This window comes from Stomatobaculum sp. (genome assembly GCF_057248925.1).
In genome coordinates this window covers 1-57,671 of the sequence record NZ_DBHIHF010000007.1, presented here as the reverse complement: position 1 = coordinate 57,671, position 57,671 = coordinate 1, and the positions used below count along the sequence as shown (strand labels likewise).

Below are 57,671 nucleotides of genomic sequence, written 5' to 3'. Positions count from 1 at the left end.
GTCCCAGATGACGGCTCTTCAGTTCATGGCTCCGAAGCGACGGGAGGCAGCCGTACACCTTGACCCCGGCGAGCTCCGCCGGGATCGAGTCCTCAGACGCTGTGCCGTCCTTGCCTCCCTCGTTTAGAAGTATGCCCGTGAGCCGCGCGCGGTCTTCCGGAGACAGCGCTTCGATTTTGCGCACCGCCTCGCCCTCCTGTCCCCGCGCGACCAGCAGCAGCACGGGAACATCCAGCACCCGCGCGACTTCGAGCGCCGAGGCCCTGTCCCCCTGTCCGGCAATTCCGTCCGTGAGCCCCATCGCGGCCTCAATGAGAAGAATATCCGCCTCGCTCCGATAGCGCGAAAAGGTCTCGCAGAGCTCGGAGGAATCCAGAAAATACGGGTCCAGGTTAACGCAGGGGCGGCCGGTGATTGCGGTGTGAAACTGCGGGTCAATGTAATCCGGCCCCGTCTTATAGACCTGCACGGTCTTACCTGCCTGCCGCCAGAGCGCCGCGAGCCCCATGGTGACACTGGTCTTGCCCGCGCCGGATGTGAGTGCCGCAACCATCAGTCTTTGCATGTTCCGTCTCCTTCTATCAGGAAGAGCAGCGTCGGATTCTGCCCGAACAAGAGGTGATAGTGCCCCATCTTTTTGGTCTCGGCCGCGCTGAGCTGCAGGCACTGCGTCCGGTACCCCTCTCTCTCATAGGCCGCGCTGAGCGACGAGAGTTCCGAGACGGTCTCAAGGCTTACCGCTGTCGCAACCACGCGCGCGGCGGGATTCTTTGCAAAAACGGCGCCGAAGATTTCTCCGATTTTGCCTGTGCTGCCACCCACAAAGACGCAGTCCGGCGCCGGGAGATTGCCGAGTGCCTCCGGCGCATGTCCGAAGACCTGCTCTACCTGCGAGAGCGCAAAGCGCTCCATGTTTTTCCCGGTGAGCGAAAAGGCGTCCGCATCGCACTCGACGGCATAGACACTGCCGCGCGGCGCAGCCATCGCAAGTTCTGCGGTCATGCCGCCCGTGCCGCTCCCGATGTCATAGCAGATACTGTCCTCTTGCACGCCGAGAAGCGAAATCGCGGCCGCGCGAATCTGCCGCTTGGTGAGCGGAGTCTTCTCCCGGACAAAACAATCATCCGGGATGCCGGGCGCAAGCGGCCGCGCCTTGCAGCTGTCCGGCAGGGCGAGGTACAGGCAGACCAGGGCGTGCGGCGGCAAGGACGCAAATTCCGCCTCGAGTGCACTCTCGCGAAGCTCTGCCGCACTGCAGGAAAACACGGCTTCGTCCGGCAGCGACAAATTCACGCCGAAGTGAAATTCCGCTTCCCCGGCGCCCGCCCTGCAGAGCGCCGCCGCAAGTGTGCGGAGCTCCGAGAGCTGTGCACTGCCTTCCAAGATGACAAACACCCGCCGCGCCCGCAGGAAGACCGGGAGCACGGCATCCTTTTTCCCGTGCAGGCGAAGATCCGGCACTGCCTCTGCCGAAAAACCGAGGCGCGCGGCCAAACAACTCTTAGATGAAATGCCCGGCAGCACAACCGGCTCCCTAAGACCTGCGTCCGCCAAGGCGCGCCGCAGCTTTTTGGTGACCGAGAAAAATCCCGTGTCGCCGCTGCAAAGCAGCACAATGCGTTCCGCCCGGCTCTCTGCGACCAGGCGCGCAATCTCCTCCGGCTTGTAGCTCGCAACCGTCGGCGGCACCGTGAGACCCAGTTCCCGCAGAAATGCCTCTGCAAAGGCATTCATCCGAGACGCGCCGACAATCAACTCTGCTTCCGCGATACACTGACCGGCCGCAAAGGTGAGCTGTGAGGTTTCGCCCGGGCCTATGCCGACAATCGAAACCTGCTTTTTCCCCGCCTTGGCTTCCGAGTTGGTTTCGGCCTCTGCCCTGCCCTCGGCTTTTTCTTTGCTCTCTGTTCGGATTTCTGTTCGGATTTCTTCTTGCATGTCCTCTCTCCTCTCCGGTGTCATACATGCCGCGTACTGCGCCCGAAGAAGCGCCTTGATCTCGGAAAGGGCGTATCCGTCCCGCTCTGTCGGCCGCCGGATTGCGACAAAGCAGATGCCGAGTTCCTCCGCGGCACGCAATTTTTCAAGATAGCCCCCCGGCTTTCCGGACTGTTTCGTAACCAGAAACTCTGCACCGTATTGCTGTAACAAGGCCTGATTCAGCGAGACAGAACTTCTGCCCTGCATCGCAACGATATGATCGGGCCGAATGCCGGCTTCCGCCGCTTTCCGAAGCGCCTCTTCTCCCGGCAGGATGCGGACCGTGAGTCGCTCGCGCGGCAGCGCCGCATAGGCCTTCAGCTCCTTGCTGCCGGTCGCAAGAAACACAGCTCCCTCTGTTTTCGCCAGCCAGTCCGCCGCCTCTTGCTGGCTGTCAAAGAGACGGAAGCAACCGCGCGCGCGAAGTCGCGCTTCGATCTCTGCCGCCTCCGAAGCGCTATCCTCGTCCCGCAAAATGCGATAATAGCGGACACCCGCCGCAGCTGCCGCCGCGCGGATATTCTTTGAGACCTCGGTCGCAAACGGATGCGTCGCATCCAGGACCGCAAAAAAGCCGCCGGTCCGAAACAGCTTCTCCATTTCGACCGCATCGAGCCGCCCGTACTCCGCGGGCAGCGCTTTCTCCCGAAGCAGCGCTTCGCCGTAGTCTGTCGCGACATGGCTCAGCGCCGGAATACCCATATCTCTCAGCCAGAGCGCAAGCTCTCTTCCCTCTGTCGTGCCGCCAAAGAGCAGCACTCTGTTTTCCCGATTCCGTTTCATGTTTCCGTGCTCCTCTCCATCAGGCGCCGCGCGTTCGCGCTCTCCGCGAGTACCCCGTCCTCCAAAGTGTAGAATAAAATGCCGACCTCTAATTCTCCCCGGGTCCGCACAGCGACCGCGCGTTCCATCGCTTTCAGCAAACTCTCCGAAGTCGCCTCGAGAAAACCGAACTCTTTCAGGAGTCGCACGGCCTCGGTCGTGAGCCCCGCCTGCAAAACCGCTGTCACAAGTTCTTTCGGCGCGCCGACTTGAAAGGCATGAATCGCAAAGAGCTCGAGACGGCAGTCCGCCTCCCGCGAGTGCGTATTCATAATGCCGCCCGCCAATTTCACGAATTTCCCGATATGGCCCGCGAGCAGCACGCCCTTTGCGCCGTACTGCACCGCGGCATCGAGCGTCTCGCCGATAAAATTGCTCATCACGACAGGATCCGCCGCCCCGACGCCGAAATGCGCCTCGAGAAAGTGAAGCCCGTAGCTCCCCGGCACCGCGAGAAAGTAAGGCCGCGCGGTCAGATGGAATTTCACATCCGTCACAATGGTCTCAATCAGCGCTCTCCGGCTCATCGGCCGGACAATACCCTCGGTTCCGAGGATCGAGAGCCCGCCCTGTATGCCGAGCTTCGGATTAAAGGTCTTCTTTGCCTTCTCCTCTCCCTCCGGGCAGGAGAGCGTCACCACGATGCGCCCTCCTGCATGAAGATTTTTTAAACCGCTCTCCCGATAGGCGCTCCGAACGGCCGCCTCAATCATATTCCGCGGCACGCGGTTGATGGCCGCCTCTCCGACCGGCTGGTCAAGCCCCGGCTTGGTCACCGTGCCGATGCCCGGTCCGGCGCGAAACACCACCGGAATCTCGGTATCCTCCGCAGCGGCGGTTTCCGCGCTTTCTTCCGTGCCGACACGCGCGTAAAAGAGAAGCCCGTCCGTCACATCGGGGTCATCGCCCGCATCCTTTCGAACGGCCGCAACCGCGCTTGTCACGCCGTCTTCCGTCACCGGTTCCGAAAATTCAATCGGAATCGGCAGCATCGCGCCGACCGGCGTCCGGATTGAGACCGCCGCCAATCGCTCTCCGGAGAAAAGCAGCGTCGCCGCTGCGAGCGCCGCCGCCGCGGCTGTCGTGCCCGTCGTGAACCCCGCGCGGAGCCGCTTGCCGTCCTCAAACGCCGCATAGGGGGCAAGCGCTTTTTCAAGTGCCTCGCTCCTCAAAACTCCACTCCCTCTCTAGCGGGGATTCCCTCGTCAAAGGGGTGTTTCCGCTTCACAATCTCCGAGACATAGTCCGCGCGGGACTTAAGTTCCTCCGGCGCATCCCGCCCGGTCAGCACGAGCTCGAGATTCTCGGGCTTACGATCCAGAAAGTCGAGAAAGCGCTCCCGGGGAATGAGCTCCAGCCGGTAGGCCGCAATGCTCTCATCGAGCACGAGAAGCGCAGGTTTTTCCCGCTCGACCGCCTCCAAAATTTCTGCAAAGTAGCGCCGCACCGCTGCCTTTTCTTTCTCTTTTTCCGCGTCGCTGAGTGTCCAGAAAAAGCCGAAATGCTCCTCCATGCGGAGGCGGTGCACTTCCGGCAGCTTTCCGAGCGCACGCAGTTCCCCCGAGCTCCCGTCCTTTAAAAACTGTGCAAGCAGCACGCGCTTTCCGCGTCCCGCCATGCGGAGTGCAAGCCCCATGGCCGCACTGGTCTTCCCCTTGCCGTCGCCGGTGTAAATATGGATACAAGCCCTCATCTTTTTCCTCTCCGCCTTTCCCGTTCGGACTTCTCAGTGCAGAAAAAGCGCTGCCCGAAGCGGACAGCGCCTTATCTTACTTTCCCTCGTAACTCACCAGCGAGAAGACCGGATAGCCCTTCAGTTTTTCTCTGCCGTGCAGCCCCTTCAACTCAATCACGAACAGCATTTTCACGACCTCGCCGCCGAGCTTCTCGATCAGGCGGACCATGGCCTCGGTCGTTCCGCCGGTCGCAATCAAATCATCCACAATCACGACCTTCTGTCCCGGTTTGATTGCGTCCTTATGGATTTCAATTGTCGCATGTCCGTACTCGAGTTCATACGTCTCCGAGATGGTCTCTGCCGGCAGTTTTCCCTGCTTCCGGATCGGAATAAACGGTTTGTACTCCGCATACGCGAGAGGCACGCCGAAGATAAAGCCGCGGGATTCCGGACCCACAACAAGGTCGTAGTCAACGCCCCGCAGCGCTTCGCGAAGGCCGTCGACCGCGAGATGCAAGCCCTCCGCATCCTGCAGAATTGTCGTGATATCCCGGAACATGACACCGGGTTCCGGAAAGTCCGGAATGGTGCGAATATAATCCGCCACTGTCTTCATCGCTTTTCCTCCAAATGCGCAAATTTCAGCCCCTACTATAGCAGTTCAGCGCACAAATTTCCATGCTTTCAGCACAAGTTGCAAATTCCGCCTGCCCATGTATTCGTTAATTTCCGGATAATACAGGACGGCGATCGAACGGCTTCCCTCCATCTCCGAGAGAAACGCATCGCCGTCGGTGAAGGCGAGCGCCTCCCGCACGGTTCCCGCCTCATCCCGCAGGGAGAGTTTCACGACATTCCGGTTTTTGCCGAGTACACGCGCCGCGCGAATTTCGACATTCTTCTGCCCGAAGCAGGGACGCGCATTGCCCTGACCGAACGGCTCCATGCGCGAGAGCTCTGTAACAAGCTCCTCGTTCGCATAAGCAAAGGGGAGCGCAATGTCAATCCACTGGGTCTCTGTGAGCTGCTCGTCGTTTAGCACCGCATTCCGATTGAGTTCCTCCCGGAAGCGCCCAAGCTCACTCTCCGGGAGTGTTAACCCGGCCGCCATCGGGTGCCCGCCGAACTTTGTGAGCAGCGGCGCCACTTCTTCGAGCGCGCGGAACATGTGATAGCCCTCTATGCTCCGCCCGGATCCCTTCAAGAATCCGGCCTCCTGACTGTCCGTCAGGACAAAGCTCGGGCGGTAATACTTTTCCTTGAGCCGCCCCGCGATGATACCGGCGACCGACTCGTGGCAAGCTTTTAAGTACACCACCAGTACCTTCGGAAGTTCGGGCAGCGCGTCAATCTCCGCCGAGGCCGCGCGGATGCCCTCTTCCGTCATCTGCTTTCGCCGGTCGTTCAGCGCTTTCAGACGCTCGGCCGCCGCTTCGGCACTCTCTTCCCCGGTCTCCAGTAACATCGAAAGTCCGAGCTTTGCGCTCTCGAGGCGCCCGCCCGCATTCAGGCAGGGACCTATCACAAAGCCGATGTGATAGGTTGTGAGCGCCTCCGGATTTAACTCGCAGCGCGCAATCAGCTTTTGTAGGCCCACATTCTCGCAGCAGCCGATTGCCTTTAAGCCCTCGCGCACAATGATGCGGTTCTCTTTTTTTAGCGGCATCACATCGCCGACCGTCGCAATCGCCGCAAAGGGCAAAAAGACGCGCGCGTCCTCCCGCCGCTTTCCGAAGAACAGAAATAACTCTTCGATCAGTTTCCAGGCGACCACCGCCCCGCAAATCGAGGCGAACGGATACTTTGAGCCCTCGCGCTTCGGGTCCACCACCGCGGCGGCCGGCGGCAAGAGCTCTGCCCCGTCTTCGCCGTGCGCAACCTCATGGTGATCGGTCACAATCACGGTCAGCCCGGCATCCGCCGCGGCGGCAATCTCCTGCCGCGCCGCAATGCCGTTGTCACAGGTCACAATCACATCAATGCCGTCCGCGACCGCGCGCTCCACCAGGCGCAGATTCAGCCCGTAGCCGTCCGCAATGCGGTCCGGAATATCATAGTCCGCAGCGGCGCCGAGCGCCCGCAGACCCTGCACCAGAATGTAGGTCGAGCAGACGCCGTCAATGTCATAGTCGCCGATGATGCGAACCGGCGCTCTGCCACGTATCTTCTCCGCCAGAATGCGGACGCTCTCCGCCATATCCGGCAGCAGCGCGCCGCGCGGTATGTCATCCAAAGTGCCGGACAGATATTCGCCGATTTCTTCTTCCGCGACGCCCCGGTTAATCAGAATCCGCGCCAACATCGGTGACACGGAAAAGCGGGCCGAAATCGCTCCGAAATCGGCCCGCTTGCTGTAAATCTTCCATCTGGTTTCTCGCATAGTTCTCCTCTATCTAATAGAGCTGCGTAAACGTCTTATAGTGATCTTCGGTGTAAAAGATGAGCCCGTCGTTCGAGTAGACCAGACGCTTGGCATTCCGCCTGCCGCCCGTATAATCGATGTCACACTCGTAATAACGGCGCCCGCTCTTCTCCGGGAGATTTCCGTCGTAATTGCCGAAGCGGGAACCGCCGACACTCATGCCGGGAAACGCCTCACCGAAATCACCCTCGCCGAAACGGAATCCCTGTTCCTCGGCTTCTTTCTTCGAGATGAAATTCTTCGGGAGTTTTCCGTAAGTGTGCAGGTAAAGCGCAACCTCATCGCGAGAGGTATAGCTTCCGTCCTCGCGAATACCGCTTCCTGCCTCTGTACCGCGCTCCGATACCCGCGCCGCGGTAGTACGCTTCTCTGCGGTGCGCGTCTCCTCGGCAGCTGTGCTCGACAGTGCTTCGCTTGTCCCTGCTTCGGACTCTGCCGAAGCCGCGCCGTCGCTCTGCCGCTTTCCGGACTTCTGACTGCCTTTTGATTTCTTTTTCTTCTTCTGTTTCTTCTTCGACTTTGCGAAGCTGCTCTCCGCACTTTCCTTCTGCGTGCTCTCCGCTTCCGTTGCAAGGGCCGTCTGCTCAGGCCGACTTTCCGCTCGACGATCCGTGCCGCTTCCCCGCGACGCGCAGCCCGCCAGAAGAAAGAGCACCGGAAGCAGGACCAGTAGGCGCCGAAGCCCCCGCATCAGCTTCTCTCTCATTGTTTGGTCAGATAGCGCACCGCGCTCTCCACGGCATTCGCGCCGTCCGCGACCGCGGTGATAACCTGGCGGAGCTGCTTCTTCCGCACATCGCCCGCCGCATAAACACCCGGCACATTGGTCTCACAGGTCTCGTCCGCGAGCACATAGCCGCGCTCGTCTGTCGCAAGGAAGGGGAAATTCTTCGACTCGGGAACTATGCCGACCGAAACGAAAAGACCGTCGATTGCAAGTTCGGTCTCCGCGCCGCTCTTTTTGTTCTTCACGAGGATGGATTTTAACTGCCCCTCGCCGCGAATTTCTTCGACCGTCGAATCGAGGACCAATTCAACGTTCTCCATCTCTCTGACCTTGTCTTCCAGAATCTTTGCGCCGCGGAAGCTGTCCCGGCGGTGAATCAGATAGACCTTCTGACAGAGTCTTGCGAGATAGAGCGCATTGTCGAGCGCCACATCGCCGCCGCCGACCACAGCAGTCACCTTGTTGCGGTAAAAATTGCCGTCACAGATCGCGCAGTAGGAGACGCCGCTGCCGGTCAGTTCCTTCTCGCCCGGCACGCCGAGCTGGGAGTGTTCCGCGCCGCTCGCAATCACAAGGGTCTTCGCGGTATAGCTCTCTTTGCTGCCGACCACGGTCTTGGTGCCGTCCTCGTTGATGCGGACCTCCGATACTTCATCCGTCACAAAGGGAGCTCCCAGTTTCTCTGCGTGCTCGCGGAACTTTTGCCCCAGTTCAAAGCCGCCGATGCCAGGAAGTCCCGGGTAGTTATCGACCTCGGTTGTATTGATAATCTGTCCGCCGCTGATCATCTGCTTTTCGATGACAATCAAATCCAACTTTGCTCTCTGTCCGTAGACCGCCGCTGCCAGTCCCGCGGGGCCGGACCCGATGATAATCATATCGTAAATCTGATTCATACTGCCTCACTTTCTCCAAAACGGACGCGTTGTTTACACTCGTATAGTCTAGCACAACGCTAGGAATTGGCGCAAGCCCCGCGACGTGCTACACTGGTAACGAAACAAAACAAAAAAGAGTTCACCCCCCCAAGACAGGAGTTCACCCCATGACGGAACTGTATTCCCCGATTGAAGAAGCAACAAGAAAAACCCGCCCGCTTGCTCTGGTGACCGGCGCTTCCCGCGGCATAGGCCGCGCGATTGCCCTCCATCTCGCCAAGTCCGGCTACGACCTTTTTTTGCTCGCAAGGAAAGAGCAGGAAAAGCTCGAGGACTGCGCGACACTCTGTCGCGCGGCCGGTGCGCGCGTTGTCACCCGGCTCGCGGATGTCAGCGACAGCGCTGCCTGCGCCGAGGTCTTCTCGGACTTCGACCGGCACTTTCCCGCGCCGAACCTTCTGGTTGCAAACGCCGGCATCTCCCACCTCGGTCTCCTGCAGGACATGACACCCGAAGACTGGGATCATATGATACGCACGGATTTAAGTTCCTGCTTTTATCTCTCGAGACTCGCGATTCCGCGCATGTTGCGAGTCGGCGGCGGCAAGCTTATCTTTCTGTCCTCCGTCTGGGGCAGCCGCGGCGCCTCCTGCGAAGTCGCCTACTCCGCAGCCAAGGGCGGCGTCAACAGCTTTACCCGGGCGCTTGCCAAAGAACTTGCGCCCTCGAATATCCAGGTCAACGCGATTGCGCCGGGCGCAATCGACACGGACATGAATGCGTGGCTCGAAGACGAAGAGCGCCGTGCGCTCGAAGACGAAATCCCGGCGGGGCGCCTCGGTACAGCCGCGGAAGTCGCTGCCCTGGTCTCTCAGCTCGCAGCTGCGCCCGCCTATTTCACCGGCAACATTCTGACCCTCTCGGGCGGCTGGGAAATTTAAGCCGCCTCAGGTCTCGAAAAGATCAAAGAGCGATAGCTGTTGCCCCGCCCGCCTGTCGAGAAACGCGTGGCGATAGGCAAACAAGGCCTCCTGATCGGTGACCAGCCGGCAGGCCGCCGTGCTCTTTTGAAAAAAGTCGGCGAGCGCCGCCGCGTTCGGCGACAGAAACATGCCCGCCTTTCTCGGCTTGCCGGGCGGCAACAGGGCCTCGTACTTCTCCGGCAGTTCCGGATCAAGCTCCCGGAGACAGGAGAAGAAATAGGCGGAGGAACCCGCCCGGAGCGTCACGCCGAAGCCGTTCTGTATCACACCGTAGACCCGTGCCTCGACGCAGTTGCCGAGCAGTGCTTCGAGATTTTCGAGGCTGTCCGTCAGATAGGGCAGCACGGGACCGAGCGTCACAACCGTCGGAATCCCGGCGTCGCGGAGCGCCCGCAGCAGTTCCAGCCGCTCCCCGACCGTGCTCTCCGCCGGTTCAAGCCGCGCCGCAAGTGCCTCGTCCGCCGTGGTCAGCATGACCTCGACCACACAGCGGGTTTTCCGCTGGATACTCTCCAGAATGTCCAGATCCCGGAGCATGCGGAGTGATTTGGTGCGGAGCGAGACCCCGAACTCCATGCGGTCGATTACCTCGAGCGAGCGGCGCATGAGTAGGGTCTCCTCTTCCTCTTTCGGGTAGGGTTCGCTCGCCGAGCCCACCATAATCATGCAGCGGCTCTGTTTTCGCCGCAGAGTCGCCTCCAGAAGTTCCGGCGCGTTGACCTTCGCCTCAAGCTCCCCGTCCGATTCTCGAAAGCGGCTCGAAGCTATTTTTGCGTCGCAGGACAGGATACTGCACACACCGCCTCGGTAAATGTTCAGACCATTTTGCGTCGACAATATGGTTTTTGCCACGCGCTCGTGCATCTTCTCTCTCCTCTCCCGGCAGCAAGAGGCGCACCACCCGTCGGCCGCCTAAATGCTCTCTGCGAAAATATTCCATGGTCTCGACAAAGTCTTCCTTGCCATCGGCCGCATTGAAAAAGCGATAGCGCGCGGGCGTCTCGTCGCTGACGCGCACAAAGGCAATGTAATGCGGCTCTCTGCCCTCGATATAGCGGAGAATGCCGCGCGGCACGCCGCACTCCCGCACGATGCGCACCAGTTCCTCACCGCTCCCGTAGATGCGCGCGATCGGAATGTGCCTCTCTTTAAAATAGCGCACCATGGTCGGAAACGGTGTGCCGTGTGTCCCCTCATAGGGGAGAATACAACGCATGGCCTCATAGACCGCCTCAACCGCTATGCCACGCCCCGCGGCATGCTCTGCGTTGTAAATCGCAACCCAGCCGCAGCCGTTAAACGAGGTGGGATAACGCCCATACGGAAAATTGCTCAGGTAATCCTGATCTTTTAAAAATCCATCTTTCGAAAATGCGCGCGGATCAATCTTCATCGTCTGTGATACCTCTCTCTTATGCCGGAAACGCGGAGCCCCAAAAAGGACTCCGCGTCGTCATCAGCGCTACATTTTATCTTAGCATATCTTCACATTTGCTACAATCCTAATCTCCGACTGCGCAAGAAAAAGCAGAAAAAGTGCTCAGTGCAGCAGAATCGCGGCGAGAATACCGCCGAGCGTCAGCATGAGCGCGCCTATGCTCCTGGTCACAATCTGCGCAAAAGGCAGGAGCGCCATGCGATCCGCCGCCGAGAGCACGGCCACATTGCCGGAGCCCCCCATATTGGTCGTGCACATGCCGGCCGCAATCGAGGCTTCGAGCGGGTAAAAGCCCATGAGCCTGCTGCCCACAAAGCCCGCGGTCAGCGTGATGGCGAGTACGCCGAGCACGATAGTCAAAAGATACGGCAGCGTGAGCACCGCCGCGAGCCGGTTTAAGTCGAGAAGCACAATGCCTATCCCCGTGAGTGCTGCCGCCGTAAAGGCGCGAATCACAAACTGTCCCCAGACCGCCGCTGCCTCTTCCGTCTCCTCGGGCAGGACAGAAAAGCCCTTTGCCGCCATAATACAGAGTATCATGCCCGCATAGGCGGGCAGCGCCGGGATGAAGCCGTGTAAGAGCGCACCGGCCGTATAAAAAGCGAGTGAGAGCAGAAGTCCCGCGAGCAGACTCCCGAAGTCTGCCTGTGCAGGACTTTTTTTCTGCACCGCCCCCTCTCCCCGAAGCAGCTGCCCGCCGCCGCTCAGTTTCGGAAAGCGCGCCGAAAGTCGCACCGTAAGCGCGCCGAAGAGGATGGACACAATGTTTCCGAGCACCGTCGCCGGTGCAATCCGGGTCAGAATCTCACCGGCCGGCATGCCGCTCGCCTCCGCATAGATTGCGGAGAGCGGCACCGCGCCCGCGGTCATCCCGCCGGAAGTCATCGGAATCGCGATATAGAGCAGGCTCTCCGACACCGAAAAGCCCTGCAAAAGACCGAGCAGCACCACCACCGCTGTCCCCGCCGCGACACCGGCAAGCGCGGTCGGCAGAATGCGGAGGGAGGCGCGAAACAAAAGCCGCCGGTCGATCTGAAAGAGGCTGCCCGTAATCAGAGCCGCAATGTAAAAAATCAGAAAGCCCTCGCTCTCTATAAAGCGGCCGAGTATCTCTGTGCTGCCCTTCGGCAAAAGGCCGCTCGCCCCGATTGCCGCGCCGCCGAGCACACAGACCACCGAACCCCCGAAATAGGTCCGCACAAGCGGCACACTCTTTCCGAGCTCGTTCAGGCCCTCGCCGAGCACCAACAGTAAAAATAAGCCGCCCGGCAGCCCGGCCGGAATGACACCGCGCCGCAGCGCGAGACACAGAAGTCCCAGCACGGCGAGGTAGAGCGGCAGCGGAAGTCCCGCGACCCGTTTCATTTCTTTCCTCATCTCTCACGCCCCCCTTCCGCTGCCATTCCCTCTGCGGCTGCCCGTATCGCAAAAAATTCACGGAACGTTTTTTCCTCCCCTTCGATGCCCCGCTTTATTTTTTCCAGTCTCCGTTTTCCGACCCTGCGGTCCAGAATCGCGAAAACGCGGACCAGCATATTTTCGCTTGCGAGACTCTCTTCGATGCTCTGATTGTCAAACATCGAAAAGGCCTCATAGAAACTCCGCTGGTCAAAGACACCGAGCTGCACCGCAGTGTCATCCATAAACGCCATCTCCTCTTTCATCCGCCTCTCATAGCACGCATCCCGCGGAAACAGCGCAGCCTTAAACCAGTTATTATAATAGCAGCCCGCAATGATTTCCTTACCGTCAAGGCGTATCGCCGCGCGCCCCTCATGATCCGGGCACTGATTGTAACTCGTCGCATAATATTGAATATGCCCACGGAGGGACGCTGCCAAATATTCGTTCTCCAGTTTGCTTCTCATACCGCTCCAGCTCACAGTATGCCCTCCCGCTTCCGAATCTCTCATTGTGATATTCTCATCTTAATTTACCCCGCAATTCCCTGTCAAGAAAGCCTCTTCGGTGGCATAATAGAGTTCACCCGAAAACGGTTTATTTCCGAAATTCGCTTTGTCTTTAGGAGGCTCTATGCGTTACCCTCATTTTTTACCCGAAAACGGCTGCATCGGCTTTATCTCCCCTGCCTTCGGCGCTGCCACGGAACCCTACCGCTCCGCTTTTCTGAATGCCCGTGCTAAGTTTGAAGCCATGGGCTACCGCTGCGTGACCGGCCCGAACGCCTTTGTACAGGAAGGGGTCGGCATCAGCAATACGCCGAAGGCCTGCGCGGCCGAAGTCAATGACTTTTTCATGCGAAACGACACGGACATCCTGATTTCCCTCGGCGGCGGCGAGCTGATGTGCACCATCCTGGATGATGTCGATTTTCCCGCGCTTCGGGCCGCTGCCCCCAAGTGGTTTATGGGATTTTCAGACAACACAAACCTCACTTTCCTCCTGCCGACTCTCTGTGACACAGCAGCCATCTACGGCCCGAATGCCCCCGCCTTCGGCATGGAGCCCTGGCACCCGGCACTTTTTGATGCCTTCGCTTTACTCACCGGCAAGCGCGCGGCCTTCGAAAACTATCCCCGCTGGCAGTATGCGGCGCTTCGCGACGAAGAGCACCCGCTGCTCCCCTACCATTTGGACCGCGAGACCAAACTCCGCTGCTTTTGTCCGGATGCGCACGGCGACATGAAGGAGACAGAGGCGCCGCTCACGCTCCGCGGTCGCCTGCTCGGCGGTTGCCTCGATGTGCTGCGCGGTCTCGCCGGCACTTCTTATGACCGCACGGAAGCGTTCCTTCGGCGCTATCCGGACGAACCTCTGCTCTGGTTCTTCGAGTCCTGCGACCTCAATGTCTTTGATATGGAGCGTTCTCTCTGGCAGCTCGAGCACTGCGGCTGGTTCTCTCGCGTCGGCGGTTTTCTGATCGGGCGCCCCCTGCACTTTGACGAACCGCTCTTCGGGCTCGACCAATATGCGGCTGTCCTCCACCGCCTCGAAAAATACCGCGTTCCGATCATCATGGATGCGGACTTCGGACATCTCCCGCCGGCGCTCCCGCTGGTCAGCGGCGCCCTTGCAACCGTCGCGCGGCGCGGAAATACCCTCCGCCTCTCCTACGATTTTCACTGAAACGCTGTTATCTATCTCATAAATATCAATGCATTTTACTGAAATTCGGCCGCCTCTGTTTACAGCGCTTTTTTCCTGTGGTACAGTCACGCAAACATGTTCACTTGCATACAAGGAGGAACCAATGGAAGAAAAACACGAAAGGGTAAACATTGCGGAACTGTTCGGTGAAAATGTGTTCGGCGACCGCGTGATGCGGGAGCGCCTGCCGAAGGCCGTCTACCAGCGCGTGCGGGAAATGATGACCAAAGGCTACGAGCTGGAGCCCGCGATTGCGGATTCCGTCGCCCAGGCGATGAAGGAATGGGCCGTCGAGAACGGTGCGACCCACTACACCCACTGGTTCCAGCCGCTCTCCGGCGTCGCCGCCGAGAAGCACGACAGCTTCCTTTCCGGTGTGGATTCCGAAGGGCGCGCTCTGCTTGAATTCTCCGGCAAGAACCTGGTCCGGAGCGAGGCCGATGCCTCGTCCTTCCCCTCCGGCGGTCTCCGCGCCACCTTTGAGGCGCGCGGCTACACAGTCTGGGACTGCACGAGCCCTGCCTTTCTCCGGAAAGAGGGCGACTGCGTGACGCTCTGTATTCCGACCGCCTTCTGTGCCTACGCGGGCGAGGCGCTCGACCAGAAGACGCCCCTGCTCCGCTCCATGCAGGTCTTAAACCGCGAGGCACTTCGTATTTTAAAGCTCTTCGGCATAAACGACGCAAAATGGGTCAAGCCCTCGGTCGGCGCCGAGCAGGAATATTTCCTCATTGACCGCGAAAAATATTTGAAGCGGAAGGATCTGATTTACACCGGCCGCACGCTCTTCGGCAGCATGCCCGCAAAGGGCCAGGAGCTCGACGACCACTACTTCGGCGTGCTAAGGAAGCGCATCGCCGCGTTTATGCGCGATGTGGACATGGAACTCTGGAAGCTCGGCGTCAGCGCAAAGACCGAGCACAACGAGGTCGCCCCCTGCCAGCACGAGCTCGCGCCGATTTTTGAAGAGGCAAATCTCGCGGTCGACCACAACCAGCTGACCATGGAAATACTCCAGAAGCAGGCCGGTCGCCACGGTCTCGAATGTCTGCTGCACGAGAAGCCCTTTGCCGGCGTCAACGGCTCGGGCAAACACAACAACTGGTCCGTCTCGACCGACACCGGCTTAAACCTCTTAAACCCCGGCAAGCGCCCGCACGAGAATCAGCTGTTTCTCCTGACGCTCGCCTGTGTGCTCGCGGCCGTAGATACGCACGCCGACCTCCTGCGTCTCTCCGCGGCAAATGTCGGCAATGATCACCGGCTCGGCGCGGATGAGGCGCCGCCCGCAATCATCTCCTGCTTCCTCGGCTCCCAGCTCGAGGATATTGTCGCACAGATTATCGAGACCGGTGTCGCAAGCAGCTCGCTCTCCGGAAAGAGCCTCGAGACCCATGTCGACACGCTCCCGAATCTCTACGCCGATGTGACCGACCGAAACCGCACCTCGCCCTTCGCCTTCACCGGCAACAAGTTCGAGTTCCGCATGGTCGGCTCCGGCGACAGCATCGCGAGTGCCAACATTGTCCTGAATACCATCCTCGCAGAGCAGTTCCGCCTCGCGGCCGACCGCCTCGAACAGGCCTCGTCCGTCAAAGAAGCGGCGTGGGAACTGATCCGCGAACTCTTAACCAAGCATCAGCGCATTGTCTTCAACGGCAACGGCTACTCTGAGGAGTGGGTGCAGGAGGCAGCGCGACGCGGGCTCCCGAACTTGAAGTCCTCGATCGATGCGATTCCCGCCTTTACGAGCAAAAAGGCCGTGGAACTCTTCTCTGCCTTCGGCATCTACTCCGAGACCGAGTTAAAGAGCCGCAGCATTGTCGCCTATGAGAACTATGCAAAGCGCATCAACATCGAGGCGCGCGCCATGATCAATATCTCCGGCAAGCAGTTGATTCCCGCGGCGATTCACTATGTGACCCGGCTTGCAACCTCGGTGAATCAGGTGAAGAGCGCCTGCGCCGCGGCCGATGTGAGCGTGCAGGAGGATTTGCTGCTCCGCGCGAGCGAGCTCCTCAGCGATATGAAGCGAAGCCGCGAGAAGTTACAGAGCGATACCGATCTCGCCGCCTCCATTCAGGATCCGGCCGCGCGCGCCGCAGCCTACCACACGCAGATTGTCACGGACATGCGGATTCTCCGCGAGAGCGCCGATGCGCTCGAGACCGTGATTGACAAGGATCTCTGGCCGCTCCCGAGCTACGGCGACATGCTGTTTGAAGTCAGCGAGCCGTAAACAAGCAGCTACGAAAAGAGAGGCACATGCAAATTTGCATGTGCCTCTCTTCTTTTCCCGAATCTGTTTCGGCTGTCTGCTTTTTCTTACTGCAGCGCCTGCTTCAGAACCTCAAGGTTCTTTTGCATCACGCCGAGGTAAGTCTCGCCGTCCGCCATGTTCTTCTCGGTCACGGACTGCATGGAGTCGAGGACCAGAATCTTCTGATTCTTCTCCTTGGTGTTCTGCTGAATCGTGTTCGCAATCTTCTGATCGGAATTCTCAATCACAAGGATGCTGCCGAGCTTCTTCTCATCCACCTTGTCCGCGAGGAAGCGAACCGTCTCAAAGCTCGCCTCGGTGTCCGCCGAGCAGCCGACAAACGCCGCACTGTAGTCGAGGCCGTAGTCATCCACGAGATAGCGGAACGGGAAGCGATCGCCGAAGAGCAGGTACTTATTTGCCGCGTTCTTCACGACATCCGCATACTGCGTGTCGAGCTCGGAGAGCTGCTTCACATAAGCCTCTGCGTTCTTCTTGTAGCTCTCTGCGTTTGCCGTGTCGAGCGCGGAGAGATCCTCGGCAATCTTGTTCACATAGAGCTCCGCGTTCTTCAGAGAAAGCCAGACATGCTCGTCGTACTCGGTCTCCTCGTGGTGATCGTGACCCGCGAGCTCATCGGCGACTTCTTCGCCCGTGAGCGCCGCCGGATAGAATGTCGGCCAGGAATTCTCGGGATCCTTGATTGCGTCAAAGCTCTCGTTGCTAAAGCGGATGTGGAAGTGCTCCGCCGTCGCCGGCGCAATCATGTGATCGTTGAACTCCACATAAATCGGTGCGCCGGAATTCTTATCCTCCGCCTCGAAGCGGTACATCGCAGCCTTGGTGCCCGTGGACCAGTTCTGGATGTAGGTGCCGACATACTTGTACGGGGACTTCACGGTCTTGCCGCTCTCATCCGTGAAGCTGATCGTATCGCCGTCGATGTTAATCTTCGAGATATCGGTCTCGTAGCCCTTCGTATAGTAAGCCTTGTACTCCTCTGCGGTCATCTTACCGGTCTGCTCGGCCTTCTCCTTGAATGCCGTATCGAGCGCGCCGCTCTTTGCGAGCGGGTAAGCGGACTGCCAGTCGCCCTTCCAGTCGGCGAGGGTTCTGTCCTTTACCTCGCTGTCCTCGAAGGTAGAGACTTCCTTGCCGTGGCTGTGCTCGTGGTCATGCTCGTCCTCGCTCTCCTGCATGCCCTCCTTCATCTCCTCTTCCTTCGCCTTGTCGCCGAGGGTCTCCATGAGGTTGATGACCTTCATGTTCTTGTTCTTCGCCTCTTTGAGCGCATCGTCGACCCAGCCGTCGGACTCGCCGCCCACATAGATGAAGAGATCCGCCTCGCTGATTTTTGCGATGTCCTCTGCGCTCGGCTGGAAACTGTGCAAATCCACGCCGTTCTTTAAGAGCAGCGTGAGCTCCGCATTCTCCGCCTTATCGCCGAGCACTGCCTTTGCCCAGTCGTACTCCGGAAAAATGGTCGTGACAACCTTTAACTTCTGACCGCCCGCAGCCGTGCTCTCTGTCTTTGCCTCACCGCTTCCCGCCGCGCTGCTCTCTGCCTTCTTGCTTCCGCCGCAGCCGGCCAATAATGCTGCCGAAAGCGCGGAGACCAAAAGAAACTGTCCGAACTTTTTCATATGCCTCCTCTGTTATCCCCTTGATTGATATTTGCAAACTGCTTCCATTTGCAATATGATTGCAATTTTATTCCGAAACGAAGGCATTGTCAAGGAAAAATGTTAGATTTCTATAACTATTTTGGGTCGCGTGGAGTTACTATGACAGAATCTGTTGCAATTGTTCAATCAGAAATCAAGACCCTTTTTGCGGGAGATGCGAGCGGCCATGACTACTGGCACACTCTTCGCGTGTACCGCCTCGCGCGGCGTCTCGCCGAAGCGTATCCCTGCAATGAGACCCTGGTGGCTCTCGCCGCTCTCCTCCACGACGCCGATGACCCGAAGCTCTTTTCAGGAAAGGACTACCGGAATACCCGCCGCATCCTGAAAAAAGCTGCCATCTCCGAAGAGATGACAGCGAACATCATTTCCGTTATTTCCCAGGTCTCCTTCCACGGCACGGACAGTGTCGCCCCGGACAGCATAGAAGGAAAAATCGTACAGGATGCCGACCGCCTGGATGCCCTCGGAGCCATCGGCATTGCAAGAACCTTTGCCTACGGCGGATCAAGGGGTCGGGCCATGTTTGACCCGACCGAAGCGCCTGCCTTAGGCCTCGGCAGCGAAGCCTACCACAATCACAAGGGCAGTTCTCTGCATCATTTTTTTGAAAAACTCTTCACGTTAAAAGACCTCATGAATACCGAGGCTGCAAAAGCCATCGCGGAACAACGCGAGCGCTTCCTGTGGGACTTTGTCATCGAGTTCTACGATGAGTGGTTTTGAGCCGCTCACATTCGCCGCTTATACCGTCGGAATAATAATCTCCACGCGGCGATTCTGCTGTCTGCCCTCCGCGGTCTCGTTGGTCGCGACCGGATGGCTCTCGCCGTAGCCCTGCGTCGTAATCTCCGCGGTCACGCCCTGTGCCTTCAGATACTCCTTGACCGCATTCGCGCGGTTCTCGGAGAGCGTCTGATTATAGGCATCGTCCGCGTTGGAATCCGTGTGACCGTCAATTTCAAAGGCCGTAATCCCTGCCTCCGTGAGGAGCTTGGCAAGCTGGTTCAGCGTCTCCTGTGCCTCCGGTCGAATGTCGTATTTGTCGACATCGAAGAGCACACCGGAATCCAGGGTAATCAGGAGACTGTTTGCCTCGAGACTCGGGACAGCGGGAACCGCACCGAGCCGCGGGAGGCGCGGCAGCGTGCCGAGCGGCGCCGCATCCACGGTTGCCTTCTGCGTTCCCTTGGTGACGGTCGCCTTGCCCTTGCCGTCGTTCTTGATTTTAAGCCCGCTCTCCGCATCGGAATAGCTGCCCGATCCGTCCTTCTTCTGTGTAATCTGCACTTTACCCGCGCGGTAGCTCATCGCATCATCGTCCGCGGTGACGGTGACTCCGTTCTGCGTGTTTGTGTACAGGCCCTCGCCGTCGTCATCCACCATCAGCGAGATGCCGTAGCGATCATCCTTATAGCTGCCTGCGCCGTCATCATCCACCTGGAGGGAGATGCCTTGCTTACTGTCGAGGTACTGACCCGAACCGTCGTCGTCGCGCTGAATCGTGATGCCGCGCTCTGCGTCGATATACTGCCCCTCACCGTTGCCGTCGGTCTGCACGGTCAAATTCCCGTCTTTATACTGCCCCTCGCCGTTGCTGCCGAGCTGCATGACCGCAGAACCGCGCTGAATCTGATCGTTCTCTACCCTGACCGGCGTGACCGTGATGCCCGGAACCGAGCTGAGCGCCTTGGTCTTGTCGAGCGTGATTTTTGCGGCCGGATTCTCCGAAATGCCGAGATCCGGCAAAACAACTGCCGGAATCTCCGGAATCTGACCGGGCGCATACCCCGGCACCGCCATGTCCGAAGCAGCCACCGCTGTTGTCTCGGCCGCAGTGCCCGTCGCCTGCGTCGAAGCAACCTCGGACTGCGCCGCCGCAGTGCTCGCCGCACTGCTCTTTGCCTTTTTGCCGGATGCGCAGCCTGTGGCCGCAACGCTGAGTGCCAGAACGGTCGCGCAGAGCATTGTTTTCTTCATCTGTGATCCTCCCTAAGCTTTGATATTTGCCTATCATAACAGAGCCGCAAACTGTTGTCTATTCACACAAAGACTGCAAATCTGTCGATTTCCTTAGGGGTTTGCGGGCATTTCTCTGCCACAACCTGTCCGCCCGGGGAGTAGCCGCCGGATTACGGCGCGGTAGCTGCCCGCGCTTCCGTGTCCTCGCTTTCATCGTAGGCATCGTAGGGCGCCGCGGGATTAAAATACCGCTTTCCCGAGGTCTTGCAGCAGAGATCGCAGTGTGAAAAGACAAAGTCAAGGTCCGATGAATAGCCCGTGTGCCCCGTGATAACGAGAGGCCGCAAATTCCGCGCGCGCAGTTTTTCCTCAAATTCCGCAAGGGCGCAAACCGCGAGACGATTATCCTCCGCGAGAGAAGCGAGAAAACTGTAACCGCCGTCCGCCCCGAGCCATATCGCATCGCCGGTCAGAAGATAGCGCCCGTCCAACAGATAGACCATATGCCCCCAGGTGTGCCCCGGCACCAGAAAGCACTCGATTTGAATGTCGCCGATTGTGAAAACCTGTCCGTCCCGAAGCAGAACCTTCTCGTTCGGAATCCTGACCGGCGGAAGACTGCCGAGCCGGTAGAGCACGCGGCGCTTCCGCTCGCCGGTGAGATAACGGTTTTCAATCTCGCCGAGATACACGGTCGCATTCCGAAAGAGACCGCCGCCGTCCGCCTCGACCGCGCCTGTGTGGTCAGTGTCGAGGTGGGTGAGCAGCACATTTGAAATTTGCGCGGGCTTCAGGCCGAGCCAGCCCATCTTTTCTTCGAGGCGCTCGTAGTGATAGCCCGCATCGATCATGAGCACCGTGTCGCCCTTTCGGTAGAAAAACACGTTGGCGACCCACTCCCGCACACAGGCCAGGTGCTCATCGATCCACCCCGTATTCAAAGGGTTAAAAATCCCCTTGCCCCGGTACATCCAACTCATAAACTTGTGCTGAAACGCTGTTGCCTTTTCTGACATGTCACCGCTCCTTTCCCGTGCAAAATCCTGCTTTTCCGCCTTTACGGAAAGTTAACTATCTCTATTATACGCCGTCTCACGCCGCAAAGGGCTGAAATCCGATGACAGCTTTCTTTGCCGTAGCCTGCACTTCCGGCGCCGAGAAATCCTCCGGGCGCAGCACGAAGTCGTTTTTCACTTCCGTCTCAGCACCTTCGTCCTCGCCGTAGACACGGAGCGCATACGAGAGCAGCGCATTTTCGACCAGATTTCTGCAGAAACGACCGTTGCCGAAACCGGACTGCCGCACTTCCGGTGCCGCAAGCTTCCGAATCGTGTCTTCCGCCTCGGGCGCAAGCGTAAAGCCGCGGCGCTCAGCCTCCAGAGCGGTAATCTTAAGCATCTCATCGAGCGAATAATCGCAAAAACCGATTTTAAAGGGGACCCGGGAACGGAGTCCCGGATTTCTCGCAAAGAACTCCTCCATCTCTTTCGGATAGCCCGCAAAAATCACAACCGTGTCCTCCCGGTTGTTCTCCATCTCCTGCACAATGGTGTTGATTGCCTCATCGCCGTAGCTGCCCTCCAAGGGCTCGACCAGAGAGTAAGCCTCATCGATAAAAAGCACCTTCCCCTTGGCACTCCGAAACACTTCCCGGACGCGCTCCGCGGTCTGTCCCACATAGCCCGCCACCAGAGAGGCGCGCCCCACTTCGACGAGCTCGGAGCTCTCGAGTATACCGGTCTGCTTCAAAATCCCGGCGAGGATGCGCGCCACCGTCGTTTTTGCCGTGCCGGGATTCCCGCTGAACTCCATGTTGAGCGCCATGCTGAGCTTCCCCTTTCCCTGCGCCTTCATTTCTTTCTGCATCTTGGCAAACGCCGCAATTTTTTTGACCTGCATCTTTACCTCGTTTAAACCGATCAGCGTGTCCAGTTCCGCCAGGTAATCCTTTTCGGGGAGGGAACTTACCGCCGGAAGATGCCGTATTTCTTCGAGCTTATCCTGAATTTCCGCCACGCTCTTACGCCCCATGTTTTTGATGCGCAGCAGCTCATCCGCGCTGAGTCGTTTCAGCTGCTCAACCGTAAGAATCCCGGCCTTCTTGAGACAGGTATAGCTGCGCACACTGAGTTCCAGATCCTCAATGAGAACCGGATTGTAGCAGTAGCCCCGCACTTCCATCTTGGAAGCAGCCTCTTCCAAACTTTCCTGCTCCTTCCACTCTTCGGGAACCTCCTCCAGATTCCGTCTCTGCTGCCGCCGCTCAATGGCAGATAACAGTAAAAAGAAGCGGAGCAGCCCCTCAAAGAGATAGGATTCGCTGACACAGGCTTCCGTCTCCGCATGCTCCGAAAGCTCTTCGAGCACCGTTCCCGGAAAGGCAAACGAAATCGCAGTGCGAAGGCGGAGACTGATTGCATTCGGAAAACTCAGGAGAATGCGACCGCGCGTACACGCGGGATTCTCCCTTCCCTCTGTGCTTCCCGCCACCATGCGAAGCCGACCGCCTTCTTTCATGAGGAGTTTGTAAAACTGCATGGTCAAATCCGCGCGGGAACGCTCTTCCATATACTTCCGATAGAGACTTGCGTTCTCCAAAGACGCCTCTGCATCCAAAGTTATGCCTCCGCCGCTCACGGTTTCGGCGAGCGCATATACCTTGCGTCCCTCCGCAAAGAGACTTTCGAGCGTCTTCGACGCCGTCGGCGCCTCCTCCGCACAATCCTCAAAAATCCAGCCGTAGTCCGCATCGCGCACCGCCGTATCCGGCGCCGCGAACAGGAAAATTTCCTGCTTTACGCCCCGCTCCGGCCTGAATTCCATCCCGAGAAAGCCCTCCTCCGGAAGCAGCGCCGAAGCCTGCAAAAAACGCCCTGCCGCCTGACCCGCCGCCTGACCCGGGGTACTCTCACCGTCCACGGGCAGCTGCGGCGTAAACACCGAAACGTTTTCCTGACGACCGAACACCTTATCATTCATATTCTTCATAGCTTTGCCTCACTTTCCTGTATGCAAATGTTTCTTGCCTGCTTGCTGTCTCTTTGCCTTTATCTTTGCTGTTGTTTTTGCTTTTGTATTTTTTGTTTCTTGGTCGCAGTCAGTCAGGATTCGCGTCTTGGCACGCTCTCTGCGCTTACAGATCCCGGCGTGCTTCCCCGCTCGCTTGCTCCGAACAGCTGCGGATTCACTTGTCAAGGTGCGACAGGAATTGAGGCAAAACAAAAAACCGATGCCTCACCAGAGTGAAAATGGGCGCACGAATCCTGTCTTCGCACTATTCACTCTGTTGAAACATCGGTCTCAACGATTTGATTTAGGTCTTATTTTACGCGCCTGGGCAGGGGTTGTCAAGGGCTATGCAAAAATACATGCAGGCAAAGCGTCTCGACAAATTCATACTTTACCGAGACGGGAAGCTGCCGGCGGCAAAAATTGTACCGGTCTCCTGACCGTTGCCGCTCAGGTACTGCGCTACATTACTCTCTGTGATTTCAACAAAGAGTATGTTGTAGCATGCGTCACGATAGTATTTTTCAACTGTCTGACTCATAATCTTTGCCTGATCCGGGCCCACCCAAGCCTCAGCATTTTCATAGTAACCCCAGAAAATATCGGAGTCGTCGTATACCGTCAAATTCCCGTCACTCCCTACACCGAGCACTCGGGTAATGTTCTTCCCACGCATTCTTCCGATCACAATCCGATGTGAAGAAGGCATCAGATAATTCCAAGCCTCGATTCCATCCAGGGCATACTGATTTAAACGATCCGTGTAGTAGAAGATTCGGGAAATCGCATCGTCATATCCGCCTGTATCCAACTCTGTCAGCAACTCCCAGACCCCGTCGCCGTTGATGTCCACGACCGCGAACTGTCCGCCGGGCAGTTTTCTGCCGTTCCAACTCCGGTCGAGGAGTATGGTTCGGTAGGCTTCTACCGCCTTCTCGTTTTGGCTCTTCTCGATCTTCTTACCGTTTTCATCCAACTGATAGCCGTCCGGGGTCGTTGCCGAAACCAGCATAACGCCGTCCGCGCCGACATAATAATCCCCGTCCACATTGCGCCAACCGTTTGCAATGACACCGTTCTCATCGAGGTAGTAGAAATTGTCGCCGAGTTCCAACCAGCCCGTCATCATCTCGCCGTTCTCGGCAAAGTGATACCAGTTGCCGTCAATCTGCCGCCAGCCGACCACCGGCACCCCGGTATCGTCGTTATAGTACCAGCCGTTGTCCTTTTGGTACCAGCTGTTCATATGATACTTTTCCGGGTCGAGCTTGATTACATAGCTAAGCTCCACCGGCTCACCGGCCTCCCCCTTTTGATTGACCGCATAGCAGCGGAGACGATAGGTCCCACTTCTGCGAAAGCGAAGCGGCTTTTCGTAATCCTGCTCTTCCGCGCTCTCGCCCTCCGGTGCTTCCAAGAGGGTATAGCGTATCGAAACGCCCTTACTCGTTAACTCCAGATCCACCGGATCCTCATAACTGCCGGATTCGAGCGATGCTTTGACAGTGGGATTGTAGCGCTCCAGCGCCTCTTGCATCAGCGCCGCATCTTTCGAAGTCTTGCCGGACATCGCCTCAGTGGCGGTCTTTAAAAGCGTGACCGCATCCGCATGCCGATTGTTTCTCTCATAAATCTCCGCGAGCGCGAGATACGCCTCTGCCCGCTTCGGCTTCATTCGGATAGCCTTCTCGTAGATCGGGATTGCTTCTTCCGTGTCTCCGAGCTGCCACTCCTGTTCAGCCGCCTGCACCGTCCGCGTATAGCGTGTGCTCTCATACCCCGCAAAGACCGCTGCGCCGAGAACCACGCCCGCTGCGAGAACCACAGCGACCAGCTTTTGCTTTTTCATCTCTCATCCCCCTTTCAATGATATTTCAGCCACTCAGTAACTCAGATACTGCACCAGCGCATAGCCGCGTCTGCCGTTATCAATGACCTCATAGAAACCATTTTCCGCACTTTCAAGCACCGTGACAGGTGCCCCGAAGGGACTCTGCCGCAGGGCACGCGCCTGCGTGGACGGAGATTCACGGAGCGAAATCGACTCCGCACAGTTTGAGACAAACATGGTCAGCGAATGATACGTCGCCGCAGACCGACATACCAAGTACACCCAGCGCGCAAAGCAATAACCAAAGCTTTCGTCTCATTCCTCCCCCCTTACCGCCTGTCCGCTTTATTCCTCCTCGTCATCCGAACCGTTCGACTGAATGCTGTCGGTCCGGAGCCAGTCGCTGTCCGGCCGGGTGAGAAGACGGCTGTTGTTATAAGCCAGGTCAAGCGGCAACACGGTCTGCCCCTGATACGCGCCCGACTGCAAATGCTCGACCACAAGCGCCAAATCCACCTGTCCCTCCTCCGAGAGGCAGAGCGGCAGCAAAAGCGAGCAGAGATTTCTGGTCGGAAAGTACACCGGAATCGCCGTCTTATAATTCCACTCAACCCGCTTTAAGGTTAAATGAATGGCCGCCTCCAGCCGGTTTTTCAAATTGTTCAGCACCACGGGCGTATTGTTGATGCGCTCGCCGAGCGCTTCGAAATAGCGCTTTCTCTCGCTGTCCTTGGCGTGCTTCGGATAGACCTCTTCCAATTTCACGCCGTCGATTTCAAGCATATCAGGCGGGCAATTCTCCTGCAGAAAGCGAAGCGGAAAGCGGCTGATGCGCTCCACAATGATGTGCGTGTAATCGCAGAGCAGCTGGGTCGATGTGTCGTAGACCATGTTCTGGAACTTATTCTCAAAATAGTCGGCGCGCTTCGGCAGCGGATAAAAGAGCCTTGCCAAGGTTTTTCCGGACTGCTCTCCCGCCACGACAAAGTCAAGCAAATACCAGTAGGGCTGCGGCGTCATCGTGTTCTTCTTAAAGAGCGCGTAGATATACTCGTACTTTTTGTCGACCAGCCCCGTATTGAACGCCGCATACTCTTCTCCGGCGTGTTCCGGATCCGTGGTATTCCCGAATAAGATCTTGTCCTCGATTGCAAGCCGCTTGAAGGTGTAGGCGAGATAGTTCTTTAAAATCGGGTAATTCTCGGCCTCGGCGGCATTCGCCGCGCCGTAATACCACTTTTCCTCCAACGCCTTGTCCGCGAGCTCTTTGATTTTTGCATTCGGAATTCTGGACCAGTTAAAAAGCCAGGAATCCCTGGTCGGGAATTTTCCCTCCACGGTTCTGTGCGCTGACACGGGAACATAAGACGACTGCGGTCTGACTGATGTTCTCGCAGTTTTTCCGGCGCCCTCTCTTCTGTCATCCGCCTTGAGCCGCGCATAGGCAACCCAGGCCTTACCGCTCGGTGTGGGCTCCCGCTTTAAGGCAATCAGTTCCGGAAACTGCTCGAGGAAAGGCAAAATCTTCTGAAAGCCGAGCAGCTTCACATCGATTCCGTTTCCCTTGAGCGCTTCCCCGATTCCGGCTAAGTTGACCCACCCCGCTTCATCCGACGCAGCACTCTGAACCGCCGCGCAAACCTTCGGGCCGAGCGTCGCTTTCTCTTCCGCAGAGAGTTCCGGTTGCAATGCTTCTTCGCTTCCCGAAGCTGCCTTCGTTGTCCGGGTGCCCGCAGGCGGCACGGACGGTTCAGTGACCGCGCCCGCGTGTACCGCATCCGCACGCACCGCATGCTGTACAGGCGTATGTCCTACGCCCTCCGACGAAAGCGCGGACGCCGCACCTCGAAGCTTCGCATAGACGACCCAGGCCTTGCCGCTCGGTGTGGGCTCCCGCTTTACTGCAAGCAGTTCCGGGAACTGCTCAAGAAACGAGAAAATCTTCTGAAACCCGAACTGCTTGGCATCCACCCCGTTTTCTTTGAGCAGGGCACCGAGACTCGCGAGGTTCACCCAGCCCCCTTCATTGGGAATCGCACTTCGAAAAGCAGCTTGAATCTTCGGTGCAAGTGCTGCCTTCGCCTCCGCGGAAAGTTCCGGCTGTGCAGGTTCTTCCGGCAAGACCGGCCGTAGCGGCTGTTCGGAAGCTTCCGCTTTCTGCCCCGCTGTCGCTTCTAAAGTCTCAAAGTCCTTCAGCTGCACATAGGATTTTGCGGGAAGACCACCGCCCGCAGGTGCTCCGTCCACCAGATTTAAAACTGCCCGGAATTCATTCAAAAAATCCCGAAGGCTCGCAAAACCGAAGTCCGCATAGCGAAGCCCCTCTGCCGCAAAGAGTGGTTCGAGCGTCACAATGTCCACCATATTGTAGGCCGAAGCCTGCCGCTCCCGAATGATCTTCCGGATTTGCGGCTCCCATCTTCTTTTTTCTTCCGGATGCATACTGCGTTTCCACCTTCCTAGCTATAAAGTAGTGCGCTCTGCGGTGCGTTTCGCCTCTTTCAAATCTCAATTCCCCGCACCAAGACCTGCTTCTTTTCATAAAATATTCATAAGTTACCATACTTCCACAGCTGTTTCCCGTCAAGTTGCAAATGCGAAAAGAGCCCGAACTCATGGGAGTTCGAGCTCTTTCGCTCATACAGCGATGACCAAACGTCGTACCAAGATAGCGACTCAAAAGAATATACCCTTTCACATCGGTGCGGTAACAGAAAAGCTGCTTCACCCCACCACCAGCTTGTTGTTCTTTCGCAGGTACTTGGCTGGGATGGGTGCATCCGGGCGCCGGGTGATGTTCATCGGCTTGCTGCCCTCGTGCTTCACATAATTCGCGGTTCCGAGGTAGGTATAGGCCGCTGCCGTGTTATAGCCGTTTCACCATCATATACTCATTCACAAACGATCCATCCCTCATGCGTATGGCATCCAGCTTTACCCCTGTAATCCGAAATCCCATTTTCTCATACAAGCCCCTTGCTCTCTTGTTACCCTCTATAAAGTCAAGTTCAATCTGACGGACATCGCCACGCTCTCCGGCTACTTGAAACATCTCTTCAAACATCCTTGTTCCGATTCCGAGATTCCAGAACTCTTGCAGAAGGGCAATCGCAACGGAAGCCCTATGACGATCTTTTTCCCCGGTACGAAAAGAAATCTGACAGCTTCCTGCAATCCTGCCGTCTACAGCGCAGATGATCATCAGTCCGTTCTTATTATCACAGTTCGCCCGAAGAAAGGCTTTTTCCTGATCAAGCGTAAACCCCGCAAATTCCTCCGGAAACTTCATCAGGAAATCTGTCTCACCCGATGCCTTTATGATAAATTGAAGCATATTTTCCGCATCATCCGCTGAAGGACTCCGAAGAAAAACATTGCGTCCATCTTTCAGTTTGAACTCTTTTTCCTTAAAAACCACCTTAAATTTCCCCCCTTTTATCGTTCCTCTATCCATGAAAAGAACTTATCCAAGCCCTTATTCTCTTCTCCGGTTTCCATACCTCCAAGGCTGTTTTTCGTCAAGTTGCAAATGCGAAAAGACCCGAACCCATGGGGTTTCGAGCCCTCGCTTTCACAAATCACGGTGCAAACGACTCACAAAAATACCGCCTCAAAAGAAGATCTCCTTCCCGACAGTGCGGCAACAGAAAAGCTGCTTTACCCCACCACCAGCTTGTTGGTCTTTCGCAGATACTTTGCGGGAATCGGGCAATCTAGCCTCCATGTAATGTTCATCGGCTTGCTGCCCTCGTGCTTCACGTAGTTCGCGGTTCCAAGGTAGGTATAGGCCGCAGCCGTATTGCTGATGCGATCCGACTTGAATTCGCGGACAAAGAGCAGAATACGGCTGCCGCGCTCCTTGTGATGGATGTAACGCTGACCGGTCGAGGACTGCTCCCCCGTGGTGCTCTGACTCTGCCAGTGGAACAGTGTCTCATTGATCGAATAGTCGTTGTACATGGTGGTCGGCGAATAGTCCTTGTCGGACTTATTGAGGGTCACAAAGAAGACATCCAGCTTTTGCTCCGGAAGCCACTTGACACCCTCGCGGACAGTTGCGGGCTTTAAGAAGTCCATCGCTGCCAGAATCTGATCCCTGCTGTAGCTGCAATGTAAGTCAAGCGGGCAGTCAAAGCCGAGATCTACCTGCTCATCGATAAAATCAATGCGGTCATACTGGTAGCGAAGGAGTTCCTGCAATTCCTGAACCATAAGCGGACTTCCCGCAAGCGCTGTGAGCTTTTCTGCCAACGCTTCCCGGCTTTCCTCATCGAAGGCCTTGCCCCAAATGGTCATATAAAACATGCGAAACATCCGCCGTTCGAGCGCAGAGAATTCCTCGATTGGGAGTGTCGACAAGTTTTCGAGGAGTTTCAAGATGAACTGAATCCACCGTCTGGAATCCACGACCGCGAACTTCGCCATCGCCTTGGTCAAAACTTCCTCCAAGGGCTCCGTGAATTCATCCAGCACACCTGCCCGCGCAGACAGGCGCGAGAAGGTAGCAAACTTATAAAGGCTTCGCGGATCCAAATGGTAGTACCGGAGGAAATTTGCAAGGTTTAGTGCCAAACCGCTGTCCTCTTCAAATGAGGCAATCCGCGTCACCAGTCCCGCTGTATTTCCATAAGACGCTCTTATATTCTCAAGGATATACTTCGCTGCCTGCCGCTCCAGTTGGATATAGCAGCCCTTCGGCGCTGATACAAAGCCATTTCTGATTTCCCGCGCCACACTCTGCCCGCTGTTCGAGAGCAGAGAGGCAAACTTATCCTCGAAATTATACTTTTTATTTGCCTGTCCGATGAAGTCGAGAACCGTCAGGCACTCTTTTCCCTCTGCGAGTCGGAGACCTCGTCCCAGCTGCTGTAAAAAGATAGTCAACGACTCCGTTGGCCGTAGGAACATGACCGTGTTGATTTCGGGAATATCGACACCCTCGTTGTAGATATCAACGACAAATAAGAAGCGAAGCTTGCCGGAAACCAGTGCGCTTCCAGCGCTGCGGCGCTCTTCCTTCGGCGACTTTCCCGTCAATGCCAAGGAAGGAATGCCGTGTTCATTGAAGAAGCGACTCATAAATTCCGCGTGTTCCACCGTCACGCAGAAACCGATCCCCTTTACATCGTTAACATCTGTCACATAGTTCAGCATGGAGGACAGAATTAAGTTGGCGCGCTGCTTTGCCACATAACCGCTCATGCTGTAGATATTTGAGAGTGCGGTCTTATCATAGCCGCCCGCAGCCCACTTTAAATCGTCCAGGTCCACACTATCTGTCACGCCAAAGTACTGGAAGGGGCAGAGGAGCTTGCGGTCAATGGCCTCCGGAAGCCGTATCTCTGCGGCAATGCGATTGCTCAGATAGGCGAGAATATTTTTCCCGTCCATGCGCTCCGGAGTCGCCGTGAGTCCGAGCAAGATTTTCGGCTGGTAGTATGCGAGTAAACTCTGATAACTCTTCGCCGCTGCATGGTGAAACTCATCCACTACGATGTAATCGTAAAAGTCTTCCGAAGTCTTCTCTGTAAATGCCTGACTGCTGAAGGTCTGAATGGAGAGAAAGAGGTGGTCAATTCGATCGGGCTTATGATTTCCGACAAACAACTCACCGAAGTTCGCATCCTTCAATACCGCGCGGAAGGTATAAAGGCTCTGCTTTAAAATCTCCTCTCGATGTGCGACAAACAAAAGACGACAGGGTTGCCCGGGATTCTGCTTCCGAAAACGGCGGTAATCAAGAGCTGAAATAACGGTTTTACCCGTACCCGCTCGTGTCAACCCTGTGATACAATTTTTTCAAAAAGGTTTTCTCCATTCCTCAAAATGCCATATTTATGGTTTGCTGTGCACTATTTTTCCCAGTCCGCCCATCACTTGGCGTCTTGGAATATGCAGTCTGATAGCGCCCATCTCCATAATATGTCACCTTATAATGTTTTCCCTCCTCGGTAATCTCAAAACCCAAATCCTTTAGTGCCTGTCTAGTTCTTGCTGACATACCATCATAATTTTTAAGAATCCGTTTGGCTTCCTCTGCTTTGGCGGCACTTAGTTTTTGGTAATTGTTGTTCTTTATAATGTCCCTCACAATATCTGCTCTTCTTGACTTTGGTTGGATTCCCTTAGCAGCTTCCGTAAGCGTTGCCAGCAGAAGATCCTTTACCTCACCTGGGTAAAATTCAAATTCATCTCCCATGAACAGAACAGGTATATTATCTCTGGAATCAAGTTTTGCTTTGAGTCCCTGGTTTTCAAATTGAAGGACTTCATTCGCACGAGTTAATTCCCCTACTTGATCTTGTAGCTTTTGCATATCTGCATCAAAACCTTCTAAAATCACATTTGCTTCAGTGCGTGCATCCTCAAAGGCTTGTTTTCGGATTCGACGCTCTTCTTCATCCAGAGTGTCAAGAATTTTTGCTGCTTCTTCCTCTGCTGCTTTTTGTGCAGCTTCTGCCGCAAGTCTTTCCCCTCTCTGGCTAATTAGCCTGTCCCTGAGCAAAGCATTATTTACTCCCTGCCATGTAAATAGAGTGTCTACCATTTGTGCATTACTATATTGAATTACAGACCTGACAACTCTTTCCAGCAGAAAGCTATCATATCCGACGGAACTTCTATAAAGATATCTTCGATGACTACTTCCGCGTGAAGGGAAATAAATGCCTATAGCACCATAGTATTCATTATTACCTCTACACTGCTCTTTAATGGTATGATTAAGCCAATTCCCTTCTTCAACCATCACATGAGCAACACCCTTTAGCCTGCTTGCAAGATAAGAAACATTGACCGGATCCTCATCATTATATGTTTTGGAAACATACACAACCGGAAGATTAAACTTGGTTTTTCTATTTATAACATCAATCAGCACTCCTACATTTTTCGCATTTATTATAGTTGCTGATCTTTGTACGGACAGTTGATGATCATCTTGCAGATAGCCTCGTTCAATCAAAAGAGTGATGAAATGCGGAGTTGAAAACTTTGGATCCGCATCCAAAGCCTCCGCAGTATAACTTCGATCAAGTCTTACTGACATCTTCATCGAATTGAAGTTCATGACATAATCAGTGTCCCAGATTGCCCCGTCATCTTCCTTCTTTTCATAGCGTACAGCAATAATATTCTGGTTTCGATATTCTTCTATGTCAAGCCACAATCCATCTTCCCCATATCGAATATTACGCTCCCCGTTCCATTGGATTCCCGGAATAATATTATTGGTGTGAGGACTGCCTTGATTCCACTCGATAACCAAGCGGATAAAATCGTCTTTGGTCATTGTTGCTTTGATATTAAGAATCGTTGAGAATAACAGCATTTTTACAACACCTCTTTTTGTAGTGGTACAGTGAATTTGTAACACCTCTGCTTGATAGATTATAATGTCAGCAGAGGAGAAAAGCACATGACTCGAATATCAGATGAAACCAAACGAAAAGTTGTTCGTGCGCACATTCAGGATGGACGCACGATTGCCAGCCTTGTGGCTGAGTACGGCATATCCAGAGCCACTGCTTCCAACTGGATACGCTCGTATCGCGAAGAATGCCAAAACAATGATGATGAGAATTCTCAGTTGGAGATGATGAAAGAACTTCGTCGTCTCCTGCGTGAAAAAGCCGAATTGGAAAAGGAGAACAGCTTCTTAAAAAAAGCAGCGGCATTCTTCGCGAAGGAAATCGATTAGTGGCATATCGTTTCCTTGATAAGTATAAGCAGGAGTTCGGCTTAAGATGGCTTTTGAAGAAGTTGCACTTTCATCCAAACGCCTATTACAACTACCTCAGAAATTCGAAAGCGAGGCATCACGCGCAGAAACCTCATTGTTGTCAACGGATTCAAGCACTTTATCATGATTCTCATGGTGTCATGGGGCACCGTAAAATGAAGGCGTTTCTGTAAAGAGAAGGAATCTCATTGAGCAAAACAACAGTCCACAAGTACATGAATCGTGAATTACAACTACACTCCATTTGTCGCCGAAAGAGACCCGCATACCATCGGAGATTAGCTCATAAAATTTTCCCGAATCTATTAAAGCGGAATTTTTCTCCTGAGTGGCCGAATCGTGTGTGGTGTACCGACTTCACATATATGACACTGACAAATGGAACTATGCGCTATAATTGTTCCATCATTGATTTATACGACAGAAGTGTTGTTGCCAGTGAAAACAGCCCTTTTATCACGAGTTCCCTGGCCGTGCGTACGCTTGAAAAAGCGTTGTCGAGTACAAAGGCAATCCCACAAAACCTGATTTTACACTCGGATCAAGAAAGTCAGTTTACTTCCGCAGAGTTTGTACAACACTGCCGGAAGCGCGGGATTTCTCAAAGCATGAGCCGTACGGGATGTCCGTATGACAATGCGCCGATGGAACGCTATTACAATACCTTAAAGACCGAGTTGATTTATCAGCATAATTTTGAAACTGCAGCAGAACTGGATTATGCCGTTTCAGAGTTTGCTTACGATTGGTACAATCAGGTACGCCCACACTCGTATAACGGATATCTGACTCCGTTTGAAAAGAGATCGGAGTGTAACATTAAGCAGTGGTGTTACAAAAAAGGTTGACCACTACAGTCCCAATACATAACAAGTTTTAGTCTTATTATATCACTTGCTACGATTAATTCCATTCTCTTTGGTAATTTTCTATCCTATTTTCTATGTGCTACGTGATTTCACTTATGCGAAAAACCTATCCGTGCATATGGGCAAAAGATTTCACTTCCTTCCGCTTCTACTTGCCTTCCTCTGATATCTGCCTCTGTGTAAAAACCTTTACCCGAAGATACATGAAATATCTCAGTCGTAAATCGAATGATAAAACAGATTCGAAATCTGTCGATTCGAATCTGTTGCATTGTGATACCGCTTTATTCTCCCACCTTCTTGAATAACCGCGCGCTCCAGAACTGCATCCCCAGTTCATCCAAGTAAAAATGTAAAATCGCCTTGCTGTTCTTACTCGCAGTACTGAGCACAATAAATTCCGCTTCCTTCTTTATTTTCTCTTCCGCGAAGCGAAACAGCGCTTCGCCGATTCCCTGCGAGCGCTTTTCCGGAACAACGTACAATTCTTCTACTTCGAAATACTGTGTTCCCTCCGGCATGATGGATTTCATGTTCTTCGCACTCTCTACCTTGCCGAGCAGATACGCTTCGATGCCGTCCTCATCTTCCGCGAGGAAAATCCGTTTTCCCGCGATGTCCGCTTCCGTATTCGGATAATAGCCGTAGCAGTTCTGTTCCGCCGCCCACAGCGCGGAGAGCTGTAGCAGTTTTTCAAGAATCTCCGGGGATTGCTCTGCCTCATATTGTTTCATAATTGGCCTCTTTGACAACGGTCACGCGTTGGTCAGGCTATAAAAATGCGCGAGCGGCCCCGAGCCTTTGCCGAGGTCAAGCCCTGCCTTCAGTGCGCCGGTGAGATAGGCCTTGGCACGCTCCACGGACTCTGCCAGTGAAAAGCCCTTCGCTAAATTTGCGGCAATCGCACTCGACAGGGTGCAGCCGGTGCCGTGGGTATTCTCGGTCCGGATGCGTTCTCCGCGAAACCACTGTACATTTCCCTGTTGGTAGAGAAGGTCGTTTGCCTCATTGACTTGGTGTCCGCCTTTTAATAGCACGGCACAGTCATACCGATTTCCGATGCTCTCTGCGGCCCGCAGCATATCTTCCTCGGTATGAATGGTCAAACCGGAAAGCAGCTCTGCCTCGGGAATGTTGGGGGTCACCAGCAAGGCGAGCGGAAACAGCTCTTCCGTCAACGCCTGCACGGCGTCTGTTTTCAATAACGGCGCGCCGGAGGTCGCAACCATCACGGGGTCCAGAACCACATTGACTGCCCCGTACTGTCGCAATTTTTTCGCAATCACATGAATCAATTCGCCGGAGGCCACCATGCCGATTTTGACCGCATCGGGCGTGATGTCCTCAAAGATTGCATCCAGTTGCTGGCCCAGAAACGCTGTACTCACCTCCTGAATCGCGCGGACACCGGTTGTATTCTGTGCCGTCAGCGCCGTGATTGCACTCATCGCATAGACGCCCTGCATGGTCATGGTCTTAAGATCTGCCTGAATTCCCGCGCCGCCGCTGCAATCGCTCCCGGCGATGCTGAGTGCTGTGTGTTCCTTCATGTCATATCCTCCTTCCGCTCGTTTCTTATCCATCCATTCACTTTTCACTCTCTGCCATCTTCTGCGACAAGGCATAGAGCAGGCGGCACTCTGCCGCGATATCTGCCGCGGAGAAAATCGCACTGACCAGGGCAACGCCGTCGACACCGGTGCCTGCGAGTTCAAGCAGATTCGACTTGTTGATCCCGCCGATTGCGACCACCGGAATCGAAACTGCGTCACAGATTGCGCGGAGTGTCTCTTTTGTCACCAAACTTGCATCCGTCTTGGTGGATGTCGCAAACATGGCGCCGACGCCGAGATAGTCCGCGCCTCCCTCTGCCGCTGTGCGTGCTTCTTCGACGGTATGCACCGAGACGCCTATCATCATCTCTTGTCCGACCAGGCGGCGCACAGCGGCGACATCCATATCGTCCTGTCCCACATGTACGCCGTCGGCGTGGCAGCGAAGGGCAAGTGCGACATTGTCATTGATGAAAAAAGGCACTCGATACCGCTTGCAGAGCGAAAAGATTTCCTCGGCTTCCTGAAGAAACCGCTCCTCATCCAGCTCCTTTTCGCGGAGTTGGACGCAGGTTACCCCGCCCTGAAGCGCTGCCGCCACCTGTTCCGCGAGGCTCTGTTTTCCGACCCAGGCTCTGTCCGTCACGGCGTAGAGCCGCATCATCTCCTCAGTACACTTCATAGCGCGCGCCTTTCTCCAATGTCTCCGGTGTCATGTTGTAAATCGCATCAATAATGCCGTTCCGGTAAGTTGCATTGCCGTCGGTCTCGCGGCGTCTGTCATAGGCAAGCTCTCCGGCGTAGCCCATCGCAGCGACAGCCGCTGCCGCAGCTTCAAGCGCTTGCTCTCTGTTGACCGCGACAAAAGCCGCCGTCATCGCAGAGAGCTGGCATCCCGTTCCCGTGATCGAAGCCATCATCGGATGCCCGTTTCGGATGCAGTACGCCCGGCTGCTATCCGCCACAATATCAATCGCACCGGTAATGGCAATGACAGCGCCGGTTTTCGCCGCAAATGCCTTCGCGAAGGCGACCATCTCCGGCAGATTTTCGTCTGTCACTCTGTCGGCGACATCCGCATCCACGCCCTTTGTGGTGCCGCTGCCGAACGCTAGGGTTTTCATCTCGGAGATGTTGCCGCGAATCACCGTGAATTTTACTTCTTTCAGCAGCTGCTCTGCCGTCTCCGTTCGCAGCTTCGAGGCACCGGCACCGACCGGATCCAGCACAACCGGATGTCCCAGCGCATTTGCCCGCTTTCCCGCGAGCAGCATGGATGCTATGGTGCGCCGGTTCAAGGTGCCGATGTTGATGTTCAGACCCGCACAGAGCGCGGTGATTTCCTCGACCTCTTCTTCATCATCCGCCATAATCGGAGAAGCGCCGCAAGCAAGCAGCATATTGGCGCAGTCATTGACTGTCACATAATTCGTGATGTTATGCACGAGCGGGCAAGCATTTCTCACATTGGCAAACATAGTCTGAAACATATTTTTTCCTCCTCATCCATGAATCGCTTTCTGCATATGTCGCAGGAGTCCGGCTTTTTGCAGACTGTAAATCAGTATAGCGGCCAGAATCGCACCGCCAGCCGTAGAAATCAGAAACGAAATCACAAATACATAAAAGGCAAGCCCCGCAGCGCTCTTTCCCATCCAAACAATGGCAACCGGATAGGCGCAAAGACCGCCGAGCACCGCCGTGCCAAACACTTCTCCGAGCAGCGTTCTCGGGATACTCCCGGTCTTTGCATACACGATCCCGCAAAGCAGGGCGCCAAACATGCCGCCGGGAAATGCCAGGAGACTGCCGATTCCGAGCACATTGCAGATCAGAGCAGCCGCAAATGCCACAGCGAGACCATATCCGGGCCCCAGCAACACCGCGCAGAGAATATTCTCCGCATGCTACACCGGTGCGCATTTGCTCCCGAAAGCCGGAAACGAAAACAGACTTCCCAGTACCGCAACCGCACAGAACAGACCGGCCAAGGCCACTTACCGAAATTTGAACAAAAAACAGGAGGAAGCCACCGGCGGCATCCTCCTGTCAAAGTCACAGCGCGAAAGAGTTCCTACGGTGGCATTACCCACATCAGGTAAAAGGGTCGAAGGTCATCCTTCCTCTCAGCCTGTCACACAAGCTCCCCTCCTATTTCATTTTGTCTCAGTATACAACAAACCGTTGTACGGATACAAGTCATTCCGCACGCACCGGGATAACTTTCCGAAAGAGTAGCTGTCCGCCAATCCATGCAGTAATCGATAACCGCACTCTGTTCGGCTGATGGCACAGCTCCATTATTTTAAAACCGCCATAACACATATAACAATTGGGGTGCAAACGACACCTTCTGTCATCTAATCCAAGATACGAACGATGTTACATGTCTTACCTGTCGAGGGCATAGTATGACCGTTAATCAAAATATCCGGTCTCTTTCCCATTTCCCTGCAAGTATCGATCGAGATTTTCCGGATTAATTTCTTCAGCATTTAAACGATGGTAGGGAACACGATAGTACTGCTGATCCCGTCTCCTATACTCCTGCAATTGCTTTCTTTCTCCTTCACTGAGTGCCGCAGGATTCTTGTTTTCCAACTCGCTCCATTTGAGAGTATCAATAGACGAATCCTCTATGAGATGACCATGCTGATTTCCATTGAATTCAAAAATTTTGCTCCCGCTTAGCTCATCAGAGTCAAATGGTATAATCAACTGTTTTCTCGACGGAATATATAAAATGCCTTCCGCTACATTCTCCATTTCTTCCACTTGCAACTTGTCGGTATAATAAAATATTTTCAAGATACTTTCATTTTTTTCGGTCGGTGTTTGCATTTCGTAATGATTGCCTGCCAGAGCAAATGCTTCCAGCACCCCGTCTCCGTTGATATCTATCACACCGAACACTCCTTCGGGATATTTGGGATCTTTCCAACTTCCGTCGCGCAGTATCTGTCGGTAAGCCTCGACCGCTTTCTCATTCCGGCTCTTCTCGATCTTCTTTCCGCTCGTATCGACCTGGTTGCCGTCCGGTGTCGTCGTCGATACCAGCATCACGCCGTCCGCGCCCACATAGTAGGCGCCGTCGACCCACTGATTTGCCGCCATGCTGCCGTCGCTTAAAAAGTAGTAATACCGCCCGTCAAACTGCCGCCAGCCGTTTGCGATCACGCCGTTATCGTCTATGTAGTAGTACTTGCCGTCCAGCTGCATCCAGCCGGTCTTCATTCTACCGTCGTCCGCGAAGTAGTACCAGTTGTTGTCGATGAGGCGCCAACCGATCACAGGCTCGCCTGTGTCGTTGTTGTAATACCAGCTGCCGTCCTTGCCCTGATACCAGCTGTTCATATGGTATTTCTCCGGGTCCAGCTGAATCGTGAAGTTCAGCTCGGTCGGCTCACCCGCCTCGCCGTTCTGATTCATCGCATAGCACTTGATTCGGTAAGTTCCGTTTCGCCGGAAACTGAGCGGCTCCGCATAGCTCTGCGGGGCGCTGTCCGTGCTGTCCGGCGCCTCCGAAATCTCGTACCGAATCTCCTTGCCGCCCTTACTCTCGAGTTTCAGCTCCACCGGGTCCTGATACGTTCCCGATTCCTGCGACGCCGTGACCGTGGGGTTCAGTTCTTCCAGTTTCTCCTGAATCTTCGTGGCCTCGCCCGACTTCTCTGTCATCTTCCCGGCTGCTTTCTTCAGAACAGACACCGCATCCGTGTGCTGGTTGTTCTTCTCGTAAATATCTGCGAGCGCCAGATACGCCTCCGCTTTCTTCGGGCTTACATTCACTGCCTTCTCATAGAGAGAGACCGCCTCTGCCTCCTGTCCCGCCTGTACCGCCCGATTCGCTGCCTGTAGCGTCCGCGGATAGCGCGTGCTCTGATAGCCTGCAAACATCGCAATGCCGAGTACCAGTACGGCTGCAAATACCATGCCCGCGATTTGCTGCTTTTTCATAGCATTTCCCCCTTCACCGAAACACGGCTTTCTCAGTAGCTCAGATACTGCGCCAGCGCATAGCCGCGCTTGCCGTTATAAATCACCTCGTAAAAGCCGTTGTCTGCCGTCCTCACATAGCTGACCGAAGCGCCGAGCGGAATGTGCGCGAGATCCGCTCCCTTCGTGTCCGGCACGCTGCGAAGTGTAATATACTCTTTGCAGTTCACACAGAACATGGTCCGGTAGGTCGGACTTGGACTGGCGGTTGTCTCTACCGCGCCGACCGGCTTGTCCAGCCGCTCCGACTCGTCCGGCTGATAGTTGATGAGGTACGATGCGAGCGAATACCCTGTGGTCCCGTTGTAAATGACCTTGTAAAAACCGTTGTCCGCGGTCTCCAGCACGGTCACCGGCGCCGCAAACGGAATCTGCTTTACGGCGCGCGCCGCCGTGGTCGGCGATTCGCGCAGCGAGATCGACTGCGCGCAGTGCGAGACATACATGGTACGCGAGTAGTCCGCGGCTGCTGTGGCCGCCGCTGTCACTACCACCGGTGCAGCCGCCGCTGTCATGGGCGGTGCACCCTCTGTCGTGGGCGGTGCGCCCTCTGTCGCTGGCGTCGTTGCGGATGCCGCTGCCGCTGTCATAACCTCCGTCTCGGTCTCCGCAGCACTTGTTTCCGTCTCCCGGCGCGTTACCGTTTCCCGGGTCTCTGTCTGTAGTGCCGCCGCCTCAAAGCGCTTCTCCGGTTTCTGACTCGCAATCAATACGCCCGCCACAATTCCAACGGCCACAACGCCCGCCGCCGCGAGCGCCACGATATGCGTTCCGCCCTTTCCTTCTGCCATTTTGTTTGCTTCCTCCCTGTTATTTTGTTTCATTGATGCGGTGTACTTCGCCTTTTACAATCAGCTCCAAGGTCATCGGCACGACATCCTTATTCTCGCGCCAAATGCTTTCCATCTGCGCCGGATCCACCGGATTGCCGCCGTGACCCGCCTCAATCGTGAGACTCGGGATACCCATCTTCGAGATGGCCCAGTCCTTATATCCGGCTGTGTCGAGCGCCTGAAAATTGCCGTCCAGGCGGTAGCCGGTCAGTTCTGCGGTTCGCTTTGCGAGGGCCAGGGTCATGTCGCGAAGCGCCCCCTCCTGCCCGAAGTTCCAGTAAATCACTTCGCCCTGCGTGTGGTAACTGAGAGTCGCGTCAAATTTGACCCGCCGGGTCAGATCGGCGAGCGCCTTCGACTCAATCTCACACTCCGGCGCCGTTCCCTTATAGTGGTCCGCCGAGGCGTGACCGAGGTGATCGTTATAGGACTCCCAGAGCGCGTCAAAGTTCCGGTTCAGATCGACACCGTTCGCATTCGATTTCCACTGTTGCAAATAGCCCGTCGTGAGCTGCTTCCCGTCCTTTGCCGCGATGTTCCGGACCGTCTCCCGCACAGCCTCCGTGTGAATGCCGTCCATGCCGAGCTGACTTATGCTGATGCCGTCCGGATTTGCCATCGGAATAAAGTGAATCTCCGTGTCCGCGAGCAAATCTCTGACTAAGGCATCGCGGAAACTGTCGTTTTTCTGTTGTGCCGCAAGCAGTCCCACAGACTGCCGCATCACAAGTTGCACTGTGATATACTCCCGCGCGTGAATGCCACCGAAGACCAGTAGATGATGCTTTGCCTCCGGATTCCCGATGCGGAGGTCATAGAGCTGATTGCCGTCGACTGTCTTTCCGAGCACATCAACCCGCAGCGCGCTTCCTGCCTGCTTTTGCAACTGACTCAGATCCCGCTGAAATTCCCCGTAGGTATAGAGGCTGCTCTGAAAGCAGAGATATGTCTCCGCATCCAGCGCTTCCGTCGGTGCTTCACTTTTTTCCGCGGTTGATGCGGGCGCTACGACACTCTCGTTTACGGCGGAGGTCGTTTCTGCTGCGCTGCCGCCTGCCGCCGCAGTGCTTGCCGCGCCGCTCTCCGTCACAGTGGCCGCATGACTTGCAGCGAGTGTATTTTTCTTCACCTTGGCCGCCACCATCGTTTGTCCTACTGCTTTGACCTCCTGCGATTTTGCGCCGCACGCCACACTCGCCGTGATACAGCAAAGAAACAAGACCCCCACAAACCTCTTTTTCATGACGCATCCCCTTTTCTTATCTGCTTGTCTATGCCGCAATGATACTTGACCGTTTGGCGCAGCCCCTTTGCCGGCCTCTTCTCATCTTGTGGCCGAAAAATCCGCCTCTCGGAACTTTAACCCGTATCCTGCGCCGTTTTTCAGCCGGGCATAGAGATTAAAACCGGCCCTATGCCCAGAAACGAGGCATCAAACATCGCCTTCCGAAAACCGCGCTGTGAATCAGATTTTCTTTGATTACTGACGCTGAACTTCTCGGAATCGTCAGCCCAGGTCATAGGCAGCTGCCTTTTCTGCCGAGAGCCACCGGCTCTCCGGGTACAGAACCGCGCGGCACCTGCGGTGCGCGCTCGAGAGGGAGAGCACTTCTCGCGCGATATAATCGCCTGCCTCTGTGCGCTCTACCGCGATTGCGCGTTCCGGCTCCCTTCCTTCCGCAAATCGGAGCGGCAACAGAATATCACAGACATTCCGCGCAACATCATAACCGGGCAGTGCCACCCCCCGGTTCCAGCGAAACTCCCGCAGACTGCGGTTCACAATCTGGCCAAACGCCCGCTTCATCGCCTCCGATACTTCCGGTACCTCTTCGATTTGTTTGCCTAAGTTCATGAAATACCGTTTTCGCGCCGCATTTTCCGGATGCAGTGTATAGACTTCTTCCGGTGTGCTGTCCCCGCTTGTCAGCATCTCCCGCATGCAAACGCCCTGTAAAAATTCGAGCGGGAGTCTCTCCGTCTGCTCCGTGAGAATCCGCCGGTAATCGCAGTACAGCGCCGCGCCGTCCGACAAAGCCTGTATCTCCGGAAGCTCATATGCGGCTGCGGGCGGAAGCGCTTCGAAATGACGGGAAACATCTTCAAACGCCTGTGTCCCGACTGCCACAAAACTCTCGAGATTCCAGCGCGGACCGGTCTTCAAAAGATTATTTTTAAAGAACGCATAAATCGGTCTGAAATCCGCTGTGACAAGCCCGGTATGGCAGATTCCGTACTGCACATCTTGATAGCCGGGCAAGGTTTCCCGGCAATGCCGGAACTTATTTTCCGCGTATATCCGGGAAATATAGTTCTCCATATATCTGCCGAAGACGGGAGCCGTTACCGCGACAGGTAAGACTGTATCTCCGTAGTTCCAGGGCTCCGGGCACAGAAGCTTCACGAGTCTCTGTAACCTCTCGCTCGAGACCTTTGCGAAAGCGTGCGAATCTCGCAGAGCAGCAGCGGCAGGTGCCTCCGAAGCCCTCCTGTCTTCGGGGATGCGCTCTGCCTCAACTTTCCGCGGTGCTTGTCCGGACGGTTGCTCTTCACGATGCAACCGAACCACAGGATAGAGACTCTTACCGTTGGTGGACGCCTTCATCCGAACGTCGAGCAGAGAGGGAAACTGTTTTAAAAACAGGATGCCGTCAGCAGTGCCGTACTCCTTAGAATCCACTCCGTTTTGTTGCAAGAATTCGAGAAAAGACTTCGCGGCTCTCCAACAGTTTTCCTCTAAGGAAAACTGTTGCGCTCGTTTCAAAATTTCTTTTTCAAGGCGTTCTCTCACACGATCGTCCAGAACAAATTTCGGCCTTTCCGGCTCGCTCTCGCAAGCCGCCGTGCTTTCTGTCCTGCGGGAAACGCTTATCGCAAAGCGACGAAGCCGCACCAAAGTCTTCGCTCTTTTCTCGGACGGATCGGAAAATTTCAGCTCAATCTGTTCCGCAAACTGCTGCAAAAATAAATTCAGCTGGATGAAGCCATACTCTTTATAGTTGATGCCCGCCGCAGCCACAGCGTTTCCGACCTGTGTGATATCAATCCATTCGCCCTGCTCCAGCGACAAATTTTGCAAAATGGCCCGAAGCAGCTTGGTCAAAACCGGCTTCTTTTCATCCGGGACCTTGCCCTCCTGCCAACTCTTTTGACGTATTAATCGACGGTACTGCCGCAAAATAACATAGCTTCTTTCCGGCTCTCCCGCCTGTGTGGCAGCACTGTCCGTGATGACGATATCCTCCGGAAAGGACTTCAAAAAGGCGCGCAGCGTCTCTATGCCATATTCTTGATATCGAATCCCTGCCTTTTGCAATTCCTGTTCGAACTTGTCCGTGCCGACCCAGCCGTAATCATGCGTTTGGAGTTTCAACAGCGCCTCACAGAGCAAAGGGCGCAGTTTTTCCCGCTCATTCTCTTTCACACAACTCCCCCTCTTCCGTCCCGCGCTCTTGCAGAATGCCTGTTTTTTTCTTATATTTTAGCGCGTTTCTTCATAATTCTTTCACATTTACCTTACTTCCTGTACCGACTTCCGTCAAGTTGTAAGGCCGGAAATGATTGTATACCTGCTGTGAGGCGAAAAAGCACAAAAAAGGCAGCCTCCTTATCGGGCTGCCTTGATTCCCCAAATTATTTCCGCCGTAGAATATATAAATCCATGTATTTTAAATCTTCCCCCACGGGGAGTGGTGCAAGCTGTGCCTGCAAATAGCTCTCTTTATCGCGCACCGAGGCACTGAAAATATAATTGTAGCCGAGATCGAAGAGATAGGCGGGGCAGAGCTCATTGCTCGGGCCGTAAATGCCGCGAATCTCTGCCTTCTCACAGCAGGCCAGGATATCCCGGTAACTGTCATTGACGATCGTGCATCCCGTCATAATTACCATATCCAGAGTCTTTAGCACCTCCGCATAGTCGATGGCGCTCTTCCCGAGATGCCAGTGAATCCCCTCCGGATAGACTTTCATGCCCTCTCTCCCGATACGGTAATTCAAAAGTCCTTTTTCCGGCCGCAAATCAAAGGCATGAAACTCCTCGCATTTTCCGAGGAAAAACTGATTGTAAAGTCCATAGCCTATAATACCGACTTTCTTGCCCGAAACATCATAGGGAAACTGCAGTCCCGGCTCACGCACAATACCCTGCTCCGTAAGACGCTCGGCGGTGTTGAAGGGCTTGCTCATCAAATTCAACAGTGCGACAAGCGGCTCTCGAAGCGTCTCATCATCCGCCGCAAAAAAGTTCTCAATCACCTGATTAACCGGCTTTCCGAGCTCTTTTGACAATACCGCCTGATACGCCTCCGGGCTCTTCTCCTTACCCACGCGCAAGCACTGCGAGACCCGGCCTCTCGTATCGGCACACATGAACCAGCGGTACTCAAGGATAAACTCATCCAAAACCGGCATTTCTTCCCGCTCTGTTTCGTAGCGCTTCCCGAGCCGTTCATAAACTTCTCTTAAATCATCGTTCATCGTATCACCTCATTCACAATAAGCTTCACCGCAAATCATGCCGCACTGTTTTCCGGGACAAAACCTAACCGGAATTTCAATGCCCTGTCTGCGTCAACAAATAACCAGTTAAATATAACTAATTATAGTTTATCGCATTGCGTTGCATCTTTCCACCGGAAAATCAGTGCGCATCGATAAAAGTTACCGCATCAAAAAGACAGCCCCTCACTTTTGTAAGAGGCTGTCTCGAATGGAACATGATCGGTTTTCCGGATGCTCAAGCCTGCGTTTTAATTGCGAGCCATGCCTTCCTGAGCGCGATATAAGAAATCACAAAGTTCGCAAACCAACCTGCCGGAACCGCAAGCCAGACAAACGCGATGCCAAAGCGCGGCGCAAACAGTAGCGCAACCGCGAGGCGAATCGCGAGATTCACCAGATTCGCGATGAGGAACGGACACATCTTGCCGAGTCCGCGAAGCACGCCGTCCGTCGCCATTTTAATTCCCATGAAAAGAAAGAAATAGCCGAGCCATTTCATGTACTCTCCGGATACCCGATACGCGAGTTCCGTTCCGTCTTTTCCCAAAAACAGCGCGGAAATGCGGGTGTGCAAGCTTTCAATGATAAGAAACGCCAGGAGCGCAAAGCAAACATCCAGCAATATCGCGGCGCGGTATCCTTTTCGGATCCGCTCTGTCTTCCCGGCGCCAAGGTTCTGGGAGACAAAGGGCGAGACCGCATTGCCGATGGACACAAAGATCAACGAGAAGACATTCTCCACCCGCATGGTAGCCGCATAGCCCGCGAGCGCCTGGGTTCCGAAGGGATTCACAACCGCCTGAACAAGCATCATCCCGACAGAGACGGTCGACTGCTGCAGGACCGACGGGACCGCGATACCTAACATGGACTGTAATTCCTGCCAGTCAAAGCGTCGAAAACTGCCCTGATAGCGCTTCATCCGGATCAAAAAAAGAAGAAGCGATAGCACTGCGGAAATCCCCTGTGCGATTAAGGTCGCGAGCGCTGCGCCGAACACGCCGAGTCCAAGCCCTGCCACCATCCAAAAATCCATCCCTATATTGAGGAGCGAGGAGAAAATCAGAAGTCCCAGCGGAATCCTCGATTCACCGATGGAGGTAAACATGGTAGAGAGAATGTTGTACATAAACAAAAACGGAAAGCCCGCAAAATAGATGCGAAGGTACAGCGAAGCCGTGTCCAGAATGTCCAGGGGCGTCTGTAAGCCCCGCAACATCCGCTTGGAAAAGCAAAAACCGATGACGCCGAGGCATATACTGAGCAGCAAAAAACTGATGAGCGAAGTCGACACAATGGTCTTCATCTTGTCGTATTCTTTGGCGCCGAAATGGCGACTCACCAGCACGCCCGCGCCGACACCGGCACCGAGTGCCACACAGATAAAGACATTTGTGAGCGCCGCACAGGCCCCGACCGCCGCGAGCGCAGAGGAACCCACAAAACGGCCGACTATGATAGAATCGGCCATGTTATAGACCTGTTGAAAGAAACTGCCGAGAATCAGCGGCATCGCAAAAACGGTCAGCGCCTTGAGCGGCGCATCTGTGATCAAATATTCATCTTTTGACATAAAGTATTTCTCCCCGCTTCTACCGAGGCCCCGCCACTTTTGTCTATGCCTCCGCCCCCTTAGCCGGAAGTTTTGCCGTGGCTCGCTTCATCCGGATTATAACATAAATCAAAACCACAAGTTCTGTGACGGGCGTCACAAGACGGATCGCGAACGGCGCAAGCAAGACGGACAGAGTTAAAATCTTTATTCCCTTGCCCTTCTCGCCGTTGTAGAAGAACATCGGAATGATTGCAAATACCAGGAAGCTCCGGATATGCCGTACTCAGCCACAAGGCTGGCGATCGTGCGTCCATCCTGAATGTGCGCACGAGCAACTTTTCGTCTGGTTTCGTCTGATATTCGAGTCATGTATTTTTCTCCGCTGCTGACATTATAATCTATCGGGCAGAGGTGTTACAAAATCACTGTACTACCACATCGTCATATTAAGTAAAATGGCAGACAGCCATTGAAGAAAAGCTGTCTGCCATTGCATTTAATTAAGATCTCATTGTATCCTGCGATAACACGCCATAGCCTGTTTTCAGCCATAGCCAGAAAAGAAGCAGTCCAACGGTGCAAATCACACTGCCGAAGTAAAATGCAGCAGATAGATTCCAATCCGATAGGGCGCCAAACACCAGATTGGTTCCAATGGCAATCCCATTCACCAGCATACCGCACACACTGAGTGCAGTGGCTCGGTTCCTGCTTGTGATCTGCCGGTTCTGGAGATCTGCCAGGAGGGGCTGAAACAGTGTGTTGGAGAGACGCAAGATCAGCACGCTGATGACAGACGGCAGTGCAAGGGATGTAGAGCCCAGTACCAAACAGGAAATCGCCGCAAGAACACAAAATAGAGCGAAAGATCGGTGAACACCTACCCGTCTGGTAAAGGCGGCAGAATATGCTCCCAACAATCCCAATAGGGTGACTACAATTGATTTTAGTTACATTATAGAGTTGACAACAGGCACAAAACTATGACACGATATTGATTTATATTTATAATTCATATTTGCATTGAATTATTACATCACATCTATTAAAATGTAAGAGCAGAGTTTATAGAACTCTTACAGTCCATATAGATGAGGTGATGAAATATGCAACCAATTTTTACAATGCAATATGGAGAGTTTGCGGTCGCAGATTATCTATCAAAGAAAATAAAAGGCGTTTCAGTATTTATCCCTGCGTCAGCACAGGAAAAAGGAATTGATTTGTTATTATATCGACATGACCATGGTGTCAATAAATCCAATGCTATTCAAGTGAAAATGTCGAGAACTTATTACAACGAAAAGAAAGACTCTGGTTTTCCATATTATCTATGGTTTAACCGTTTCCTAATTCAGCCTAATGCAAGTTGGTATATTTTAGTTGGTATATACGCGAAACGCCCCGACAATGCCGAAAAAGCAAAGGCCTATAGTCCTTTTTGGGATACGATTATGTTAGCATTTACAAATAAGGAGATGTCCTTGTTTATGTCAGAAGTCAAACAAAAAATGGATCCGACAAAAGATGATAAAATGTTTGGGTTCGGATTTGATGATACTAAAACAATCCACCAAACGAGGGGCTATACCGAACTTCGTGATATGAGTAATTACCTTATAGAGAATAGATTAGAAGAAATCAGAAATTCCTTTACATAAAAGGTGTGATTAAATGATGACATATACAACATTAACTGGTTATCTATCCGCTATTGAAAATGATAATTTTGGAGAATGGATAATTGACAGAAAAAATAAAGGTACTTTAGAGAATCCTATTCAAATGCCTTACGTAACCTATTCAAATATGGTAGACCATTTCATAGAAGATGTTTATGACTTTGTTTCTAAGCACCCAGAATACGAATTAAACCGTTATCACGATATTTTAGAAACAAATAACATTAAATGGGAAAAGGAATCCATGCAAAATACGGATGTATCTTCATTGGATGGGAAATGTGTTGTTGCATTGCTTGTGGGAACTGTTCGGGCAGAACGATTTTGCGATGGTGTACTACTCTCATTTTTCAAAAGTGGTGTAATAAAAAAATGGCTTTTAAGACTGAAAGAAATAGATGAAGAATAATAAAAAGAGTCTTGACTAACAAATGGTCAAGACTCTTTTTATACTATTGAGATACTAAACTTATGGCGAGTTATGGAGAGATAGTATGAAATATGGAAAGTAGAAATCCTCAAAATGTAATACGGGTAACACTTTGGGAGAGCTACGGAAAAATAGGGAAGGTGTTAGTTAATCTTTTAGAAATTGTTCGCTGGAGGAATGCTACCCATTCCTAACCGTCGACGCAACATATTTCAAGGTTCGCGAGAATAATCGCGTCATCTCAAAAGCCCTGATGATTGCTTACGGCACAAACGAACAGGGACACCGCGAGATTCTGGGTTTCGCCGCCTATAGAAACGAGTCAAAAGACACTTGGCAGGGCTTCCTGAAAAGTCTGAAAAAGCGCGGACTCAAAGGTGTACTCATGATTACCTCTGATGCACACGAAGGCATTATTCATGCAATCGGCGCGGTCTTTCCCACTGTGCCTTGGCAGAGATGCAAGTTTCACTTTTCTAGAAATAATGCAGACAAAACACCGAAAAAGTTTCAGACGGGAATCCGTGCTGAATTGCAGGAAACGTTTGCCTGCAATACGCTAAAAGACGCCAGGAACAAAAAGAATCAGATCATTCAGGAGTATCAGGATATAGCTGAAACAGCAATGTCCTGCCTTGATGAGGGGGTTGAAAATGCCATGACCGCCATGATACTCCCACTAGGAATGCAACGATTCTTCCGTACTTCGAATGCTGTTGAACGACTCAATAAAGAGCTGAAGCACCGTTCACAGGTCATAGAAATCTTTCTAAACGAGGAGTCTCTTATCCGATTGATGGGTTCCGTTCTGATAGAGCAGAATAGTCTGAGTCAATCGGGGAAGGTTATCTTCAAAAAGGAGTCCTATGAAGCTTTGTTGACTTCAGATGTCCAGGAAAAGCTTTTGGTTATTGCAAAGGAACAGGCGACTATGCTGGTCGCCTGTTTCGACTTATACCTGAAGTTAATTTACACACAAATATGGACTCGACCAGTAAATCACGGAAAATACGATTGTCAGACCTAAATCTTTTAACTTCCAGTGTTGTTCCATGAGATTTCCTTTCTATTTTCCTTGCTGTAATTCAACAAGGTGTGCATATAGACCGCCCTTTTTCATCAGTTCAACAGGTGTACCCATCTCACTGACCTTGCCGTCGTCCAGAACCACGATCTTATCAGCATTTGCCACTGTCCTCATGCGATGGGCAATCACCATGACCGTCTTATTCTTCAGCAACACCGACAAGGCATCCTGCACCAGTGTTTCACTCTCGGCATCCATAGAGGCGGTTGCCTCATCAAGCAGAACAATGGGAGCATTTTTCAGCAGAGCGCGGGCAATCGAAATGCGCTGACGCTCGCCGCCGGACAGGGCGCTGCCGTTTTCCCCGATATTCGTCTGATACCCTTGGGGCAGGCGCCGGATAAATTCCTCGCATTGGGCAGCTCTGGCCGCAGCCATAACTTCCTCATCGGTGGCATCGCCCCGTCCCAGCCGGATATTCTCCATGACAGTCTCATCAAAGAGCATGACATCCTGGAACACAATGGCATAGTTCTTGAACAGCGTTTCCGGTTCTACTGTTCTGACATCCACGCCGCCCAGGGTAATGGTCCCGGAGTCCGCATCCCAAAAACGGGCCGCCAGTTTAGAGGCGGTGGACTTACCGCTGCCGGACGGACCTACCAGTGCCGTGACCTCACCTTGTTTTGCCACAAAGGACACGCCCTTCAAAACCGGCTCCTCATTGTAGGAGAACGCTACATTCTTAAACGCAATGTCGTAGCCCTTGTTATTGCAGACATTGGTGCCGGTCTGCTCCGGGGTCGCATCGATCTGCTTCATCCGCTCGACGCTGACAAGGGCAGAGAACACCTCTGCCATCAGCATGAAGCAACTGGTGAAGGGGTCGTAAATGCGTCCGGCAAAAAGCAGGAACAGAATGAACATGGGGATGGACAACGAGCCGGCCGTCACCAGAATACCGCCCACCAGCATGACCGCCACAAGGCCAAACCGAAGGATAAATTGAGCTGTGGTCGTAGCAGCACCGGGAGCAATCTCGTTGCGGAAGGAACACTTCACCACCTTATCCAACTTCTTTTCCAGCCCCTCCAGGTATTCTTCTTCACGGGAGCAGGATTTCAGCTCCCGGATGGTATCAAGGTATTCCTGCACGCCGTCATAGGCAGCTCTCTTGGCATCCATGTTGGCGCTCTCGGCATTGGACTGGGCTTTCTTTGCCGCAAAGACTACCAAGGCTGCCACAGGCACCGGCACTACGATGCAAAGGCCCATCCGCCAGTCAAGCACCAGCAGGCCGATAGCCGTTATCATGAACATGAAAATCGTTCCAAAGAGCTGCGGGATCGCATTGGAAAATACGCGCTCCAGAGACGTACAATCCCCCATAATGGTGGTAGTCAGGTCAGAAAGATCGCGCTGTCCAAAGAAGGACAGCGGAAGTTTCCGAAGCTTCTCTGCCAGGACAATCCGGCGATTGGCGCTTTCCTCATACGCCACGGTATAAGTTTTGTTGTACTGGAGCCACTGGGTCAAAAACACAATGATAAACATGGTTACTGTACCGCAAATAAATAAGGCTGCATGATCCCGCATACTGCTTTCCTGCCCGGAAATCACATTCAGCAGTTCCCATATCACCATGACCATCAGGCTGACCGGAGCAATCAAGCACAGCGTGCTGAGGGTAGTGGCCGCAATTCCTTTGTTCAAATCTCTTGATCCCGGATCGCTCAGGGCAAACATTCGTTTCAGCATACTTTCACCTCATTTCCAATGTGCCATTTGGTCGTCTTTGTATAGTTGCTCCACATCTTGGCGTATTCGCTGCCCTGTTTCACCAGCGCGCCGTGCGTTCCGCTTTCCACCAATTCACCCTGCTTCATTACCAGAATGAGATCAGCGTCTTGAATGGCGGAGAGCCGGTGTGCGATCATAATGACCGTCTTGCCCTTGACCAGCCCCTCAAAGGCTTTCCGGATCTGCTGCTCGTTCTCCGGGTCAGCGTAGGCGGTGGCCTCATCTAACACCACAATCGGAGCGTCTTTCAAAATGGCGCGAGCAATCGCAATGCGCTGTATTTCACCGCCGGAAAGATAGACGCCTTTACCGCCCACCACGGTATCGAGGCCATCCGGGAACTTCTCCAGAATGTCATCACACTGGGCCAGATGCGCCGCCTGCAAGACCTCCTCCCGTGTGGCGGAAGGTCTGCCCGCCCGGATATTTTCCAGAAGGGTGTCCTTGAACAATTTGGGGTCCTGGAATACAAAGGCAACCATCTTCATCAAGTCAGCATGAGGAATATCCCGAATGTCCACACCACCGATCTTGACTGTCCCCTGCTGCACATCGTAGAAACGGGGGATCAGGCTGGCCGTTGTACTTTTGCCGGAGCCGGAATGCCCGACCAATGCGGTAGTTGTTCCGGCCTTGGCTGTAAAGCTCAAATGGGATACCGCCGGATATTCCGTATTTTCGTATACGAAGATCACATCCTCAAAGGAGACATCGTAAGTCTTTGGATGTTTTGGTACAGAAGTCTCCGCCTGCGGTTCGGCAGTCAAGATCATGTCGATGCGGCGCATAGACTCCTCAGCCTGCATCTTGTAGCTGGTCATATACATGATCTTGTTAAGCATAACTGCACAGGCAGGAGAGAAAATCACATAGAACAGAAAACTTTGCATAAAGCCAATCAGGTCGTTGGAAACGAACCCGATAATAAGCGCCGTAGGCACCAGCACCAGGAAGCTGGAATTGATGACTGCGTTAAACGCCACCATTCCCTTTTTGCAGGACATCGTGTAATCCAGAGCAAACTTCCGGTAGGATTTGATGGCGTCGTTAAACTTGGTGATAGAGTGCACTGTCTGTCCGAACACCTTGACTACCGAAATGCCCCGGATGTACTCCACCGCCTCATGGTTCATCGTTTCCAAAGAGTCCTGGTAGGTCTGCATGAATTTCATGCTGTCCTTCCCCATGAGGGACCCCTGCAAGAAGAAACCGACGCCAAAGAGTAGCAGGAGAGGGATACCTACACGCCAGTCAAAGACCAGCATCAGCACCAAACTCACGATCATCGTGACCTGCGCTCCCACCAAGTCGGGGAGCTGGTGAGCGATGAAAGTCTCAGTCTGAAAACTGTTGTCGTCAATAATCTTCCGAAGTTTTCCGCTGGGATTGGCGTCAAAGTACCCCATCGGCATCTTCGCCAAATGTTTCAACGCTGCCATCTTTAGGTTTTTCTCCGTGTGAAATGCCACTACATGAGAGCAGAGCAGCGCCGAAAAGTAAAGGACCAGACCGATCAATTCCAAACCCAGGGCAAGCAGGCCCCAGCGGACAAGGCTGTTCGTGTCTAAAGGTGTCCCGGCAAATACGCCCACCAAGTCGCGCGCCGCAAAGTAAACGCAGAGGAAAGGGCCAAGGATAAAGACTGAACTGATACCGGATAGAATGCGAGAAACGGTGAGTAGCCCACGATGCTTTCCTGTGAACTCCATCAATCGCTTAATCCCGCCGGATTTTTGTTTCATGGATACAAGACCTCCTTATCATTTTCGATTAGCAATCGCTAATCTTTTGATTTTAGTTTACTGCTTTAGGTCGCTTTCATCTACGACCTATAAGGTATATTATGCTCCAATCAGATCAAACAAAAGGAGCAAACCCGCAGCCCCTCGCCCAGCAGGTTGAAGCCTGCACAGCAGACGATGAGGCAGATGCCCGGATAAATCAGCCCTACGCCCGGGAAAGCAAAGCCGGACACCGGCATGACAAGAATAAAATTGATGATGCGTTTGGTAATTCTTTTTGCGGTCCCTCCCGCAATCCGCATAGTACATCTCTCCAAACATTAGTTAGTCTATGCTAATCCATGGTCAAAAAAAGCAGCCGCGGTTCAGCGGCTGCTCCACAGCGTACTCACCATTGGCACATCAATAATGATAGCTGCTCCAATCAGATCAGCAGTATTTGTGTCGGTACGCCTGCGGCGTCACACCCATAACAGATTTGAAAGCGGCAGAAAACTTACTTTGATTTTCATATCCTGCCGCACTTCCAATCTCTCCGATGCTCAAAGCCGACTCCGAAACCAACAGTTCGGCAGCGGCCTCCATGCGTTTCGTCTTGACAAAAGTGCCGATGGACGCTCCGGCGATAGACTTGAAGCATCTTTTTAAGCTGGACTCTGCCAGTCCGAACATACAGGCCAAATCCTGAATGGTATCTTTGGTAAAGGGATTTTCTATGATGTACTGGTAAACCTCCTGTGTCCGTTTAGAGATGTCTGCAGAAAACTGCTGCGGCCGGCAAACTGCGCTGCCATCCAGGAGACTTAAAAACAGCAGCAATTCGATGACCTTGATCCAAAAGTATGGAACCTGGATACGCTCATCTACCGAGTACAGTTCGCTGAAAATATGGTCGATTTCGTGCTTAGATTTGATGATAAGGGAGCGACCATCCGTACACAATCGCTCTCTAATCTGTTCCAGACTGATGTGAGCTTGCTGAAATCCCTGATCTAAAGTTTGCTGTGCTATTTCCATTTCCAGCAATACAGTGATGCCTCGATATTTCTTGAGAGGAATTCGGGAACCAAGGAACACCTGTTTATCTTTGGAGAGGTAATCCACGCAAAGGTCGCCTTCGCCTAAAAAGCTGACTGAGCCACCTTCCGGTTCACACTCATAGCAACCTTCCAGGCAATGATTGATTTGCAAGAAGTCTTTTTCAAATCGAATAGGACGAAAACAGGAGTCCATTTTCAAATCGTTATAGGTAATTTGAATGCCAGGCGCTACCTCAAAACGCCGCATCGTTCCTTCGCCTGACTCATTTCCTTCATGCAACACCGTTTGAATATTCTCGACATCATTTTTTGTTGTATATATGTTATGAAACGCAAAAGTACCGCTCATAAAAGACTCCTCTCTCGATTGTCTAAAACAATTATAAATTCTTTAGAGAGGAAAACAAATCCTTATATGCGAATTATAAAATGAAGATGAAGCACATATCACATCATTCCCAGTGCATCCTATGAACAATAGAATGTAATAGAGTGATGTGATATGCCGAATGTAAAAGATTGCCCTGGATTTGAAACCTTCGGAGCAGACGTTCAGCAGGCACGTGAAGCTGTGAAAGCGTGCCGGTTGTGATGCAGCTCATCCGCATTTGCAAGCTGCCCGCAGAACGCTGCTTCAACCCGGAAAGCTGAATATCCACAGGCATCAGTTCAACGCCTTCTGCATGGTGCGGAATACCTTCTCCGAGGCGTATAGGCTGATCCATCAGAATTTTGCCCATTGCATCCGACAGTGTAAATGGCAGCTTGTCCGGTTGCGGATTTCCCAAGCTGATTGTCAGGCTTCCTTGTGGGGTAGGTCCCCGTCGATCAGAAGCACTTTCTTTCCGGCCTGTGCCAGACTTATTTCCAAGTTCGCACAGGTTGTTGTTTTGCCAACGCCGCCTTTCCGGTTAGCGACGGCGATGAAGTGACGGCCCTTTCTAATGCCGGAATCTCTGAAACAAAAAAAGCATCCAGCTATTTGTTACTGAGTGCCTGTATTAGAATCGTATTTAATTGTTCGGATTTGGTCAGATTATGCCAAACTCTCCAGCGAAAAATCAGGTGTCTGAGAGTGCCAATATTCCGGCAAAATCGGAAGATCATCATACCTCCACTTGGCATACTTTTCATCATAGGCTTTCGGCTGGGAAAGTTCCACCAGATGCCCCACACACCAGCTGATAAGATAGCCATTGCCCTTCATATAACCATCCCCACGCTGATTTGCCCCAATCACCTTTGAGAGGCTCATGGCAACCGAGGGCTTTTCCGCTAATACAAGCTTCATTCGATACTGCTCCTTTCGCAAAAAATTAGCAGCCATGCACCGAAGCGCATGACTGCTATGTAAGGAACGGTATTCTGTTTTTGGTCTACAAACTGAAATTTGACTTGCCTATTTTCTTAAAATCTCATGTGGAGCTTCTATTTCATTTGCCAAGGTATGCTCTGTTAATTCTGACATCAATTTCAATTTTTTATTAATCAATGGTCGCATACAATTAGGAACATGTTCCTGATGCGCTCTGTGGATTGCTACACATTCCTTACAGTTTCCGTGATAACGACAGGCTTTCAGGCAAGGACAGTGATCTTTGTCTTTATACTCCTCACGAAATTCCGCTGCAAATTCTTCTTGCAGTCTCAGCCCCTCGACACGGTTTCCCTTATGAAATTCTACCATTGCATCCAGTTCTTTCTGGTTCCCTTCAATCTTCATGTTATTATAGCGCCTCCATTTCAACTATTCCTCATTTTCTGATAAATTCCGAGTTTTTACGCTGTTTTTACTTTTTATTTTATCAGATATCGCCTACAGATTCCATAGCTTCATAGCTCAAAATCGTTCATTCAAAAACCATTTGGCTATGTAAAGGTGAACGCAGCGGTCGATGACCGTCTTTTCTACCGGCTGCAATCCTTCCTTGCCACCCACAATCAGCTCGCACTGAGACAGGATGAAATCTGCTTTCAAGGCAATCGGATTATCCTCTTCCGAATAATTCGCGTTGATGTCCATCGGGTTGATATACTGCGTGCTGGAAGGGCTGATTTTAATGACCTGCCCCTCAAATTTCTGCACCAGTGCCGTGTACTCGGCTTCCGGATCGCACACGATTACATCGTCATCCGTCACCAGGAACGCATTGGCAATTTCACGCTTGGCAGAGAAAGATTTATCGGAACCGGGGGGACCCAGAATCAGCCCATTGGGGTTCCTGAGCTTTTTCCGGTCAACCATAATTAGGTTGTTGGACAGCGCATTCAGCCCATAGTACAGAGCCTCTACAGAAGAACGTCTTGCCTGCCTCCTGTTACAACCGGATCAAACCAAACTCCCGGTTCTCAAACACCTCCATCATCTGCCTCGACTGTCCGCCATGACTGCCCACATCGGTGTCATGGGTCTTCTGATTGAAATCCGTCATACCTGTTACCTCCTACTCAAATTTGTCTCGCCGGATTTCGGGCGAAAAAATAGAGCCTCGACCCATTCTCGTTTTCAAAGAATGAGCCAAGGCTCTATGTAAATCAGTCAAGTATGTGTTCGTCCGTCGATGGCAAAATTGGACTTCATTTGCTCCTATTGTCCACCAGTAATTTGGCCACTATAACCCATAATTTTCCATTCAAATTCATCAAAACCGAACAGTCGAACAGAATTTTGGGCATGAAAAAACCCCGGAAGCATGTGGCTTCCGGGGTTTTCGTGTATTTTGAAATCTCGATTATCTCTTGGAGAACTGCGGTGCACGGCGAGCTGCCTTCAAGCCGTACTCACCTATCCTTGATCCAAAAAGTCCAGTATTCATGCGGGTTTTCGGGCTTCCCTCTCTTAGTAAACCCATAGGTAAACCCACGAAATCGAGGAATTTTTGGTGCAATTTAACGCAGCCCGAATGCGGCATTCACAACGCTGCTTAATTTTTCAAGTTTATTATACTTGACTTTCGCATAGATGTCCATAGTCGTTTTGCTGTTCTCATGGCCTGCCAGATACTGCACCGTCTTAGGATCAACACCTTTGTAAATCAGATTGGTGATGTAGGTGTGCCGCAGCATGTGCGGAGTCACCTTGAAGTCCATCGTATACACCAGCTTGGGATTGTTCGGCTGATGCTCACCAAGCCTTGGCTTTATTCTATGCTTGATGGACTGTCCATTTACATAGGTGTAATAACAGCGTTCTGCGGTAGAACGGACTGTTATGTACTTCCAGACCCTCACAAACTGTGTTTCCGTCAAAACAGTTCCCCTCGAATTCGAGATCACATATTCCGATTCTGATTTTTCCCTTTCTTCCTTGAGACAGGCTACTAGGCATTTGGGAATCGGAACATCTCGCTTTGCTGCCGGTGTCTTCAAAAGCGTGTTGACTACCGGCGCGCCGCCTTCCACATGCCATGCACGCCTTACCGAAATGTACGGCGTTTTTTCATCCAGGAATACGCAGTCCCATTTCAATCCAAGAATCTCTTCTCTACGCAATCCCGCGTACAAGCCGATCATTACGAAAACATACGGTGGAAGTTCACGAATGCTATCCAGCAAAATGGCAGTCTGTTCATCCGTCAAAGCCTCGCGCCGCTTCGCAGGCTTTCCGCCTCTTGCGCAAATCGTTTTGGACGGATTCTCTTTGATCACCTTGCTCTCTTCTGCCGAATTAAAAATGTTCTTAATCAGCATATTGAGCTGACCATACATTCCGGAAGAACCTTTTGATAACGGAACCATCAGCAGCCGCAGGTCATCTGTGGTCACCTCGTCCATATACATCTGTCCAATCGGACCCACGATGTACCGATTCACCATCCGTGCGTATCCTTCCAACGTATTGGTTCTTACCATTCCAGACCGCATCAGCAGCCATTTTTCGCAGTACTCTTCCACGGTCGGATTCTCTCTATGAAAAATCACTTCCGCGATTTTCTTCTGGGCATCTTCCACCCGGTCATACAATTCTTCGCGTGTCAGTCCATAAATCGCCACTCTCTTTCCGTCTGCATCTGTAATCCGGGTACGGTAATACTGTACCCCTTTCATCATCACTGTTCCGTATTTGATATGTACCCAGAATTCTGGACACATTGACTATCGTTAGGCACCACAACTG

At 53.5% G+C, this 57,671-nt stretch carries 45 protein-coding genes, 5 pseudogenes and 1 riboswitch (1 of these 51 running past the window's edge); of the genes and pseudogenes, 8 read left to right on the top strand and 42 right to left on the bottom strand.

All coding sequences use genetic code 11. The features are described 5' to 3' along the window. From ACO4XG_RS03640 to trxB, 8 genes are all read right to left on the bottom strand, one after another. Positions 1-565 carry the 5' portion of a cobyrinic acid a,c-diamide synthase CobB gene (locus tag ACO4XG_RS03640; protein WP_308508116.1) on the bottom strand. 767 nt of this gene lie to the left of the window's left edge, so only the first 565 of its 1,332 coding nucleotides appear in the window; it begins with the start codon at positions 563-565; the stop codon falls past the left edge of the window. Beyond that, entirely contained in the window at positions 553-2,763 is a 2,211-nt protein-coding gene (gene cobK / locus ACO4XG_RS03635) for a precorrin-6A reductase (protein ID WP_308508117.1), read from the bottom strand. Before cobK ends, ACO4XG_RS03640 begins: the two co-directional genes overlap by 13 nt. Continuing rightward, the gene (cbiD, locus tag ACO4XG_RS03630; protein ID WP_308508118.1) at positions 2,760-3,974 is read right to left on the bottom strand and encodes a cobalt-precorrin-5B (C(1))-methyltransferase CbiD; all 1,215 of its coding nucleotides are present in this window, start codon (positions 3,972-3,974) and stop codon (positions 2,760-2,762) included. The genes cobK and cbiD overlap by 4 nt, the downstream gene beginning before the upstream one ends. Further along, the gene (locus ACO4XG_RS03625) at positions 3,971-4,495 is read right to left on the bottom strand and encodes a cob(I)yrinic acid a,c-diamide adenosyltransferase (protein WP_308508119.1); all 525 of its coding nucleotides are present in this window, start codon (positions 4,493-4,495) and stop codon (positions 3,971-3,973) included. The genes cbiD and ACO4XG_RS03625 overlap by 4 nt, the downstream gene beginning before the upstream one ends. 76 nt (positions 4,496-4,571) lie before the next feature. Next, positions 4,572-5,096: an adenine phosphoribosyltransferase gene (locus ACO4XG_RS03620; protein ID WP_308508120.1), complete on the bottom strand. Its 525-nt coding sequence runs from the start codon at positions 5,094-5,096 to the stop codon at positions 4,572-4,574. Between the two features lie 45 nt (positions 5,097-5,141). Next, entirely contained in the window at positions 5,142-6,860 is a 1,719-nt protein-coding gene (recJ, locus tag ACO4XG_RS03615; RefSeq protein WP_308508121.1) for a single-stranded-DNA-specific exonuclease RecJ, read from the bottom strand. 13 nt (positions 6,861-6,873) lie between these two features. Further along, positions 6,874-7,593, bottom strand: coding sequence for a ribonuclease domain-containing protein (locus tag ACO4XG_RS03610; protein WP_308508122.1), 720 nt, complete (start codon positions 7,591-7,593; stop codon positions 6,874-6,876). A gap of 11 nt (positions 7,594-7,604) precedes the next feature. After that, positions 7,605-8,525: a thioredoxin-disulfide reductase gene (gene trxB / locus ACO4XG_RS03605; RefSeq protein WP_308508123.1), complete on the bottom strand. Its 921-nt coding sequence runs from the start codon at positions 8,523-8,525 to the stop codon at positions 7,605-7,607. A 149-nt stretch (positions 8,526-8,674) separates the two neighbouring features. Here trxB and ymfI point away from each other — a divergent pair, with 149 nt between their 5' ends. Next, positions 8,675-9,448, top strand: coding sequence for an elongation factor P 5-aminopentanone reductase (gene ymfI / locus ACO4XG_RS03600; RefSeq protein ID WP_308508124.1), 774 nt, complete (start codon positions 8,675-8,677; stop codon positions 9,446-9,448). A gap of 6 nt (positions 9,449-9,454) precedes the next feature. Here the strand turns inward: ymfI and ACO4XG_RS03595 are convergent, their stop codons facing one another. The 4 genes from ACO4XG_RS03595 to ACO4XG_RS03580 all read right to left on the bottom strand — a co-directional run bounded on the left by ACO4XG_RS03595 (position 9,455) and on the right by ACO4XG_RS03580 (position 12,811). After that, positions 9,455-10,288: an SPL family radical SAM protein gene (locus ACO4XG_RS03595; protein WP_308508125.1), complete on the bottom strand. Its 834-nt coding sequence runs from the start codon at positions 10,286-10,288 to the stop codon at positions 9,455-9,457. Continuing rightward, positions 10,218-10,883 carry a hypothetical protein gene (locus tag ACO4XG_RS03590; protein WP_308508126.1) on the bottom strand — a complete coding sequence of 222 codons (666 nt, stop codon included), beginning with the start codon at positions 10,881-10,883 and terminating at the stop codon, positions 10,218-10,220. Before ACO4XG_RS03590 ends, ACO4XG_RS03595 begins: the two co-directional genes overlap by 71 nt. 147 nt (positions 10,884-11,030) lie before the next feature. Then, positions 11,031-12,305, bottom strand: coding sequence for a 2-hydroxycarboxylate transporter family protein (locus tag ACO4XG_RS03585; RefSeq protein ID WP_308508127.1), 1,275 nt, complete (start codon positions 12,303-12,305; stop codon positions 11,031-11,033). Next, complete coding sequence (locus tag ACO4XG_RS03580; protein WP_334304581.1) at positions 12,302-12,811, bottom strand: SF0329 family protein; 510 nt, start codon at positions 12,809-12,811, stop codon at positions 12,302-12,304. The genes ACO4XG_RS03585 and ACO4XG_RS03580 overlap by 4 nt, the downstream gene beginning before the upstream one ends. 151 nt (positions 12,812-12,962) lie before the next feature. Here ACO4XG_RS03580 and ACO4XG_RS03575 point away from each other — a divergent pair, with 151 nt between their 5' ends. Continuing rightward, entirely contained in the window at positions 12,963-14,015 is a 1,053-nt protein-coding gene (locus ACO4XG_RS03575) for a S66 family peptidase (protein ID WP_308508129.1), read from the top strand. Positions 14,016-14,139: 124 nt separating this feature from the next. Then, positions 14,140-16,275 carry a glutamine synthetase III family protein gene (locus ACO4XG_RS03570; protein ID WP_308508130.1) on the top strand — a complete coding sequence of 712 codons (2,136 nt, stop codon included), beginning with the start codon at positions 14,140-14,142 and terminating at the stop codon, positions 16,273-16,275. An 86-nt stretch (positions 16,276-16,361) separates the two neighbouring features. Here the strand turns inward: ACO4XG_RS03570 and ACO4XG_RS03565 are convergent, their stop codons facing one another. Continuing rightward, the gene (locus ACO4XG_RS03565) at positions 16,362-17,939 is read right to left on the bottom strand and encodes a metal ABC transporter solute-binding protein, Zn/Mn family (RefSeq protein WP_308508131.1); all 1,578 of its coding nucleotides are present in this window, start codon (positions 17,937-17,939) and stop codon (positions 16,362-16,364) included. A gap of 141 nt (positions 17,940-18,080) precedes the next feature. Here ACO4XG_RS03565 and ACO4XG_RS03560 point away from each other — a divergent pair, with 141 nt between their 5' ends. After that, entirely contained in the window at positions 18,081-18,707 is a 627-nt protein-coding gene (locus ACO4XG_RS03560) for an HD domain-containing protein (RefSeq protein WP_308508132.1), read from the top strand. 18 nt (positions 18,708-18,725) lie between these two features. On the opposite strand, the gene ACO4XG_RS03555 is transcribed toward ACO4XG_RS03560, so the two are convergent. The 9 genes from ACO4XG_RS03555 to ACO4XG_RS03515 form a co-directional block, all read right to left on the bottom strand. Beyond that, entirely contained in the window at positions 18,726-19,961 is a 1,236-nt protein-coding gene (locus tag ACO4XG_RS03555) for an OmpA family protein (RefSeq protein ID WP_308508133.1), read from the bottom strand. Positions 19,962-20,113: 152 nt separating this feature from the next. Continuing rightward, on the bottom strand, positions 20,114-20,959 hold the full coding sequence (locus ACO4XG_RS03550) for an MBL fold metallo-hydrolase (protein ID WP_308508134.1): 846 nt from the start codon (positions 20,957-20,959) through the stop codon (positions 20,114-20,116). A 76-nt stretch (positions 20,960-21,035) separates the two neighbouring features. Continuing rightward, complete coding sequence (locus tag ACO4XG_RS03545) at positions 21,036-22,931, bottom strand: DNA-directed RNA polymerase subunit alpha C-terminal domain-containing protein (RefSeq protein ID WP_308508135.1); 1,896 nt, start codon at positions 22,929-22,931, stop codon at positions 21,036-21,038. A gap of 412 nt (positions 22,932-23,343) precedes the next feature. Beyond that, entirely contained in the window at positions 23,344-24,801 is a 1,458-nt protein-coding gene (locus ACO4XG_RS03540) for a tetratricopeptide repeat protein (RefSeq protein ID WP_308508136.1), read from the bottom strand. A gap of 33 nt (positions 24,802-24,834) precedes the next feature. Continuing rightward, positions 24,835-25,059 carry an SH3 domain-containing protein gene (locus tag ACO4XG_RS03535; RefSeq protein WP_308508137.1) on the bottom strand — a complete coding sequence of 75 codons (225 nt, stop codon included), beginning with the start codon at positions 25,057-25,059 and terminating at the stop codon, positions 24,835-24,837. A gap of 69 nt (positions 25,060-25,128) precedes the next feature. Next, complete coding sequence (locus tag ACO4XG_RS03530; RefSeq protein ID WP_308508138.1) at positions 25,129-27,225, bottom strand: DUF3825 domain-containing protein; 2,097 nt, start codon at positions 27,223-27,225, stop codon at positions 25,129-25,131. A gap of 424 nt (positions 27,226-27,649) precedes the next feature. Continuing rightward, positions 27,650-28,237, bottom strand: coding sequence for a GNAT family N-acetyltransferase (locus ACO4XG_RS03525; RefSeq protein ID WP_485129655.1), 588 nt, complete (start codon positions 28,235-28,237; stop codon positions 27,650-27,652). 203 nt (positions 28,238-28,440) lie between these two features. Continuing rightward, positions 28,441-30,564, bottom strand: a complete 2,124-nt coding sequence (locus ACO4XG_RS03520) for a DUF3427 domain-containing protein (protein ID WP_330670097.1) — start codon at positions 30,562-30,564, stop codon at positions 28,441-28,443. A 40-nt stretch (positions 30,565-30,604) separates the two neighbouring features. After that, on the bottom strand, positions 30,605-32,113 hold the full coding sequence (locus ACO4XG_RS03515) for a hypothetical protein (protein WP_308508140.1): 1,509 nt from the start codon (positions 32,111-32,113) through the stop codon (positions 30,605-30,607). Between the two features lie 87 nt (positions 32,114-32,200). Here ACO4XG_RS03515 and ACO4XG_RS03510 point away from each other — a divergent pair. Then, a pseudogene (locus ACO4XG_RS03510) lies at positions 32,201-33,372 on the top strand (IS3 family transposase). A 305-nt stretch (positions 33,373-33,677) separates the two neighbouring features. On the opposite strand, the gene ACO4XG_RS03505 reads toward ACO4XG_RS03510, so the two are convergent. From ACO4XG_RS03505 to ACO4XG_RS03455, 11 genes are all read right to left on the bottom strand, one after another. Continuing rightward, entirely contained in the window at positions 33,678-34,127 is a 450-nt protein-coding gene (locus tag ACO4XG_RS03505; protein ID WP_308508141.1) for a GNAT family N-acetyltransferase, read from the bottom strand. Between the two features lie 21 nt (positions 34,128-34,148). Beyond that, positions 34,149-34,943: a bifunctional hydroxymethylpyrimidine kinase/phosphomethylpyrimidine kinase gene (thiD, locus tag ACO4XG_RS03500; protein WP_308508142.1), complete on the bottom strand. Its 795-nt coding sequence runs from the start codon at positions 34,941-34,943 to the stop codon at positions 34,149-34,151. Between the two features lie 37 nt (positions 34,944-34,980). Continuing rightward, positions 34,981-35,628 (bottom strand): thiamine phosphate synthase, encoded by a 648-nt coding sequence (thiE, locus tag ACO4XG_RS03495; RefSeq protein ID WP_308508143.1) that lies wholly within the window; start codon positions 35,626-35,628, stop codon positions 34,981-34,983. After that, positions 35,615-36,436: a hydroxyethylthiazole kinase gene (thiM, locus tag ACO4XG_RS03490; RefSeq protein ID WP_308508144.1), complete on the bottom strand. Its 822-nt coding sequence runs from the start codon at positions 36,434-36,436 to the stop codon at positions 35,615-35,617. Before thiM ends, thiE begins: the two co-directional genes overlap by 14 nt. Before the next feature lie 12 nt (positions 36,437-36,448). Beyond that, positions 36,449-36,841, bottom strand: a complete 393-nt coding sequence (thiW, locus tag ACO4XG_RS03485; protein WP_330670098.1) for an energy coupling factor transporter S component ThiW — start codon at positions 36,839-36,841, stop codon at positions 36,449-36,451. 158 nt (positions 36,842-36,999) lie between these two features. After that, positions 37,000-37,106: riboswitch (TPP riboswitch) on the bottom strand. A 258-nt stretch (positions 37,107-37,364) separates the two neighbouring features. Then, the gene (locus ACO4XG_RS03480; protein ID WP_308508145.1) at positions 37,365-38,903 is read right to left on the bottom strand and encodes a tetratricopeptide repeat protein; all 1,539 of its coding nucleotides are present in this window, start codon (positions 38,901-38,903) and stop codon (positions 37,365-37,367) included. A gap of 32 nt (positions 38,904-38,935) precedes the next feature. Beyond that, on the bottom strand, positions 38,936-39,733 hold the full coding sequence (locus tag ACO4XG_RS03475) for an SH3 domain-containing protein (RefSeq protein ID WP_308508146.1): 798 nt from the start codon (positions 39,731-39,733) through the stop codon (positions 38,936-38,938). A gap of 19 nt (positions 39,734-39,752) precedes the next feature. After that, entirely contained in the window at positions 39,753-41,018 is a 1,266-nt protein-coding gene (locus ACO4XG_RS03470; RefSeq protein ID WP_308508147.1) for a M14 family zinc carboxypeptidase, read from the bottom strand. Between the two features lie 264 nt (positions 41,019-41,282). Next, the gene (locus tag ACO4XG_RS03465) at positions 41,283-43,199 is read right to left on the bottom strand and encodes a DUF3825 domain-containing protein (RefSeq protein WP_308508148.1); all 1,917 of its coding nucleotides are present in this window, start codon (positions 43,197-43,199) and stop codon (positions 41,283-41,285) included. Between the two features lie 209 nt (positions 43,200-43,408). Further along, a complete protein-coding gene (locus ACO4XG_RS03460; RefSeq protein ID WP_308508149.1) occupies positions 43,409-44,254 on the bottom strand; it encodes a Rossmann-like domain-containing protein in 846 nt (281 codons plus the stop codon). Positions 44,255-44,513: 259 nt separating this feature from the next. Then, on the bottom strand, positions 44,514-45,851 hold the full coding sequence (locus ACO4XG_RS03455; RefSeq protein ID WP_308508150.1) for an MATE family efflux transporter: 1,338 nt from the start codon (positions 45,849-45,851) through the stop codon (positions 44,514-44,516). A 1,088-nt stretch (positions 45,852-46,939) separates the two neighbouring features. Between ACO4XG_RS03455 and ACO4XG_RS03450 the strand changes: the two genes are divergently transcribed. The 3 genes and pseudogenes from ACO4XG_RS03450 to ACO4XG_RS03440 form a co-directional block, all read left to right on the top strand. After that, on the top strand, positions 46,940-47,494 hold the full coding sequence (locus ACO4XG_RS03450) for a hypothetical protein (RefSeq protein ID WP_308508151.1): 555 nt from the start codon (positions 46,940-46,942) through the stop codon (positions 47,492-47,494). Positions 47,495-47,507: 13 nt separating this feature from the next. After that, positions 47,508-47,924, top strand: a complete 417-nt coding sequence (locus ACO4XG_RS03445; protein WP_308508152.1) for a DUF6508 domain-containing protein — start codon at positions 47,508-47,510, stop codon at positions 47,922-47,924. A gap of 187 nt (positions 47,925-48,111) precedes the next feature. Then, positions 48,112-48,888: pseudogene (locus tag ACO4XG_RS03440) on the top strand (IS256 family transposase); the annotation flags it as partial. A 123-nt stretch (positions 48,889-49,011) separates the two neighbouring features. Here the strand turns inward: ACO4XG_RS03440 and ACO4XG_RS03435 are convergent. The 9 genes and pseudogenes from ACO4XG_RS03435 to ACO4XG_RS03395 form a co-directional block, all read right to left on the bottom strand. Then, positions 49,012-50,730, bottom strand: a complete 1,719-nt coding sequence (locus ACO4XG_RS03435) for an ABC transporter ATP-binding protein (protein WP_485129654.1) — start codon at positions 50,728-50,730, stop codon at positions 49,012-49,014. Then, positions 50,724-52,514, bottom strand: coding sequence for an ABC transporter ATP-binding protein (locus ACO4XG_RS03430; RefSeq protein ID WP_485129653.1), 1,791 nt, complete (start codon positions 52,512-52,514; stop codon positions 50,724-50,726). The genes ACO4XG_RS03435 and ACO4XG_RS03430 overlap by 7 nt, the downstream gene beginning before the upstream one ends. Positions 52,515-52,624: 110 nt before the next feature. After that, complete coding sequence (locus ACO4XG_RS03425) at positions 52,625-52,816, bottom strand: hypothetical protein (RefSeq protein ID WP_485129652.1); 192 nt, start codon at positions 52,814-52,816, stop codon at positions 52,625-52,627. 127 nt (positions 52,817-52,943) lie between these two features. Then, positions 52,944-53,903, bottom strand: a complete 960-nt coding sequence (locus ACO4XG_RS03420; RefSeq protein WP_485129651.1) for a helix-turn-helix domain-containing protein — start codon at positions 53,901-53,903, stop codon at positions 52,944-52,946. 283 nt (positions 53,904-54,186) lie between these two features. Next, positions 54,187-54,479 (bottom strand): annotated as a pseudogene (locus ACO4XG_RS03415) (ParA family protein); the annotation flags it as partial. 144 nt (positions 54,480-54,623) lie between these two features. Next, positions 54,624-54,845: pseudogene (locus tag ACO4XG_RS03410) on the bottom strand (DNA topoisomerase III); the annotation flags it as partial. A 108-nt stretch (positions 54,846-54,953) separates the two neighbouring features. Next, positions 54,954-55,277 carry an LPS biosynthesis protein gene (locus ACO4XG_RS03405; protein ID WP_204872034.1) on the bottom strand — a complete coding sequence of 108 codons (324 nt, stop codon included), beginning with the start codon at positions 55,275-55,277 and terminating at the stop codon, positions 54,954-54,956. Positions 55,278-55,406: 129 nt separating this feature from the next. Further along, positions 55,407-55,844: pseudogene (locus tag ACO4XG_RS03400) on the bottom strand (VirB4-like conjugal transfer ATPase, CD1110 family); the annotation flags it as partial. A 599-nt stretch (positions 55,845-56,443) separates the two neighbouring features. Further along, a complete protein-coding gene (locus ACO4XG_RS03395) occupies positions 56,444-57,646 on the bottom strand; it encodes a tyrosine-type recombinase/integrase (protein WP_485129650.1) in 1,203 nt (400 codons plus the stop codon). Positions 57,647-57,671 lie beyond the last annotated feature (25 nt).

Excerpts from the sequence above, each read along its gene's own strand:
- recJ (WP_308508121.1), bottom strand. The coding sequence starts at position 6,860 with ATGCGAGAAACCAGATGGAAGATTTACAGCAAGCGGGCCGATTTCGGA.
- ACO4XG_RS03430 (WP_485129653.1), bottom strand. The coding sequence starts at position 52,514 with ATGAAACAAAAATCCGGCGGGATTAAGCGATTGATGGAGTTCACAGGA.
- thiM (WP_308508144.1), bottom strand. The coding sequence starts at position 36,436 with ATGTTTCAGACTATGTTTGCCAATGTGAGAAATGCTTGCCCGCTCGTG.
- ACO4XG_RS03555 (WP_308508133.1), bottom strand. The coding sequence starts at position 19,961 with ATGAAGAAAACAATGCTCTGCGCGACCGTTCTGGCACTCAGCGTTGCG.
- ACO4XG_RS03505 (WP_308508141.1), bottom strand. The coding sequence starts at position 34,127 with ATGAAACAATATGAGGCAGAGCAATCCCCGGAGATTCTTGAAAAACTG.
- ACO4XG_RS03480 (WP_308508145.1), bottom strand. The coding sequence starts at position 38,903 with ATGAAAAAGCAGCAAATCGCGGGCATGGTATTTGCAGCCGTACTGGTA.
- cobK (WP_308508117.1), bottom strand. The coding sequence starts at position 2,763 with ATGAAACGGAATCGGGAAAACAGAGTGCTGCTCTTTGGCGGCACGACA.
- ACO4XG_RS03585 (WP_308508127.1), bottom strand. The coding sequence starts at position 12,305 with ATGAGGAAAGAAATGAAACGGGTCGCGGGACTTCCGCTGCCGCTCTAC.
- ACO4XG_RS03475 (WP_308508146.1), bottom strand. The coding sequence starts at position 39,733 with ATGGCAGAAGGAAAGGGCGGAACGCATATCGTGGCGCTCGCGGCGGCG.
- ACO4XG_RS03610 (WP_308508122.1), bottom strand. The coding sequence starts at position 7,593 with ATGCGGGGGCTTCGGCGCCTACTGGTCCTGCTTCCGGTGCTCTTTCTT.
- ACO4XG_RS03565 (WP_308508131.1), bottom strand. The coding sequence starts at position 17,939 with ATGAAAAAGTTCGGACAGTTTCTTTTGGTCTCCGCGCTTTCGGCAGCA.
- ACO4XG_RS03395 (WP_485129650.1), bottom strand. The coding sequence starts at position 57,646 with ATGTGTCCAGAATTCTGGGTACATATCAAATACGGAACAGTGATGATG.
- ACO4XG_RS03540 (WP_308508136.1), bottom strand. The coding sequence starts at position 24,801 with ATGAAAAAGCAAAAGCTGGTCGCTGTGGTTCTCGCAGCGGGCGTGGTT.
- ACO4XG_RS03545 (WP_308508135.1), bottom strand. The coding sequence starts at position 22,931 with ATGAAGAATATGAATGATAAGGTGTTCGGTCGTCAGGAAAACGTTTCG.
- ACO4XG_RS03530 (WP_308508138.1), bottom strand. The coding sequence starts at position 27,225 with ATGCATCCGGAAGAAAAAAGAAGATGGGAGCCGCAAATCCGGAAGATC.
- ACO4XG_RS03450 (WP_308508151.1), top strand. The coding sequence starts at position 46,940 with ATGCAACCAATTTTTACAATGCAATATGGAGAGTTTGCGGTCGCAGAT.
- ACO4XG_RS03515 (WP_308508140.1), bottom strand. The coding sequence starts at position 32,113 with ATGCTGTTATTCTCAACGATTCTTAATATCAAAGCAACAATGACCAAA.
- ACO4XG_RS03435 (WP_485129654.1), bottom strand. The coding sequence starts at position 50,730 with ATGCTGAAACGAATGTTTGCCCTGAGCGATCCGGGATCAAGAGATTTG.
- ACO4XG_RS03575 (WP_308508129.1), top strand. The coding sequence starts at position 12,963 with ATGCGTTACCCTCATTTTTTACCCGAAAACGGCTGCATCGGCTTTATC.
- ACO4XG_RS03445 (WP_308508152.1), top strand. The coding sequence starts at position 47,508 with ATGATGACATATACAACATTAACTGGTTATCTATCCGCTATTGAAAAT.
- ACO4XG_RS03550 (WP_308508134.1), bottom strand. The coding sequence starts at position 20,959 with ATGTCAGAAAAGGCAACAGCGTTTCAGCACAAGTTTATGAGTTGGATG.
- ymfI (WP_308508124.1), top strand. The coding sequence starts at position 8,675 with ATGACGGAACTGTATTCCCCGATTGAAGAAGCAACAAGAAAAACCCGC.
- trxB (WP_308508123.1), bottom strand. The coding sequence starts at position 8,525 with ATGAATCAGATTTACGATATGATTATCATCGGGTCCGGCCCCGCGGGA.
- thiE (WP_308508143.1), bottom strand. The coding sequence starts at position 35,628 with ATGAAGTGTACTGAGGAGATGATGCGGCTCTACGCCGTGACGGACAGA.
- ACO4XG_RS03570 (WP_308508130.1), top strand. The coding sequence starts at position 14,140 with ATGGAAGAAAAACACGAAAGGGTAAACATTGCGGAACTGTTCGGTGAA.
- ACO4XG_RS03560 (WP_308508132.1), top strand. The coding sequence starts at position 18,081 with ATGACAGAATCTGTTGCAATTGTTCAATCAGAAATCAAGACCCTTTTT.
- ACO4XG_RS03425 (WP_485129652.1), bottom strand. The coding sequence starts at position 52,816 with ATGCGGATTGCGGGAGGGACCGCAAAAAGAATTACCAAACGCATCATC.
- ACO4XG_RS03420 (WP_485129651.1), bottom strand. The coding sequence starts at position 53,903 with ATGAGCGGTACTTTTGCGTTTCATAACATATATACAACAAAAAATGAT.
- ACO4XG_RS03625 (WP_308508119.1), bottom strand. The coding sequence starts at position 4,495 with ATGAGGGCTTGTATCCATATTTACACCGGCGACGGCAAGGGGAAGACC.
- ACO4XG_RS03590 (WP_308508126.1), bottom strand. The coding sequence starts at position 10,883 with ATGAAGATTGATCCGCGCGCATTTTCGAAAGATGGATTTTTAAAAGAT.
- ACO4XG_RS03525 (WP_485129655.1), bottom strand. The coding sequence starts at position 28,237 with ATGGATAGAGGAACGATAAAAGGGGGGAAATTTAAGGTGGTTTTTAAG.
- ACO4XG_RS03455 (WP_308508150.1), bottom strand. The coding sequence starts at position 45,851 with ATGTCAAAAGATGAATATTTGATCACAGATGCGCCGCTCAAGGCGCTG.
- ACO4XG_RS03620 (WP_308508120.1), bottom strand. The coding sequence starts at position 5,096 with ATGAAGACAGTGGCGGATTATATTCGCACCATTCCGGACTTTCCGGAA.
- ACO4XG_RS03460 (WP_308508149.1), bottom strand. The coding sequence starts at position 44,254 with ATGAACGATGATTTAAGAGAAGTTTATGAACGGCTCGGGAAGCGCTAC.
- thiD (WP_308508142.1), bottom strand. The coding sequence starts at position 34,943 with ATGAAGGAACACACAGCACTCAGCATCGCCGGGAGCGATTGCAGCGGC.
- ACO4XG_RS03405 (WP_204872034.1), bottom strand. The coding sequence starts at position 55,277 with ATGAAGATTGAAGGGAACCAGAAAGAACTGGATGCAATGGTAGAATTT.
- ACO4XG_RS03470 (WP_308508147.1), bottom strand. The coding sequence starts at position 41,018 with ATGAAAAAGAGGTTTGTGGGGGTCTTGTTTCTTTGCTGTATCACGGCG.